The following is a 57,671-nucleotide window of genomic DNA, read 5'->3' on the forward strand; positions in this document are numbered from 1 at the left end:
CGGCATCGGCGCAGCCGCACTCTGCGGCGGCGGCGGACAAGGCGACGCACTCATCGTCCGCGTCCCCAAGGCCTGAGTGTCTAAATACACCTGAACGAGCGCTCTCGCTCTGCGACGCCCCGTGGTTTTGCTCACACAACTACGGGGCGTCGTAGTTGTTCGGGCACAATGGCCTCATGGCGAACATCTTTGACGTATCCACTCCCGCGAAACGCTTCCGTCTGGTGGCGTGGTGGGAAGCTGTGACCTGGGCGGCCTTGCTGGTTGCCATGTTCTTCAAGTGGGTCCTCGGACACGAAGAAGCGATTCGCATCCCCGGAATGGTCCACGGAACCGCCGGCTTCCTGGTGTTCATCGTTGTTGCACTCCTGACCGCGTGGTCGCTCAAGTGGGACGTCAAGACCACGATCCTTGCGCTGATCTCGAGCGTTCCGCCCTTCGGCACCGTCATCTTCGAACGCTGGGCAGTGCGAAACGGCAAGCTCGGTGAGCTGTCCACGGAGTTCGAGGCGTCCAAGGGCAACGCGGCGCTCGTCTGAGTGCTGCATCCCTCTACGTAGCTTCTCGCAACTCGTGACAAACTGGGAGCCGTGACTCGACCAGGTTCCAGGCCCCCCGCGCATTCGTCCGCAGTTGCTGCCGCCATGAGCGGCGCAGTCGACTTGTCCGCCTTCAAAGAGCGGGCCACGGCCCCACCACCGCCGCGTAACACCAGCGGCGACGGGGCCGTTTCTGCTGTCTCCGGGGCAGTGATCGAGGTGACCGAGGAGAACTTCGAAAGCGAAGTCCTGCTGAAGTCGAGCCAGGTGCCGGTGATCGTCAACATCGGTGGCCGCGCATACGAGCCCTCGGTCGTATTCACCGAAGTTCTCGAATCATTTGCAGCGCGAGCCGGCGGCAAGTGGATTCTTGCCAACGTCGACGTCGACGTGAGCCCTCGTATCGCGCAGGCATTCGGTGTCCAGTCGGTTCCGACGGTTGTTGCTGTCGCGGCTGGTCAGCCGTTGGCCGATTTTCAGGGCGCTCAGCCAGAGGCGCAGCTCAGCCAGTGGTTCGACGCAGTCCTCCAAGCTGTCGAGGGCAAGTTGAGTGGGCCGGTCTCCGACGCGGACGAACCGGTGGAGGAGGTCGAGGATCCTCGCTTCGTGGCCGCTGAAACCGCGCTGGACGAGGGCGATCTCGACGCCGCCATCGCTGCGTACCAGGAAATTCTCGACGCCGAACCCAACAATGCGGAGGCCAAGAGCGCTGTCCGCCAGGTGAAGTTCATGGCTCGGGTTCAGGGTGTCGATCCCGAGTCGATTGCGGCCGCGGATGCTGATCCGTCCGATCTCGAACTGCAGTTCGCTGCGGCCGACCTGGAAATGTTCGCCCAGCAACCCGAGGCGTCGTTCGCCCGCTTGATCTCGGTGGTCTCGCGAACTGCCGGCGACGACAAGGCTGCCGCTCGGACGCGCCTGCTCGAACTGTTCGAACTGTTCGACCCGGCAGAACCGATCGTCATCGCGGCCCGTCGTAAGTTGGCTTCCGCTCTCTACTGACGTGTGGACCGGCAGTCGCTACTCCGTGTAGCGGCTGTCGCACACTTCCCGGCCACCGAGAACGCCGGTCCGGAACGCGTCGACACGTGCGAACCCGCTCGGAACCGTCTCACCGTTGACATCACTGGCAGCCAGGCCGTCGGTCAGCAGCCCCGATACGGCTTCGTCGAGGTCGCCGGGGGAGAGTGTGACCTGTGCTCCGGACGCCGCGGCGTTGGTGGGACTGAGCGCTGCGGTGATGACGCCGGACAGGCAGGCGGCGCGCAGGGCAGTCTGCGGAGTGTCGAGCGATTGGCCGTTCTCCTTCTGCATCGCGAGGGTGTACCTCGACGCGAGCAGGACATAGGCGTTGTAGTCACCGGTGATGTTGGTCTGGATCAACTCGCGTCGCCCGACGCGACCCGGCGTGCCGCGCTCGGCAAGGTCGTCGACGCTGATTCCGATGGTGTTCGTCGACGGGCAGTACGAGACGGGTTCGGTCGCAACGGCATCGCTGCACCCGGTGTCTGCGCCGGTGAACACGACCTTCGGTGGCTGAGGTAGATCGAAGATCGCTTGGAAGGTCTTCACGAACTCGTCGAGAGTTGCCTCGGTGACGGGCAGTTCTCCGGAATCGTTGCCCTCGGCGAACTGCTGCGGGAGGTCTGCACGTCGTGACTCGATTTCGTCGGCGTCCATCTTCGCGCACGCACCGGCGCCGTCGGTGAAGCCGATCTGAGTGGCGGTGACGCGCTCGAACGCCGAACCATGGTGGCTCTCAGGATCATTAGGGTCTTCGTCGCGGATGGCGACCGCCGACGCCAACACCTTGTTGAGTCCGTCGGAGGTGTTCATCGTGAAGTGTGCGGCCTTGTCCTCGGCGACGTGCCGCAAGAAGGCGCCACCGAAACAGTCGGCTTGCTGTTCGCGCACCAGGGCTGCGTCTCGTTTACCGCCGACGATCCCGGCCTTGCGTTGAACGGCATGGCCGTACTCGTGCGCAAAGATGAACGCGACGGCCACTTCACCGAACTTCTCCCGCACCTCGGGCAGCAGCAATTCACGATCCCAACCGATGGTGTGATCGATGCTGCAGTACCCGGCGTTGATGAGTTCTTCGGTGGTCTCCTCACAGAAGTCCGGGCCGTTCGATTCGGTGGGGTCCCACGAGATCAGCTCGTCGACCGGTTCGAAGGGCTTGTCGAACAGAGCCGGGTACTCGGCGGCCCAGTAGGTTTCGATGTCTGTGATGGCGTTGGCTGCCAGCGCGTCGATGTCCCCGCCGTCGGTGCCGGTGATTGCTCGGTCGGCGTTGGGGGCTCCCGGACGCAACCCACTTGGTCCTGCCGTTGCGTCGAGTCCGGCGACGCGGAAGGGATCGTGATAAATCGAGACGGCGTGGCCACTCGTTCCCTGGGCACAACCGGCGAGCAGTGCTGCCACTGCCAACAGTGACGACGTGACAATGACTACTCGCCGGCCGACCATCAACGCTCCAGACTTATCCAAATCGCTCCAGCAGCTGGCAGCGCCACCTGTGCGGAGGCTGGCCGACCGTGCCACGAATGCGACGTTGCTGTGACCGCTCCGAGGTTCCCGACTCCGGAGCCGCCGTACACCTCGGCATCGGTGTTGAGAATTTCCACCCATCGGCCGGGCTCTGGTAGCCCGACGCGGTAGCTCGAGTGCTCACTGCCCGAGAAGTTGAACAGGCAGGCGACAATCGAACCGTCAGTACCGTAACGCAGAAAACTGAGGACGTTGTTCTCGGTGTCGTTGGCGTCGATCCAGGAGTATCCACCGGGCGAGGTGTCGAGGGTCCACATGGCCGGATGACGTCGGTACGCGGAGTTGAGATCGCCGACCAGTCGCTGGACGCCGCGATGGAGAGTGCCGGTGTACTGATCGTCGAGCTGCCACCAGTCGAGGCCGCGTTCTTCCGACCATTCCGCACTCTGACCGAATTCCTGTCCCATGAACAGCAGTTGCTTGCCTGGATGCGCCCACATGTATGCAAGCAGTGAGCGCAGGCCGGACGCCTTGGCGAAGTCGTTCCCGGGCATCCGGGTCCACAGAGTTCCTTTGCCGTGCACCACTTCGTCATGGCTGATCGGTAGCAGGTAGTTCTCACTCCACGCGTACATCAGTGAGAACGTGATCTCGTGATGGTGGTAGGTCCGGTGTACCGGGTCGTGACCGAGGAACCCGAGGGTGTCGTGCATCCACCCCATGTTCCACTTCATGTTGAATCCGAGGCCGCCGACATTGGTCGCCCGAGTGACTCCGGGCCACGCCGTCGACTCCTCGGCGACGGTGACGACTCCTCGATGGTTCTTGTGGACGGTGGCGTTCATCTCCTGCAGGAACGCAACGGCTTCGAGATTCTCGCGGCCGCCGTGAATGTTGGGAGTCCATCCACCTTCCGGGCGTGAGTAATCCAGGTACAGCATCGATGCGACGGCGTCGACGCGCAGTCCGTCGATGTGGAACTCCTCGAGCCAGAAGAGCGCGTTGGCGACGAGGAAGTTCCGCACCTCGCGGCGACCGAAGTCGAATACGTATGTGCCCCAGTCCAACTGCTCGCCGCGACGCGGATCGGCGTGCTCGTACAGGGGAGTTCCGTCGAAACGAGCCAGGGCCCACTCGTCTTTGGGGAAGTGTGCAGGCACCCAGTCGACGATGACACCTATCCCTGCGGCGTGCAGGTGGTCGACGAACCAGCGGAAGTCGTCCGGGGTGCCGAAGCGGGAGGTCGGTGCGTAGTACGAGGTGACCTGGTATCCCCACGATCCACCGAACGGATGCTCGGAGACGGGCAGCAGTTCGACGTGGGTGAATCCGGTTTCGGTGACGTAGACGGCGAGTTGCTCGGCCATCTGCCGGTAGTCGAGTCCCGGACGCCACGATCCGAGGTGCACCTCGTACACGCTCATCGGGGACTGCGAAGGATCGACACCGGCGCGGGTTTCGAGCCAGGCCGCGTCGTTCCACTCATGCGAACTGGTGGTCACTCGCGATGCAGTCGCCGGCGGGACCTCGGTACCGAATGCCATGGGATCGGCCTTGTCGCGAACGGAGCCGTCGTGGCCGTGGACCCGGAACTTGTACAGCGAACCGACTGCGATGTCGGGCAGGAAGAGTTCCCAGACCCCAGTGGATCCGAGGACTCGCATGGGGGCAAATTGCCCACTCCACCCGTCGAAGTCGCCGACGACGGTCACGCCGCGGGCGGCCGGAGCCCAGACGGCGAACGAGGTGCCGTCGACGGGTCCGTCCGGTGTCTCGTAAGAACGCGGATGTGCGCCGAGGATGTCCCACAGTCGTTCGTGCCGACCTTCGCCGAACAGGTGAAGGTCGAGTTCACCGAGAGTCGGCAGGAATCGGTAAGGGTCGGCTGCGAGAACCGTGTGTCCACCCGGGTACGTCACGGAATAGCGATAGTCGATCAGGTCGGGGTAGGGGACCAGAGCCACGAAGATTCCGTTCGAAACATGTTCGAGAGGAAAGTCTTTGCCGCCGATGACGGCGCTGACGGACTCGGCGTTGGGACGCAACGCTCGCAGAACGGTGCCGTCGGCGTGGGGATGGGCGCCGAGGACACTGTGCGGATCGTGATGTTCACCGCGCGCCAACAGCTCCAGATCGTGATTGTCCGGTGCGATACCCGAAGGGAACTTCTCGGTTGACATCACTTGCCTCCACCTGCGCGGTGCGCATTGCGTGCTTGGTAGGCCAGAGAGATCCGGGCCGGATACGGAACCGGTGGGAGCGCGAGGATGTGCGCCACCGAACGCCAGGGCTCGAGGCGGACGAAATTGGCTTGGCCCCAATTGAACTGCTCACCGGTTACCTCGTCGAGCACGGTCATGTGGTCGTGCCATTCGCGTCCGAGCGCCGGCATGTCCAACCAGACGGTGCCCTCTTCTGCAGCGAACGGGTTGAGGTTGATCACCGTCAGGACGGCGTCACCGGTCGAGGCGTCGAACTTCGAGTAGGCGATCAACGCGTCGTTGTCGATGTGGTGAAAGTGCAGGTTCCGCAACTGTTGCAGGGCCGGATGTGCACGCCGGATGCGGTTGAGCGCGGTGATCCACGGCTCGAGAGACTCGCCTCGCGCTGCTGCTTCGGCGAAACGGCGCGGCCGAAGTTGGTATTTCTCGGAGTCGAGGTATTCCTCGCTGCCGGGGCGAACGGCTTGGTGTTCGTAGAGTTCGTAACCGGAGTAGACGCCCCACGTCGGCGCCAGGGTGGCGGCGAGAGCTGCTCGCAGTGCAAACATTCCGGGCCCACCGTGCTGGAGGGACTCGTGCAGGATGTCCGGCGTGTTCACGAAGAGGTTCGGTCGGGCTTCGTCGGCTTTCGCCGCCAGCTCGTTACCGAATTCGGTGAGCTCCCACTTCGCAACTCGCCAGGTGAAGTACGTGTACGACTGCGTGAACCCGCGCCGGGCAAGGCCGTACATGCGCGCCGGACGAGTGAAAGCCTCGGCGAGGAACAAGACGTCGGGGTCGGTTTTCTTGACCTCCGAGATGAGTGTCTCCCAGAAGTTGGGCGGCTTGGTGTGCGGGTTGTCGACACGAAAGATCTTGACTCCGGCGTTGATCCAGTGGCGGACCACGCGCAGGATTTCCTTGTCCAGACCGCGAGGATCGGTGTCGAAGTTGATCGGGTAGATGTCCTGATACTTCTTGGGCGGGTTCTCGGCGTAGGCGATGGTGCCGTCGGGAAGGACGTTGAACCACTCCGGATGCTTCTTGGCCCATGGATGATCCGGGGCGCACTGCAGCGCGAGATCCAATGCCACTTCGAGATCGAGCTTGCGGGCCGCAGCGACGAAGGCCTTGAAGTCCTTGAGCGTGCCGAGTTGCGGGTGAACCGCGTCGTGCCCGCCGTCGACCGAGCCGATGGCCCACGGCGAGCCGACGTCACCGGGTTCGGGAGTGAGAGTGTTGTTGCGTCCCTTGCGGTTGATCTCGCCGATGGGATGGATCGGCGGAAGGTAGACGACGTCGAAACCCATTGCGGCGATGCGGGGTAGGTCTTCGGCCGAGGTTCGGAAAGTACCGTGTTGCGGCACCCCGTTCTCGTCCCAACCGCCCGTCGAGCGGGGGAAGAACTCGTACCACGATCCGAACAGTGCACGGTTGCGATCGACGACGACGGGGTGGGACTCGCCCTTGGTGACCAGTTCACGGAGCGGAGTGGCGCGGAGCAGTTCGGCGACGTCGGAGGCGAAGGCCGGCGCGACGCGAGCAGTCAGCGCCTGATCGCTGCGCAGCGACGCCGTGACGGCCTCGAGCCTGGACCTGTTGCCCCGCGGTACCTCGTGCGCGGCCTGTTCGAACAGGCGCGCACCGATTTCCAGGTCGTTGGCCAACTCGGCCGCCCCTTGCCCGACGGCGAGTTTCGCTTCCACGGCGTGCTTCCAGGTGGCGATGGGATCGCTCCACGCCTCGATCCGGAACGACCACATACCTTCGGCGGACGGTGTGAACACCGCGTCGACGGTGTCCGGTTCGGTGCCGGGGTCCATCGGAATGCGCAGCGGCTTGGTACCGCGCGGACCACGCACGACCAAAGTGGCGGAAATGGCGTCGTGGCCTTCTCGCCACACGGTTGCGTGCACTGGGAAGACTTCACCGACCACGGCCTTTGCCGGATAGTTACCCGAGATCTCGGGTACCACGTCGTCGATACCGAGGCGTCCTGACACGGGAAGCTCCATTTCTGGTGATGGATCGCGGTAAAACTTTCTTTCGCCGGGTTCAACCGTAGTGGGTGCGGCGCTGGAGTGCTGATAACGACGAATTCGGGTCTGTCGGTGGTCAGGTCGGCTCGGGCGTTCGGTTCCACCGGACAGAGTGCAAGGAACTCGACTAGGGTTCGCGGGGTGAAAGCCTTGCGTCGGTTCACTGTCCGAGCCCACCTTCCGGAGCGCCTCGCCGCGCTCGGCCCCCTGTCCACCAACCTTCGGTGGTCGTGGCATCCCGAGACACAGGATCTGTTCTCGCGACTCGACCCCGAACTCTGGCAAGCAGTCCAGTTCGATCCGGTCCGCATGCTCGGGGAAGTCGACCCCACCCGTCTCGACGAACTCAGCAGTGACGAGGCATTTCTCGGTGACCTCGACACTGCAGCAGCCGATCTCGATGCTTATCTGAGCACCCCGCGTTGGTATCAGTCCCAGCAGGCCAAGGGCACATCGTTAGCCGGCGGAATTGCGTACTTCTCCATGGAGTTCGGAGTCAGCGAAGTTCTGCCCAACTACTCCGGTGGATTGGGCATCCTGGCGGGCGATCACCTCAAGGCCGCGTCCGACCTCGGGCTGCCGCTCATCGGCGTCGGACTGCTCTACCGATCCGGCTACTTCCGCCAGTCGCTGACCGCCGACGGTTGGCAGGCCGAGCACTACCCGCCGCACGACCCTCAAGGGTTGCCTCTTCGTTTGCTGACGGACGCAGGCCCGGCTTCCGAAGACGGATCGCCGGTCGTCATTCACGTCGCCATGCCCGGTGGCCGGGTGCTGCGTGCGCGAGTGTGGATCGCTCAGGTCGGACGAGTGCCGTTGCTGCTGCTCGATTCCGACATCGCCGAGAACGACGCGGATCTGCGCGGCGTCACGGACCGTCTCTACGGCGGGGACCAGGATCACCGCATCAAGCAGGAGATCCTCGCGGGTATCGGCGGCGTCCGCGCGGTGCGCGCCTACACCGCGGCGTACGGATTGCCCGATCCCGAGGTGTTCCACATGAACGAGGGGCATGCCGGATTCCTCGGCATCGAACGGATTCGGGAACTTGTCACCACCAGCGGTCTGGACTTCGATTCGGCTCTGGCCGCGGTCCGTGCCGGAACGGTCTTCACGACGCACACTCCGGTTCCCGCCGGAATCGACCGCTTCCCGGCGGATCTGGTCCGTCACTACTTCGGCGGAGCGAACGGCGAGAACGAATCGAGTTTGCTTCCCGGCCTGACCGTCGACCGCATCGTCGGGATGGGGCGTGAAGCCGATCCTTCGATCTTCAACATGGCGCACATGGGTCTTCGCCTGGGCCAGCGAGCCAACGGCGTCTCGAAGTTGCACGGCATCGTCAGCCGCGACATGTTCAACGGTCTCTGGCCGGGCTTCGACGCCGACGAGGTGCCGATCGGTTCGGTCACCAACGGTGTTCACGCGCCGACGTGGGCGGCGCCGGAGTGGATGGACGTGGCCAGGCGGATCGTCGGTCAGGAGCAACTCGAAGAAGCACGCGGGTGGGAGCGCCTGCACGAGTTGTCGGCAACCGAACTGTGGGAAACACGTAATGCGTTGCGCGGCAAGTTGGTCGACGAAGTTCGTCGTCGCGTCCGAGCGTCCTGGCTCGAACGCGGCGCGACCGAGGCCGAACTCGGCTGGACCACTGGAGTATTCGATCCCAACGTCTTGACAGTCGGATTCGCCAGGCGCGTTCCGACGTACAAGCGGTTGACGCTGATGCTGCGTGATCCCGAGCGTCTGCGTGCGATGTTGCTCGACGAGAAACGTCCGGTGCAGTTGGTGGTGGCCGGCAAGTCGCACCCCGCCGACGACGGCGGTAAGGCACTCATCCAGCAGGTCGTGCGGTTCGCCGACGAAGCGGATGTGCGTCACCGCATCGTCTTCCTGCCTGATTACGACATGTCGATGGCCCGCTACTTGTACTGGGGCTGCGACGTGTGGCTCAACAACCCGCTTCGCCCCCTCGAGGCGTGCGGTACTTCCGGCATGAAATCCGCGCTCAACGGCGGCCTCAACCTCTCCATTCGCGACGGATGGTGGGACGAGATGTACGACGGCGAGAACGGGTGGGCCATTCCGACGGCCGACGGTGTTCTCGACGACGTGCGGCGTGACGATCTGGAAGCCAGCGCCCTCTACGAACTTCTCGAGCACGCGGTACTGCCGACGTTCTACGACCGTGATGCAGCCGATCTGCCGACGCGCTGGGTCGAGAGGGTTCGCCACACCCTCGAGAATCTGGGCCCGAAGGTGTTGGCATCACGCATGGTTCGTGACTACGCCGTCGACTACTACGCCCCTTCGGCGGAATCAGCTCGAGCGGTAGTGGCGGATGATTTTGCCGGCGCGCGTGAGGTGGCCGAGTTCCGTCGTCGCATCGAATCGCAGTGGCCGTCGGTCGTCGTCGAGCAGGTGGACGGTTCCGGCTTGCCGGACACCCCGGAGATCGGTGCGACCATCTCTTTGAAGGCCAAGGTCCGCCTCGGCGGCTTGTCGGTCTCGGATGTGGAGGTTCAGGCAGTCCTGGGACGCGTCAGCCCAGGCGAGGAACTCACCGACGTGGTGACGTTCCCGATGACGCACTTCGGCGCCGAGGACGGAACCGAGATCTTCGAAGCCGAGGTTGCGCTTCCGGTCTCCGGCTCCGTGGGATACACCGTGCGGGTGCTGCCGCATCACCGGTTGTTGGTCGATGCGTCCGAACTCGGGTTGGTGACCACTCCGAGCGTCTGACGTATTGCATTCTGCCCCGGTCCGTTCGGTCGGTACCGGGGCAGAATTGTGCCCGCGTGAGAACTGGGTCAGGGACGTGAGTCGCGGATGCGGGTGAGTGCCTTGCGGACGACTTCGGGGTTGGTCGTCTCCCAGAACGGAGGCAGCGATGCGCGAAGGTAACCCGCGTATCTCGCCGTGGCCAGACGCGGATCGAGCACGGCCACCACACCTTTGTCGTCGGTGCTACGAAGCAGGCGACCCACGCCCTGTGCCAGGAGCAGCGCCGCGTGATTGGCCGAGACGCTGAGAAAGCCGTTACCGCCATGGGATTCGATAGCCTGCTGGCGAGCCATCAACAGTGGGTCGTCCGGGCGCGGGAACGGAATCCGGTCCAAGATGACGAGGCTCAGTGACGGACCCGGAACATCGACGCCTTGCCACAGGGACAACGTGCCGAACAGTGACGTGGGTTCGTCCTTGGCGAAGGCCTTGACGAGGGTGCCAGTGGCGTCGTCGCCCTGGCACAGGATGGGGGTGTCGAGGCGTTCACGCATCGCCTCCGAGGCGGCTTTGGCGGCGCGCATCGAAGAGAACAGGCCGAGGGCGCGTCCGCCCGCAGCCTCGACGAGTTCGGCGATCTCGTCGAGATAGACCGGGGAGAGGCCGTCGCGGCCGGGCGTAGGGAGGTGGCGGGCAATGTAGATGATGCCGGCCTTTGCATGGTCGAAGGGCGACCCGACGTCGAGTGAGTTCCAGCGGAAAGCCGAAGCGTCAGAAGGTGCTTCGGTGCCGATGGCGGTACCCGAGTCGGGGCGCGCGGACGATTCCGCAGGAAGACCCCAGTTGACGGCGAGACCGTCGAACGATCCGCCGACGGTCAGTGTCGCGGAAGTGAGAACGACGGTGGATTCGGCGAACAGTCGCGAGCGCAGCAATCCGCCGACCGAGAGCGGAGCCATCCGGACGGAGCGCCGCACCGATCCGCGGAACTCGTCCGAGGACAGCCAGACGACGTCCTTGCGCTTGGCCGGGTCGGGTTCGTCGAAAGCGGTGAGAATACGCACTGCACTGTCGTGGACGTCGTCGACGGACGAGAGTGCGGCGTTGCGGGCCGCAGCGGCTTCGGGATCTGCAGCAGCCATACCCGGTTTGGCCGGACCGATAGCGGTGCGCAGCGACCAGGCCGCGTCGCGGATCGCAGCCAGTGCGGGTGCCGCCCCGTCCGGGAGGCCTTCCCAGCGACCTGGGCGCAATTCCTCGAGGAGTCCAGCCCACCCCTCGCCGGCAGCTTCGAGGCGATCGGCATCCTGCTCTTCGGCGATCTTGCCGCAACGCCGGGCCGCGGCACTGATCGAGGCGGCAGTGAGATCGGCCGTGGCGACGCCGGTGACGCGGTCGACCAACTCGTGGGCCTCGTCGATCACCACGACGTCGTGGTCAGGCAGGATCTGGATGCCGGTGATGGCGTCGATCGCGAGCAGTGCGTGGTTGGTGACCACTACGTCGGCCTTCGACGCCTCGACTCGGGCGCGCTCGGCGAAGCAGTCCTCACCGACCGGGCACTGGTTCTTACCGATGCATTCGCGGGAGGTGACACTGACCTGCCGCCACGCCTGATCGGATACGCCCGGCACCAATTCGTCCCGATCACCGGTTTCGGTGTCGGAGGACCATTCGGTGAGGCGGACGACCTCCCGGCCGAGACGCGAGACCGTGAACGGATCGAACAACTCGTCCTCGGGTGGCTGCTCGGACGCGCCGGTATGGATCTTGTTCATGCACAGATAGTTGTTGCGGCCCTTGAGGATTGCGAACTCTGCGCGTCGGCCGAGTGGCTTCTTCAGGGCATCGGCGAGCCGAGGCAGATCTCGGTCGACGAGCTGACGCTGCAGCGCGATGGTGGCGGTGGACACGACCACGGTGCGTCCCGATTCGACCGCGTGGCGCAGGCTCGGAACGAGGTAGGCGAGCGACTTACCGGTACCGGTGCCGGCCTGGACGGCCAGATGCTCGCCGGTGTCGATCGAGTGCGCCACGGCGGACGCCATCGTCAGCTGACTGGTTCGTTCGGCACCGCCGAGCGACCGCACCGCTGTCTGGAGCAGTTCGGGAACGTTCGGGAGTTGATCGGCCACCCACGAAGGTTAATGGATCCCTACGTCAGAAACGTCCACGGATGATTCCCGGGGTGGTTCCCCGGCATTCGAGTCTTCTTGCGACGAGGCCTCGTCTCGCCCGATCAGCTGCACTCCCGCCTCCCGCATCTGCACCAATGCCGACTCGATCGTGGCGGTCGACACACCAGCGGTGAAGGGGAGAAGGACAGTCGTGGCGAACCCCGCGCGCGCGGCATCGACGGCCGTGGCCTTGACACAGTGATCCGTGGCAATTCCGATCACGTCGACGTCGGTGATCTCGTGGGCGCGGAGCCAGTCCTCGAGCGTCGTGCCGTCCTCGGCTGCTCCTTCGAAACCGGAGTAGGCCGCGCTGTAGGCGCCCTTGGAGAAGATCGCCGACCCGGCGACGGAAGCGTCGAACGCCGGATGGAACTCGGCGCCGGCTGTCCCGACGACGCAGTGAACCGGCCAGCTGTCGATGAAGTCGGGATTCTCGGAGAAGTGCGCCCCAGGGTCGATGTGGAAATCGCGAGTCGCGACTACGGCGTCGTACTCGTGGGAGTTGACGAAATCGTTGACGGCTCCCGCAACCGCAGCACCGCCGTCGACTGCAAGAGCTCCACCTTCACAGAAATCGTTCTGAACGTCGACAATTATCAGTGCTTTTGCACTCACTGGTGCTCACCTCCGGTGAATCGAACGGGCACAGCCGAGTCTCCGCGCGAGAGCTTGAGGCCTTCCCACGGCAGGCTCACGAGCCCTGCCTTCAGAACTGCTCTGCTCTCTTCGAGCGTCGGCGCGCTGTCGACGACCTTGCCTTCGCGAACCAGCGGGATCAGCAGTTCGGTCGCGCCGTCCGCATCGGAGACAGGTGACGGTGATCCGGCGGGGTAGATGACTTCTTCGACGATCGTTCCGGTCGGACGCACTACGCGCAGTGCCTTCTTTGCGCCGCCGCGAGATGCCTTGTTGGTGCTTCTCTTCTCGACCGCGATTCCGTCGACCTCGACAAGTTTGTAGACCATGCCGGCGGTGGGGGCGCCTGATCCGGTGACCAGGGAAGTGCCGACGCCGTACGAGTCGACGGGTTCGGCGCGCAGAGCCGCGATCGCGTACTCGTCCAGGTCGCCGGAGACGACGATGCGTGTTTTGGTAGCACCGAGATCGTCGAGTTGTTGGCGTACCTGACGAGCAAGAACGCCGAGATCGCCGGAGTCGATGCGAACCCCGCCCAGCTCGGGACCGGCAACGGCGACAGCCGTTTTCACACCCTCGGTGATGTCGTAGGTATCGACGAGCAACGTGGTGGATACGCCGAGTGCCGCGACCTGACCGCGGAATGCCGCTGCCTCGTCCGGACCGTCTTCGGTGGTGTGCAGGAGAGTGAAGGCGTGCGCGCTGGTACCTGCACTGGGTACGTCGTGACGCCGCGCGGCTTCGAGGTTGGAGGTGGCGTCGAAGCCGGCGAGATACGCGGCACGTGAAGCGGCGACGGCGGCCTGTTCGTGTGTACGACGCGAGCCCATCTCGATCATCCGTCGACCGCCCGCTGCGCTCACCATGCGGGCTGCGGCCGAAGCGATCGCGCTGTCGTGGTTGAGGATCGAGAGAATCAAGGTTTCGAGGATGACGCACTCGGCGAACGTTCCGCGGACCGAGAGGATCGGTGATCCGGGGAAGTAGAAATCTCCCTCGCGGTAGCCGTCGATGTCACCGGAGAATCGATAGTTGCGCAGCCACTCGACGGTCGTGTCGTCGAGAAATTTTGCAACGATCGCCAGTTCAGGTTCACCGAACCGGAACTGCTCGAGTGCGTCGAGAAGGCGCTCGGTACCGGCGACGACGCCGTAGCGACGGCCGTCTGGCAGCCGCCGTGCAAATACCTCGAAACTGCAGTTGCGGAAGGCAGATCCGTCGGCGAGAGCCGCCGAGAGCATGGTCAGTTCGTACTGATCGGTGAGCAGTGCGGTGCTGGCACCGGCGTCGCGGATGTTGGAAATTTGCGTAGGCACGCACACAACTCTATGCGCGAGACGACGTGGGTGGGTGTTGTCGCCTCTCGTCGCGCCGTACCCTGGATACATGGTTTTCGGCGGCGCGACCGTGTCCGGCACTTACTCGGCGAACGTAACGATGAGAGGCGCTACGGCTTCCTCTCCTCAAGCCACGCCCGAGCAGTCGGAGGCTGTTTCGACCATCGAAGCCGCAGATCGGCCCTGGGTGACCATCGTCTGGGACGACCCGGTCAATCTCATGCATTACGTGACTTACGTGTTCCAGAAGTTGTTCGGCTACAGCAAAGCCAAGGCCACCGACCTGATGATGCAAGTCCATTCGGAGGGCAAGGCCGTGGTCTCGAGCGGTTCGCGCGACAAGATGGAGGCCGATGTTCGTCGCCTCCACGCTGCCGGTCTCTGGGCCACGATGCAACGCGACGACACCTGAGAAAAGCACTTTTTCGACCGATTTGTTCGCCTAACTCGTAGACGGGAGTCCGACGCGTGCGGACGTGGAGTAGGAAGAGTTCACTCGGCGGAGTGAAGTTCAAGTCCGAGATGGACGGCCACGAGGCGGCGGTTCTGCGCTCGCTCGTGGAGTCGGTGACCGGGCTTCTCGACGAGCGCGCGTCTTCGGCGCCGCAAGACGAGCTCGCCGCGCTGACGGGTCTTCGTACCGGAAATTCGGAGACGCCCGACAATCCGGTGTTGGCGCGATTGCTTCCCGACTTCCAGCGCACCGATCCGGACAAGGTCGCTCCGGACAGTGACGATCTCGACGACGCCGGCGCCAATGTCAACGGCGCGCTGCGCAGTTTGCACGAACCCGAGATCATCGACGCCAAGCGTGAGTCCGCTCGCATGTTGTTGGCTTCGCTTCCGGAGGCCGGCGGCAAGGTCGTTCTCACGCAGGAACAGGCCGACGCCTGGCTGTCCTCGCTCAACGACGTCCGTCTCGCGCTCGGAACCAATCTCGGCATCGACGCCGACACACCGGAGAGCCTCGAACCCGACGACCCGCGAGCCCCGCATCTCGACGTCTATCACTGGTTGACGTGGATGCAGGACTCCCTCGTCCAGGCGCTCATGCCATGACCACGACGCGGACCGGGCCCACTGATTCACTGACAGATGTCGCCGGCCTCGCCGTCGGTCATCACCACAATCTCGACGAGGGAGCCACTCTCGGAAGCGGCGCAGCCACCGGCTGCACGGTCGTGCTCGCGTCGGCCGGTGTGGTCGCCGGAGTCGACGTCCGGGGCGGCGGTCCGGGTACCCGCGAGACCGATCTGCTCGACCCGAGCCATTCGGTCCAGCAGGTCAATGCCGTGCTGTTGACCGGCGGTAGTGCCTACGGACTTGCCGCGGCCGACGGAGTGATGCGCTGGCTCGAGGAACACGATCACGGGATCGCGATGGGCGCTCCCGGCCAGGTGGTACCGATCGTGCCCGGCGCCGTGATCTTCGATCTGCCGGTGGGGGACTGGACCGTTCGTCCGACCGGCGATTTCGGATTCCTCGCTGCCGACACTGCTTCGCGCGAATTCGCCACGGGCACGGTCGGCGCGGGGGTAGGTGCCAGAGCCGGAGCGCTCAAGGGTGGGGTGGGAACGGCCAGCGTCGTGATCGCCGACGGCCCCGCCGAGGGGACTACGGTCTCCGCCTTGATCGTGGCGAATCCGGTGGGTTCGGTCTTCGACCCCAGAACAGGCCTGCCGTGGGGCGTCGGCTCGGACGGCGCGGAGTCGTTCGGCCTCAGGCTCCCCGACGCGTCCGAACTCGCGGCGGCCAACGCCGTTGCAGCCAAGGGAACTGTCCTCAACACCACGATCGGTGTGGTCGCCACTGACGCCGCCTTGACGAAAGCCGGGTGCCGACGCGTCGCCGTCGCAGGTCATGACGGCCTGGCCCGAGCGATTCGGCCCGCACATTCGCCGCTCGACGGCGACACGATCTTTGCGCTCGCCACCGGTGATCACACTCCGAATTCGGAGATCACGGTTCCGGACGCTTTCCCGAACGATCTGCCGATACTCGACGCGGTGTGCGCGGCTTCGGCCCAGGTGGTCGAACGTGCGATCGTCACAGCGATTCTCGACGCCACGTCGGTAGCCGGAATCCCGAGCTACCGCGAACTCTTCCCGTCCGCATTTCTCTAGGCAGCACTCCTGGAATCGGCGGTAATCTCGAATTGAGCCTGGTCGCGAGTGACCGGATCAGAAGACCGGATCGACGGTGGAGGACGCACACGATGACGATGGATTTCAACAGTCCGGACTTCGGCACCCGGACGCCGGCACCGAAATCCGGTCCGCCCTCGGTGTGGAAGCAGTCGGCCGTGTTGGTGGGCGGCTTCGCGATCCTGCTCTACGTGATCGAGATCGTGGATGTCATCTCCGGTCAGAATGTCCAGAACGCCGGCGTCACCCCGCGCACGCTCGACGGCCTGTGGGGAATCCTGTTCGCCCCGGTGCTGCACGACGACTGGGGTCATCTGATCGCCAACACCATTCCGGTGCTGATCCTCGGATACCTCGTGCTGGTGTCGGGAATTGCGCGGGGACTCGCGGCGACCGGCATCATCTGGGTGATCGGCGGCGTCGGGACCTGGTTGTTCGCCGGCTCGAACTCGAATCACGTCGGTGCGTCCGTGCTGATCTTCGGCTGGGTCACCTACCTGCTGGTGCGCGGGTTCTTCACGCGGAGCTTCACACAGATCCTGATCGGCGTTGCCGTCTTCGTCGTGTACGGCGGAGTGCTGTGGGGCGTTCTGCCGAGCGATCCACGGGTTTCCTGGCAAGGGCATCTGTTCGGAGCGATCGGCGGCGTGGTTGCTGCCTGGGCGCTGACGTCGGGGGAGAGGGCCAAGCGCGCCGGGTCGGCGCCGGCCGTTCGACCACCGAGTTTCTGAACGGACGTGGGTCACACCCTCACTGCGGTGTGACTTCGACGCGCCAAAACCACCAAGAGCTTTTTCCCAGACGGGTAGACGTGGCAGCATGACCGGTATGCGCATGACCGTCCTGGGGTGTTCCGGCAGCGTCACGGGTCCGGATTCACCGGCTTCGGGATACCTGCTCACGGCACCGGGAACTCCGCCGCTCGTGATCGACTTCGGCCCGGGAGTTCTTGGGGCGTTGCAGCGATACGCCGATCCGGGCGAGGTGACGATCCTGCTTTCGCACCTTCATGCGGACCACTGTCTCGACATGCCCGGCCTGCTCGTCTGGCGTCGCTATCACCCCAACCCGCCGGTCGGCCGGGCTCTGGTTTACGGCCCCACCGACACCGCGTGCCGCATCGGAGTGTCCTCCGCCGAGTGCGCCGGCGAGATGGACGACATCTCCGACACCATCGACGTCCGGCTCTGGGCCGAGAACGAGCCGGTGACGTTCGGTGAACTGAGCGTCGTCGCCCGCCGGATGAATCATCCACCCGAGGCTTACGGTTTCCGGATCACCGGCGCCGACGGCCGCGTCCTCGTCTATACAGGCGACACCGGTATGTGCGACAACGTCGTCGAACTCGCGCGTGGTGCAGACGTGTTGCTCTCTGAAGCGTCGTGGACCGACAGTCCGGATCGCCCCGAGGGAGTTCACCTCTCCGGTAAGGAAGCCGGCCGTGTGGCTGCCCTCGCCGGCGTCAAGGAACTTCTCCTCACGCACATCCCGCCGTGGACATCGCGTGAAGACGTGATCGCCGAAGCGAAATCCGAATTCTCCGGACCGGTCCATGCCGTCTCCGCCGGAAGTGTCTACGACATCTGATTCCCCTCACATTCGGTGCAGCGCTCACCGGGCGACCGCTAGGCTCACGAAGGTGACTACACGAGAAGACGGTAGGGCGGACGACGAGCTCCGCACGGTCAAGATCACCCGCGGGTTCACCAGTCATCCGGCCGGATCCGTTCTGGTCGAGTTCGGGAACACTCGCGTCATGTGCACCGCCAGCGTCGAAGAGGGTGTACCCCGCTGGCGCAAGGGCTCCGGCTTGGGTTGGCTGACAGCCGAATACGCGATGCTTCCCGCCGCCACGCACACGCGCAGTGGCCGCGAATCGGTCAAGGGCAAGGTCGGCGGCCGCACGCAGGAGATCAGTCGACTCATCGGCCGATCACTTCGAGCGTGCATCGATCTCGCGGCAATCGGTGAGAACACCATCGCCCTCGACTGTGATGTCCTCCAAGCCGACGGCGGCACCCGCACCGCGGCAGTGACGGGGGCATACGTGGCCCTGGTCGACGCCGTGACGTACCTGCGCGCCGCCGACCTGCTCTCCGACCCTCAGCCCATCTCGTGTGGCATAGCGGCCGTCAGCGTCGGCGTCGTGGACGGACGAGTGCGCCTCGATCTTCCGTACGAAGAGGATTCGCGTGCCGAGGTAGACATGAATGTCGTGGCCACCGATACCGGCACGCTGGTGGAAATTCAGGGAACCGGTGAGGGCGCCACCTTCCCACGCTCGACGCTGGACAAGCTGCTCGACTCCGCTCTGGCTGGTTGTGAGCAACTTTTCGAGATCCAGCGTCAGGCGTTGGCCGAGCCGTATCCCGGGGTGCTACCCGAACCGAAGAATCCGGAACCCAAGAAGAAGTTCGGTGCCTGAGCTGTGAGCGTACGAGTATTGGTTGCCAGCCGAAATGCCAAGAAACTGAAGGAACTTCACCGGGTGCTCGACGCCGCTGGAGTGAACGGAATCGAACTGGTCGGGCTCGACGAGGTCCCGCCGTTCCCCGAAGCCCCCGAGACCGGAGCGACGTTCGAGGAGAATGCGCTCGCCAAAGCGCGTGACGGAGCAGCTGCAACCGGAATGCCTTGCATCGCAGACGATTCCGGTGTCGAGATCGGCGCACTCAACGGTATGCCGGGTGTGCTGTCCGCGCGGTGGTCGGGTACTCACGGAAACGACGGCGCCAACACGGCTCTGGTCCTGGCTCAGCTGGGAGACGTGCCGGACGAGCGTCGAGGCGCGGCATTCGTCTCCGCCTGTGCACTGGTGATCCCCGGCGGCGACGAGACCGTCGTGCGCGGCGAATGGTGCGGGGTGATCGGCCGAGAACCAGCCGGCGACGGGGGCTTCGGATACGACCCCATCTTCCGTCCGGACGGCGACACCCGCTCTGCCGCAGAACTCACCCCGGCCGAGAAGGATGCGGCGTCACATCGAGGGCGCGCGCTCGTGCAGCTCGTTCCGGCTCTGGCGGCGCTGGCCGGCTGAACCGAATCCGAAAAGTAGAGCCCTGAACGCGTCTGCGTTCAGGGCTCTACTTTTCGGAACTCTCAGAGCTGATAAGCCTGCTTCACCTGGGCAGTCCGCTTGTGCTCGAACACGAACGACAGGAACGGGATCGTGCCGGCAAGCGCGGTGGCAACCGTCGTACCGGGCTTCCATCGAGCCTTGATCGCCAAGTCGATCGTGAACACGAGATAGAGCATGTAGAACAGGCCGTGGATCTGGCCGATGTAGAACAACCACGACGGCGCGTCCGCCGAATTGTCGAGAATCAGGTACTTGTAGACCATCTCACCGGTCAGGAACAGCAGCCAGAGGCCGGTGATCCAGGCGAGAACGCGGTATCGGACCAGCGCCGACGCAACCTTCTTCTGCTTTTCTGCGTTGACTGCGGGGGTAGCGATGCTCGCTTCCGAACCGGTACTCACGTCGTGCTCCTATCGGACTCGCGAGCGGCGAGCTGCGCAAGGTAGTCGTTGTATTCCAGCATTTGGCGGGCTTCAGGGTCGTCGACGTCGAGGTTCACATCGTCGAACTCGGCCCGCGGGCGTTGCGGCAAGAGGTCGGCGGGAATCTCACGCGGCTCCGCGGCGGCTTCCTCGGCTTCGGCCTCTTCGGGGTCCACGTCTTCGAGCTGAACGAACTTGCGATACGCGTACACGACAAACGCCGCGAACAGCGGCCACTGGAACGCGTACCCGAGATTCTGTCCCGAGCCTCCGACGGCTTCGAAGCGCTCCCACTGCCACCAGCCGAGCGCGAGGCAGCCGGCAGCTGACACGATGACCAGCAGAATCAGCGCAGGTCGGCGTTTAGTAGCGTTCTTGGACACACTAAGACGGTACCTGAGAGCTATAGTGCCTCGCCCTGCGATCTCCGACACGGTGTCGTAGAAGCCGTGCCACGGCGTGTCGTAGAGGCCGTGCCACGGCGTGTCGTAGAGGCCGTCCCGCAGCACCTGTGCGCTATGCCCATCCTCACCCGCAACGCCAGGGCACTGAACACATTCTCCCGGCTGTGCTGCATCGATAACCTCGGCGCGTATCCGAAAGCAGGGGAGTGTTTCATGCACATCAGAGTGATTCGCCCGGTCATCGACACCACACTGACTCCGGCGGTGACAGCCGAGGTGGAGCACTGGGCGGCGCCCGGCACGACGGTCGACGTCGTTTCGCTGCCTACCGGTACGGCGAGCATCGAGTCCGAGTACGACGAGGCACTTGCCGGCCCCGGGATAGTGCAGAGGGTCGAGGAAGCGGCTGCCGACGGCGTGGACGGTGTGTTCATCACGTGTTTCGCCGATCCCGGAGTGCATGCCGCCCGAGAGGTCATCGACGCACCGGTGGTCGGCGGCTTCGAGCCGTCATTTCTGACAGCGATGAGTCTGGGCGATCGCGTCGGTGTCGTGACTATCCTGCCGAACGTCGTGCCGATGCTGCGATCGCTCACTCGGCGGTATGGGCTCGATAGTCGGCTGGGCAGTATTCGAGTCGTGGACATGCCGGTGCTGGGCCTCACCGATCGGGAGGAACTGATCGATCGACTGGCCGCTCAGGCGTCTGTGGCAGTGGAGAACGGCGAGGCCGATTCCGTCGTTCTCGGTTGCACCGGGATGCTCGGTGTGACCAGTGCAGTCCGAGACAGGCTGCATGGCAAAGGGATTCACGTTCCGGTTGTGGATCCGACGGCGTCGGCGATCACGTGGTTGGAGAGCTCGGTCCGTTTGGGGCTGACGCCGAGCCGGACGACATACATGACCCCGCCGGTCAAGGCTCGAAAGCGCTGAGCCTGATCTAGAACCGAAAAAGCCCCGCCGGATCTGATCCGGCGGGGCTTTTCGTTGTGCGCGAGGGGGGACTTGAACCCCCACGTCCTGAGACACTGGAACCTAAATCCAGCGCGTCTGCCAATTCCGCCACTCGCGCGCGGAATTCAAAGGATACGCGAGTGGAATCGCTCGCGGGCACACCACCCTGGTCGGGATGTGCCCGGGCGCTCTCACGCCGTTGTGGCAAGTGGATCCGCTGCCGGCGGCGTAGCGGATCTCTCCGATCGGCGCGGTTGCTCAGCGGTGCGTTGATATCGCCACGCAGCGTGGGTGAGTGTTGGAACATCGACATCGAGATGTTCGGCAACCGCAACGAGCAACTCGGCTGCGTCGGTGCTCGACAACAATTTCTCGCTACTGCTTGCTTCGGTGGCGAACCGTGCAAGTAGATCTATCGAAGTTACCGTCAACCTCCCGGACAGGAACATCAGTGTCTCGAAGGTCCTGGGGCCGAGCCCCGGAACGGAGACGACTGCCGAACGGAGGCTTTCGGTGTCCTCGACGTCGGCACTGGACCGGCAACCGGATTCGACGAGCGCCTTGGCCGCACGAGCCGCACCCTCGGCCTTGGTGAAGTAGTTGCCCGGCACGCGCTGGCGATTGCCGAGAATCGTTGCGAGCTCGTCGCCACGGTCGGTGAAGGCGGCGAGAGCGGGCAAGCTGTCGAGGCGATCGTCGGCGGCTACCGAGCGGTGTGTGCGCCAACGGTCGACGACGGCGCGGACTCCGGTCTTCGGTGTTCCATAGGCGGCGCGCGACGAGAAGATCGCATCGAGAAGGGCGGCTTCGGACTCGCGCGGCCATCCCTGGTTCCAATGCGGCCACGCCTCGCACGGAAGCTCGGCGCCGATGAATTCGGCCGCTCTGACTACGTCTGTGTCTTTCATGATTTCTCCCCCCGAGAAGTTGTCCGGTGTGGACGCGCTGAACGTAGCGAGGGGGTCCGACAGATTGTGGCCCGGAACGCACGGGATCGACCGTCCGTCAAGGAGGTCACGAATTGGTAACAATAAATATGAGGGGTTCCTCAGGTTTCTGAAAATCCCGGTAACAGTCCCAGGCAGGGCGTTCGCGACCTACTCGCGAGTCACTTTCTCGAAGTCTCGTGAGGAAGATCACGGCCCCGAAAGTCCAGATTTCCAGGGTGTCGACAAACGTGAGGAAATCCTCATGATTCTGTGTAAACCTTGTCTTGCACGAACGCCCTGACTCCGTCGATTCTCTCGACGAATTCGCGAGCACTTCAGCCGGGCAGCACACCGCAAATCCCACCTCGCCGCAGAGGTGACCAGGAGAGGACGTACGCGTGACGATCGATGACACGACACCTACAGGAAACGGACGCGACTCGAAGGGTGGACGCCGTTTCGGCGTCGATGGGGGACAGTCCCGCACGACCAGCAAAGGTGCCCTCGTCGATTCGCTGAACAACGGCGTTTCCTACGCAATCGCTTTCGGTGGACAGGGCGCTCCCTGGCTCACCTCGCTCGAGGAGCTCAGCCGTGACAACGGACTGGAGCCCGTTCTGACCGATCTGGTCAATGACGCAGCAGCACGCCTCGCGCCCGTCGCGCAGGATCTCCTCGTGGTTCGCCCGGTCGGATTCGATCCGATCGCGTGGATGCTCGAAGCCGAGATCGTCGACGAAGAAGAAGGTGAGAAGTCGGCCGGGCCTTCCGCTGCCGCGCTCACCGCAGCTCCGGTGTCACTCCCCGGCGTCTTCCTCACGCAGCTTGCGGCGTTGCGTGCACTCTCCGCTCAGGGTCTGGATGTAGCCGGTAACCCGCCGGCTGCCGTCATCGGCCACTCGCAGGGCCTTCTGGCCACGGCTGCCGTAGCCGCGCAGGGCAATGACGACGGTGAACTCCTCGCCGTCGCACAGCTCGTCGGTGCTGCTGCCAGCTTGGTCGGCCGTCGCCGCGGCGTCATCGCCGGCGCCTCCGCGAAGCCGATGGTTGCGGTCTCGGGCGTCGATCCCGAGCGTCTCGCGGCCATCGTCGCCGAGCTTGCCGAGGGTGTGGCGCCTGAGCGCGCGGCTGTCCTCGCTATCCGCAACGGCCGTCGCCGCGTCGTTCTCGCCGGGCCGCCCGCTCAGCTGGCACGCGTGCAAGAGCGTTGCGAGCAGATCGAAGCCGAGGAAGCCCGCGAGCGTGAGGGTAAGAAGCGTGGCGGTTCCGTCTTCGCGCCGTCCTTCGATCCGCTCGACACCGAAATCGGCTTCCATCACCCCGCATTGACCGAGGCCGTCGAACTCGTCGGCAGCTGGGCGACCCGTTGCGGTCTCGACGCGGACCGTGCGCGCGAACTTGCGCAGGGTGTCCTCGTCGATCCGGTCGACTGGGTCGAGGCTGTCGACGGCGCAATCTCCGCCGGCGCCAAGTGGATTCTCGATCTCGGACCCAGCGATCAGCTGACCCGAATGACGTCCTCTTCGCTGCGTGGGCAGGGCATCGGCATCATCGCGGCCGCCACCCGCGGCGGACACCGCAATCTGCTCACCCCCGGTGCAGCACCTGAGGTCTCACGTTCGTGGTCCGAGTTCGCGCCGAAGCCCGTTGCGCTTCCCGGCGGCCGTATCGGCGTCGAGACCGCGTTCACGAAGCTGACCGGTCGTTCACCCATCCTGCTAGCAGGTATGACGCCGACGACGGTCGACGCCAAGATCGTTGCCGCGGCAGCCAATGCCGGTCACTGGGCCGAGCTTGCCGGTGGCGGGCAGGTCACCGAAGAAATCTTCGAAGACCGTGTCGCAGAGCTGAAGATGCTGCTCGAGCCGGGCCGCGCGGTCCAGTTCAACTCCCTGTTCCTCGACCCGTACCTGTGGAAGCTGCAACTCGGTGGCAAGCGCCTCGTGCAGCGTGCCCGTACCGCCGGTGCTCCCATCGACGGCGTCATCGTCACCGCCGGTATCCCGGAACTCGAAGAGGCTGTTGCTCTCATCGACGAGTTGTCCGAGATCGGCATCACCAACATTGCATTCAAGCCCGGCACCGTGGCGCAGATCCGCTCCGTGATCCGCATCGCCAACGAGGTTCCGAACTTCCCGGTCATCGTCCACATCGAAGGCGGCCGCGCCGGCGGACACCACTCGTGGGAAGACCTCGACGACCTGCTCCTCGACACGTACGCCGAGCTGCGTACACGCCCGAACCTGGTCATCTGCGTCGGTGGCGGCATCGGAACACCCGAGCGCGCAGCCGATTACCTGACCGGTCGCTGGTCTGCCGCAGCCGGTTTCCCGGCCATGCCCGTCGACGGCATCCTGGTCGGCACCGCAGCCATGGCGACTCTCGAGGCCACCACCTCTCCCGAGGTCAAGCAGCTCCTCGTCGACACACCCGGTACGCCGGACTGGGTCGGTGCAGGTACCGCTGAAGGCGGAATGGCCTCCGGCCGTAGCCAGCTCGGTGCCGACATCCACGAGATCGACAACGCGGCTTCGCGTACCGGGCGCCTCCTCGACGAGGTTGCCGGCGATTCCGAGGCAGTGGCCGAGCGCCGCGACGAGATCATCGCCGCCCTCGACGTCACCGCCAAGCCGTACTTCGGCGACGTCGAGACCATGACGTACGCACAGTGGCTGCGCCGCTACCTCGAGCTGACCGTCGGCATCGACGCGGCGAAGGAATTCGACTGCGGCGCCGATCTTCAGGACGCCATCGTCGAGGCGACGTCGAGCCCGTGGCTCGACATCACCTGGCGTGCTCGCTTCGGCGAGATGCTCCAGCGCACCGAGGCGCGTCTGCACCCGGTCGACCGCGGCCCGATCCCCACGCTGTTCGCTGACGCCGAGACCCTCGAGCGCCCCGAGGCTGCGATCTGCGCACTGCAGGCGTCGTACCCGGACTACTCGACCACCGTTCTGCATCCCGCAGACGTCTCGTTCTTCATCTCGTTGTGCAAGACGCCGGGCAAGCCGGTCAACTTCGTTCCCGTCGTCGACGGTGACGTGCGTCGTTGGTGGCGCAGCGACTCCCTGTGGCAGGCACACGACCCCCGCTACACCGCCGATCAGGTTTGCGTCATCCCCGGCACCGTTGCCGTCGCCGGCATCACCCGTGTCGACGAGCCGGTCGGTGACCTGCTCGATCGCTTCGAGAAGGCGACCTACGACGAATTGGTTGCTTCCGGAACCACTCCGGTGGCACTCGCGAGCCGTCGCCACCAGGATTCCGCACCCGGACTTCTCGACGCCGTTCTCTCGGCTCCTGACCTCCAGTGGGCCGGCCGCCTGACCCAGAACCCCGTCCGTCGTCTCGGCGACCTCGACGAGTGGAGTGCAGAGTCTGCCGACAAGGCAGTTCACGGCACCACCGGTTCCAGTCTGACCGTCGTCGATTCCTCGCACGTGCTGCTTTCGGTTCCGTTGGTGGCAGGCAAGTCCGTCGACATCACGATCACGATCCCCGAGTCCGTCGTCGACGGCGGCGCTCCGGTTGTCACCGAAGCCGATGCCGAAGGTGCGATGTCCGCGCTCCTGGCAGTTGCTGCCGGACAGGAACTTCCGACAGTCAAGAACGGCAAGGCTCGCCTCAACGTCGCGTGGGTTCCCGATCGCATCGCCGATCACGCCGGTGTCACCGGTTCGGGTCTGCCCACCACGCTCAGTGTCAGCGGCAAGGCTGTTCCGGACGTCGTCGTCGGAGCATGCTGGCCTGCAGTGTTCGCAGTCCTCGGCGCAGCCAAGCTCGACAGTCTTTCCGTTATCGAAGGCATGCTCGACCTGGTCCACCTCGACCACACCGTCGACTTCGTCGGTGAACTTCCCTCCGAGACAAGCATTCTCGTGGTCAATGCCGAGGTCGCCTCGGTTCTCGACACCGACCTCGGTCGTGTCGTCGAGGTCAAGGTCGAGGTCGGTGCCATGCTCGGCGAGGGCCTCGACGCCCCCGCAGTCGTCACCATGACCGAGCGTTTCGCGATCCGCGGACGCACCGGTGCAGGCGAACTCGCCGACCCGGCTCGCGCCGGTGGATCGATCAGCGATGCGGCTGTCGACACCTCGCGGCGTCGTCGCCGTGACGCGAAGATCCTCGCGCCGGTCAGCATGGGCGCGTTCGCTCAGGTTTCCGGTGACCACAACCCGATTCACACCTCCGACAACGCCGCTCTGCTGGCCGGCCTCGGAACCCCGATCGTGCACGGCATGTGGCTCTCCGCCGCAGCGCAGCAGGTAGTCACCGCAGTCGACCCGGCCGAGACCCGCGTCCCGCCGCGCCGCCTGACCGCCTGGACCGCTCGCTTCCTCGGGATGGTTCGACCCGGCGCCGAGATCGACGTCCGTGTCGATCGTGTCGGTATCGACCAGGGCGCGGAAATCGTCGAGGTCGGCTGCCGCATCGACGGTGAACTGGTCATGGTCGCCACCGGCCGCACCGCCGCGCCGAAGACCGTCTACGCCTTCCCCGGCCAGGGCATTCAGCGCCCGGGCATGGGCCTCGACGCTCGCGCACGCTCCAAGGCCGCCCGCGACGTCTGGGAGCGCGCGGACAAGCACACTCGTAAGGCACTCGGATTCTCGATTCTCGCTGTCGTGCGCGACAACCCGGTGACCGTCAAGGCCCGTGGTGTCGAGCACAGGCATCCCGACGGTGTCCTGCACCTGACTCAGTTCACCCAGGTGGCCATGGCCGTTCTCGGTGTTGCCCAGGTTGCCGAGCTGCGCGAATCCGGAACCTTCATCGAGGATTCCCTTCTGGCCGGTCACTCGGTCGGTGAGTACAACGCACTCGCTGCTGTCGCCGAGGTTTTCCCGCTCGAAGCACTTCTCGAGGTCGTCTTCCAGCGTGGCTCCGCCATGCACCAGCTCGTTCCCCGTGACGAAGCCGGACGCTCCGACTACCGCATGGCCGCTATTCGCCCGTCGCAGATCGGTGTTTCCGACGACGACGTGCAGGGCTTCGTCGCCGGTGTCGCCGAGACCTCCGGTGAGTTCCTCGAAATCGTCAACCTGAACCTGCGCGGCAGCCAGTACGCCATTGCCGGTTCGGTAGCCGGTCTCGACGCACTCGAAGTCGAAATCGATCGTCGCCGAGCAGAATTCGGTGGCAAGCGGGCATACATCCAGGTTCCCGGCATCGACGTGCCGTTCCACTCCACCGTCCTTCGCGGTGGCGTGGCGGACTTCCGCGTGTGCCTGCAGGACTTGCTCCCGCACGACATCGATCCGGACATCCTGATCGGCCGCTACATCCCGAACCTGGTTCCGAAGCCGTTCTCGCTGCGTCGTGACTTCGTTCAGGAAATCGCCGACCTGGTGCCGTCCGAGCCGCTGCAGGAAGTCCTCGCAGACTTCGACAGCTACGCAACGCGCACTCACGAGTTGTCCCGCATCATCCTGATCGAGCTGCTGGCTTGGCAGTTCGCCAGCCCGGTCCGTTGGATCGAGACGCAGGACCTGCTCTTCGGTGACGAGTCCGAAGGTGGACTCGGGGTCGAACGCTTCGTCGAGATCGGTCTCGGCGCTGCCCCGACCGTTGCAAACCTCGCGTCGCAGACCCTCAAGCTGCCGGGCCGCTTCGGCTACCCGGTCGAGGTTCTCAACGTCGAGCGCGAAGCTGCGATCGTCTACGGCACCGACGTCGACCCCGCTGTCGATGACGACGACGAGATCGAAGCGCCTGCCGCGCAGGCTGCACCGGCCGCCGCGGCTGCTGCTCCGGTTGCCGCTGCCGCGCCGGCTGCACCTTCGGGTGGACCGCGTCCGGACGACCTCACCTTCAAGGCGCCCGACGCCACGAAGGTCCTGATCAGCCTGTGGACCAAGCTCCGTCCCGATCAGGTCGGCCCCGCGGACACGATCGAGGCACTGTGCGACGGCGTTTCCTCGCGTCGCAACCAGCTTCTGGTCGACCTCGGCTCCGAGCTCTCCCTCGGTGCCATCGACGGGGCCGCAGACGCCGACATGGGCTCCCTGGGGGCAACCGTCGACAAGCTCGCCCGTACGTACAAGCCGTTCGGACCGGTGCTCTCCGATTCGATCAACGATCACCTGCGTAAGGTCTTCGGCCCCTCGGGCAAGCGTCCCGGCTACATCGCCGACCGCGTCAAGAAGGTCTGGGAACTGGGCGACGGCTGGGCACACCACGTCACCGCAGCAGTGGCTCTCGGTACCCGTGACGGCGCCAGCATCCGCGGCGGCGACCTCGGTGGCCTGAGCTCCGGCGCACTGGCCGACGCTGCAGCAGTGGACGCAGTCATCGACAGCGCAGTTGCCTCGGTCGGGTCTGCTCGCGGAGTCAGCGTCTCGTTGCCGGCTACCGGCGGCGGAAGCGGCGGAACCGTCGACGCAGCCGCTCTGGGTGAGTTCACCGAGAACATCACCGGTCGCAACGGCGTTCTGGCCTCGGCCGCACGCCTGGTACTCGAGCAGCTCGGACTGAACGAAGAAACGGCAGTCGCGACGGTCGAGGACACCGAACTGGTCGACCTGGTCTCGGCTGAACTCGGCTCCGACTGGCCGCGTCTGGTTGCTCCGGCATTCGACGCGCAGAAGGCCGTTCTGCTCGACGACCGCTGGGCAAGTGCGCGTGAGGATCTCGCTCGCATTTGGCTCGGTGACACCGCGCTGTCGGTCGAGAACTTCATCGGTGCCGGCTCCACCGTCGCCGCACAGGCGAAGTGGTGGGCCACCCGTGCAACCGACGAAGGCCGCACCGCACTCGCCGAGGTCTACACCCGCATCGCTGATGCGGCTGCTGCGGCAGAATCCGACGCACCCGAGTGGGCAGGCGAGGTCGCAGTAGTGACGGGCGCCAGCAAGGGTTCCATCGCGGCAGCGGTCACGGGCAAGCTCCTTGCCGGTGGCGCAACGGTATTCGTGACCACCTCGCGACTCGACGGTCAGCGTCTCGGCTTCTACCGCGACCTGTACCGCGAGAACGCTCGCGCCGGTGCCGCCCTCTGGGTGGTTCCCGCGAACATGGCGTCGTACACCGACGTCGACGCACTGATCGACTGGATCGGCAACGAGGCCACCGAGAACGCAGGCGGCGCCAAGAAGCTCATCAAGCCGGCTATGACGCCGACGATGCTCTTCCCGTTCGCAGCTCCGCGTGTCGGCGGCGAACTCTCCGACGCCGGCGCTCGCGCCGAAATGGAAATGCGCGTGCTGCTCTGGTCGGTGGAGCGCCTCATCGGCGGTCTGTCGAAGATCGGTTACGACAGCGATGTCGACACGCACCTGCACGTGGTGCTGCCCGGTTCGCCGAACCGCGGAACGTTCGGCGGCGACGGTGCTTACGGTGAGGCCAAGGCTTCGCTGATCGCCGTGGTCAACCGCTGGAAGGCCGAGCGCAACTGGGCCGAGCGGGTCACGTTGGCACATGCGGTCATCGGTTGGGTTCGCGGAACCGGACTCATGGGTCACAACGATCCGATCGTCGACGCAGTCGAAGCTGCGGGCGTCCGCACCTGGTCCACCCAGGAGATGGCGACCCAACTGCTGAAGACGGCAACCCGTGAGTCGCGGCGCGCTGCAGCAGAGGCCCCGCTCGAGGTCGACCTGACCGGCGGACTGTCCGAGGCCAACCTGGATCTGGGTGCTTTGGCCAAGGAAGCTGCCGAGGTTGCCGAGATCGCCGAAGCTGTCGACGAAGCAGTGGACGAGTCCAGCATCCTGGCGCTGCCCGCGCCGGCTCGCATCGACGACTCGGTCAAGGCTCCGAGCTGGCCCGAACTGGACGTCACCCCCGCGGACCTCGTGGTCATCGTGGGTGCCGGAGAGCTCGGACCCTACGGTTCCTCGCGTACCCGCTTCGAGATGGAGGTCGACGAGCAGCTCTCTGCCGCAGGCGTTCTCGAATTGGCGTGGAACACCGGACTCATCGTCTGGGAGAACGACCCCAAGCCGGGCTGGTACGACGTCGAATCCGGTGACCTGGTACCCGAGGCGGAAATCGCCGACAAGTACCACGACGCAGTCGTCGAGCGTTGCGGCATCCGTCGTTACGTCGACGAGGGCGCGATGATCGACAACACCGCTCCGCTGCTCACCTCCGTGTTCCTGGACAAGGATCTGAGCTTCGTGGTCGGCAGTGAGGCAGAGGCTCAGGCCTTCGTCGAATCCGATCCGGAGAACACGACGGCGACGGTTTCCGCCGAGTCCGGAGACTGGACGGTCACCCGCCGCGCAGGCACCGAGATCCGCGTCCCGCGCAAGATGAAGCTGACTCGTAGTGTGGGCGGTCAGATTCCGACCAACTTCGACGTCACCAAGTGGGGCATCCCCGCCGACATGGCAGATTCGGTCGACCGCGTCGGCCTCTGGAACATCGTCGCAACGGTGGACGCCTTCCTCACCGGCGGCTTCACTCCGAGCGAACTGCTCCGCTGGGTACACCCGAGCCTGGTCGCCAACACGCAGGGCACCGGCATGGGCGGCATGACCTCCATGAGGAGCCTGTACATCGACACGCTGCTCGGCGAGAACCGTCCGAACGACATCCTGCAGGAAGCGCTGCCGAACGTCATTGCAGCGCACGTCGTTCAGTCGTACGTCGGCGGTTACGGTGCGATGGTTCACCCCGTCGCCGCCTGCGCCACGGCAGCGGTATCCGTCGAAGAAGGCGTCGACAAGATCCGACTCGGCAAGGCGCAGTTGGTTGTTGCCGGCGGGTTCGACGATCTGAGCACGGAAGGCATCATCGGCTTCGGCGACATGTCGGCCACTGCCAAGACCGAGGACATGCATGCCAAGGGCATCGAGGATCGCCGCTTCTCGCGGGCCAACGATCGTCGCCGCGGCGGATTCGTCGAGTCGGCCGGTGGCGGAACGATTCTCCTCGCTCGCGGTGACCTGGCACTCGAGATGGGTCTTCCCGTCCTCGGTGTGGTCGCCTGGGCCGGATCGTTCGCCGACGGTGTCCACACCTCGATCCCGGCACCGGGACTCGGAGCACTGGGCGCCGGACGTGGGGGAGCGGATTCGCAGCTCGCACTCTCGCTCAACGCACTCGGCGTGAGCGCCGACGACATCGCCGTGATCTCCAAGCACGACACCTCCACTGCCGCCAATGATCCCAACGAGGCAGAGCTGCACGAGCGCCTCGCCGGGGCATTGGGACGCAGTGAAGGCGCGCCGATGTTCGTGGTCTCGCAGAAGAGCCTGACCGGTCACGCCAAGGGTGGTGCCGCAGCCTTCCAGCTGATCGGGCTCTGCCAGGTACTGAGCCAGGGCATCGTCCCGCCGAACCGCAGCCTCGACTGCGTCGACGACAAGATGGCCGAATTCGAGCACCTCGTGTGGGCACGTCAGCCGCTCAAGTTCGGTGAGCATCTTCCGCTGCGCGCGGGCCTGCTGACCAGCCTCGGCTTCGGTCACGTCTCCGGACTGATCGCAGTCGTGCACCCGCAGGCATTCGTCGAGTCGGTTCCGGCCGACAAGCGTGACGCCTATGTTGCTGCGGCCCAGCAGCGGACGATCGACGGTCAGCGTCGCCTCGCGAAGGCGATGTGCGGTGGCGACAGCCTCTACGAGCGCCCGGCGGATCGTCGCCTCGGTGCCGACGGAACGCCGGCCAAGGCGTCGCGTCAGCTCGAAGCGGACATGCTGCTGAGCGAGGACGCACGACTCGGCGCAGACCAGGTGTACCGCTCGAATCTGCCCGGCTGCAAGTAGTAGTCACGGTATGGGAGTTCTGGGTATCGGCTTCGACCTCGTGACGGTGTCGGAGTTCGCCGAGCAATTGAACAGGTCGGGAACGGCAATGCTCGACAACTTCACACCGGGCGAGCGTCGAGACGCCGCTACCCGGAGCTCCGAACCGGCACGACATTTCGCCGCCCGGTGGGCTGCGAAGGAAGCAGTGATCAAGGCATGGTCAACTGCTCTCTTCGCCGGCCCACCGGTGCTGGGGGAAATGATCCACAATCAGATCGAGGTCGTCTCGGACGCCTGGGGGCGCCCCGGCATCCGGCTTCGCGGTGACGTGGCCAAACACCTGACCGGAGTGAAGATTCATATCTCGCTCACCCACGACGGGGACATGGCGGGCGCTTTCGCGGTCATCGAATCCGACCCGGAGTAGCACTGCCGCACACGAAAGAGCCGGTCTCCCAAGGGGAGACCGGCTCTTTGTCGTTCGACTAGTCCTTCGTGCGGGATTCCTTCTCGGCGACGAGGAGATACGCGATCATCAACCTTTTCAGTTCGGCGACGGCGTCGGCATGCGACTGACCGTCCTGAACCGAGAAATTGAGCATCGAATACACCACGTGGACAAGAACTTCCGCCATCATCAGGCGACGATCTCGCCGCGTACGAGGCGTCAACGGGCCGAGCATTTTCGCTACGGTCTCGGCGAACTGCTTTTCGTGAATGACTCCGGTTGCCCGCGTGGACGGCGTCGACTGCATCGCCAGCCAGACCTCGCGGCGCGACGGATCAGACGTCCACAGCCCGGCCATGTGATCGACGAAACTGTTCAGGAACCGCAACCAGTCGAGCGAGGGTACTTCGCCGCCGAACTGAGCAAGCTCGTGCTGGACCCCGACGAGGTCCTGGCGGTTCAATTCGCACACGATGACGTACTTGTTCGCGAAGAACTGGTAAAGCGTCCCAATCGGGACGTCAGCACGTGCCGCGACTTCTTCACAGGTGAACGATTCGAAACCGACATCGGTGAGGAGTTCCCGTGACGCAGCCAGGAGTGCGTCGAATTTACGCTGGCTGCGCTCTTGCGTCGGACGCTTGCGCGGCAGCAGTTCCTGCGGTTCTTCGAGGCTCTGGGGATTCTCCAGTGCTGGGTCGACTCGTCGCCGCGCGCGGTGACGAGTCGTGGGCTGCACGTCTTCCAGGCTATCGGTGTTTTCTGTCGAATTTGGGACTTGTGCATTATCCGGTGTCATCGGCCACCTACTTCGGCGGTCGTGATCGGTCGAAACGCACCGCGCAGGTGCGCGCACACGAGTCCCGATGCTGTTGCCACACCTCGATACTAGGTGACCAACTGTCCAGTAGCCGAAGAGGTTGCTGCGCGGTGTGGCGCAACGGCGATCCTGGCGCCTGCCTACGTCCGATTCGGGCAGACTGAGATTCTTCGGGCACACCGAGATTCGATGCCGAGGAGAGGGAGACGATGACGGAAGAACTGCGAACCGCGGTAGGTGAACTCATGCCGCGTGCCCGTGAGGATCTGAGTGCACTTGTGGCGATGAAGTCCGTCGCCGATGCACGGCAGTACCCGCCGGAAGAATGCGCGGCCGCTGCGCATTGGGTCCTGGAGGCATTCCGGGCTCAGGGTTTCGCCGATATCGAGGCGATCGAGACCTCCGACGGTTCGGCCGCGGTTGTCGGGCGTCGACCAGGCCCGGGCGGTGCTCCGACCGTTCTGCTGTACTGCCACTACGACGTTCAGCCGCCCGGAAACGAAGAGCTCTGGGGCTCCCCGCCTTTCACGCTCACCGAGCGCGACGGACGGTGGTACGGACGGGGCGCTTCCGACTGCAAGGGCAACGTCGTCATGCATCTGACAGCTCTGCGAGCGCTCGCCGCAGCCGGTGTGGATCCGAGCGTCCACCTGACGCTCGTCGCCGAAGGATCCGAGGAGATGGGCACTGGCGGTCTCGAGGATCTGGTGCGAGAGCGGCCCGAACTTTTTGCAGCCGACATGATCCTGATCGCCGATACCGGCAACACCGAAGTCGGGGAGCCGACGATCACGACGTCATTGCGCGGGATCGCGAACGTTGTGGTCCACGTGTCGACGCTCGAGGGTGAGATTCACTCCGGTGTCTTCGGTGGACCGGCGCCCGATGCGATCACCGCGCTGGTGCACATACTCTCGACGCTGCACGACAGCGCCGGAAACACCACTGTCGAAGGCTTGACGAACGACCAGGAATGGGCGGGTGTCAGTTATGACGGCGATCAGTTCCGCTCCGACGCCGGGGTGCTCGAAGGGGTGCAGCTGACTGGTTCCGGTTCGGTCGCGGAGCAGGTGTGGGCTCGTCCGGCGCTGACCATCCTGGGTATCGACTGCCCGCCGGTCGTGGGTTCGGCGGCGGCGATCACGCCCCGCGCGTCGGCACGCCTGAATCTTCGTGTCCCGCCTGGCACGGATCCGGCGCAGGCACAGAAGTTGTTGACGGACCACCTCCGCGCGGCGGCGCCGTGGGGCGTCCACATCGAGGTCGTTCCGGAATCGACGGGATCGCCGTTCTCGTCCTCGACGGAGGGTGCAGGTTTCGCGCAGCTGAAGTCCGCGCTCACCGATGCCTACGGCCGCGAAGTCGGATTTGCCGGCCAAGGGGGATCGATACCGCTGTGCAGTGCACTGGCCGAGCAGTTCCCCGACGCGGAGATCGCGTTGATCGGCGTCGAGGAACCGCAATGCCGCATTCATGCGCCCGACGAAAGCGTCGACCCGTCGGAGATCGAGAATCTTGCTTTCGCGGAGGCTCTGTTCTTGAGCCGGTACGGGAGTTAGACCGACAGATCGCGTCGTAGCTTGGCGACGTGGCCGGTGGCCCGGACGTTGTACTGGGCCACCTCGATCTTGCCTTCCTCGTCGACGAGGAACGTCGAGCGGATGACGCCCTGGACGGTCTTGCCGTACATCTTCTTCTCACCGAACGCGCCCCAGGCTTCGAGCGTCGCCTTCTCGGGATCGGAGAGCAGCGGGAAGGTCAACTCTTCGGTATCGCGGAACTTCGCGAGTTTTGCGGGCTTGTCCGGCGAGATTCCGATGACTTCGAGGCCGGCGCCGTTCAGCTCGGCGAGGCTGTCACGGAAGTCGCAGGCCTGCTTAGTGCACCCCGGGGTGCTGGCCGCCGGGTAGAAGTACACGATGACCTTGCGGCCGCGGTAATCGTGAAGGGAAACCTCGTTGCCATCGGCGTCTGGGAGCGTGAAATCCGGCGCGACGTCGCCGGCGGACAATCTACTGTTCTCGGTCACGGGAATCGAGGTTAGTCGAGAAATTGCGCGGCAGGTGGGCGCGAGGGCATTCTGCTCCTCTACGGTAGAGCGAAGTGTCGGCGCGCTGCGTCCGCACAGCAGACCCGCACACAGAGCAGCAGAACACAGACAAGTTGGAGGACACGTGCCCAGGGACACCGAGAGCATCGAACGCGAGATCGAGAAGGCGCGTAACCAGCTCGCGAGCACACTCGACGAACTGACGGTCCGCACCAACCCGAAGCGGCTGGTCGAGAACACCAAGAAGACGGTGTTCGCCAAGCTCAACGAGCCGGCAGTGAAGTACGCGCTGATCGCAGTCGGTTCAGTGGTGGGAATACTCGTGGTCCGGAAGATCATTCGCTGACCCGAGTTGTCGAAGACAGAACATGAAGAAGGCCCCCACCTGGTGAGGTGGGGGCCTTCTTGCAAGTGCGCCCACAGGGACTCGAACCCCGGACCCAGTGATTAAGAGTCACTTGCTCTACCAACTGAGCTATAGGCGCTCGCTCTTGCGAGACAGAACATTAGCCGACAGGCTCAGGAGTTTGCAAAACGCGTGTTCATCGTGGTGACGATGGTTACATCGCTTCCGGAAGTCACGAGTGTGGAGGGTGCGAATCCGGCCAGCGGACGGTGCTTTCCAACTGCTGTGCGACGGCGAGAATCGTCGGTTCACCACCGCTGCGCCCGACCAGTTGGACGCTCAGGGGGAGTCCGCGTTCGGAGAACCCGGCGGGCACAGCGGCCGCCGGGTTGCCGCAGACATTCCAGATCGAACAGTAGGCGGCGATCGGCAACGCCTTGCGGACTGCTGACAGAAGGCCGGTTCCTTCGAGTTGTCCGATCGGGCGTGGCAGCGCGGGCGTGGTCGGCATCAGGACCAGGTCGAAGGTGTCGAAGACCTGGTTGACCGTCGCTGCGATTCGCTCACCTTTGCGGTAAGCGAATTTCCCGACGCGCGCGGGAGCGGCTATCCGGCCGATGGACGCGAGTGCGCGCGTGCGCTTTTCGAGGAGCGCCGGATGATCGACGCGCAGTGCTTCGTCGCGGACGCCGCCGAGTACCTGCGGGAGAAATGCTGCAGTTGCGTCCGGGTACTCGGGGTCGTGTTCTTCGACGTGATGTCCCAACGCGCTCAACATCTCTGCGATCGAATGCACCGCGGCAACGACCTCCGGGGACGGGCGGACGCCCCGGACCGGACTCCGGGTGGACACTGCAATGCGAAGCGGCCCGGGCGCCGACGCGGCTGACTCGGCAAAGCTGGTGCGGAGCGTTTCGGCTGTGTAGTCGTCGGTCCCGGTGGTACCGGTGATCGCGTCGTACACGAGCGCGCTGTCCTCGACGGAACGAGTGAGAGGGCCTAGCGTGCCGAGTCCGCGCCAGAGGTTGCGGTTCGGCGCGGTGCTCACCCGACCGCGCTGCGGTTTGAGTCCGAACAACCCGCAGAACGCCGAAGGCAGTCGGATGGAACCGCCGCCGTCGCCGCCGATTGCCGCTGCGACCATGCCCGACGCGACGGCCGACGCAGATCCTCCGCTCGATCCGCCCGTGGATACGCCGGTGTCCCAAGGGTTTCTGGTGTAGCCGTTTGCAGCAGTCTCCGTGAAGGGCCAGATGCCGAACTCGGGCATCGTCGTCTTGCCGACGATCACCGCGCCGGCCTCGCGCAACCGCCGGACGACCTCTGAATCGGCCGATGCGATGCGAGTTGCTGCCGCACCGCCGTACGTCGTCGGCGTTCCGGCGACGTCGTTCTCGTCTTTGATCGCGATCGGGACTCCGTGCAGTGGGCCCAGGCTGTGGCCGTCGGCCTGGCGCTGATCGAGACGTGTCGCTTCGTCGAGCGCTTCGTCTGCGAGAACCCGCACAAAAGCATTGAGCGTCGAATCGAGGCGTTCGATACGGCGAAGTGTGTTCTCGGTGAGCTCGCGGGCCGATAATTCTCCGGACCGGATCAGAGCGGCCTGACCCGCAACCCCGGCAAATGCCAGCTCGCTGCCCGGTGTGGTTTCGCGCTCGGTCATCAATCCTCCAGGCCGTGGTTCCGATAACTGTGAAGTCTATTCACCACAACCTGTCCACCACGACACAAAGAAAAATCCCCACCTTCCGAAGAAGGTGGGGACCTTTGCAAGTGCGCCCACAGGGACTCGAACCCCGGACCCAGTGATTAAGAGTCACTTGCTCTACCAACTGAGCTATAGGCGCTCGCTCTTGCGAGACAGAACATTAGCCGAATCGCCGGTTCGGGAGCAAATCGCCAGGTGGAGGCGTCACCGCTGTAGTCCGATCGGAGGAAATCCGCTGAAAGCGGTAACAAAACGGACGGTTCGGAGCGATTGATACTTGAACGTTACTGACGGCGTGGCCTTTCATGACCGTTGGTAACGAGCGCGCCTGGCATCATTGGTGCAGCGCAGTCATACCGCAAGTCCCACTTGCCTTCCGGTAAGTGGGATTCGCATGTGACGCGGAAGTTAGTCGGAGAAATTGTGAAGCGGAGTCGAACGATGAGTCGTCAAAGGTGGGGTCTGTCCGTGCGCGGGGGGAACGGTCGAGCGTCGAAGGGCGCGGCGATGATCGCGGCGTCTCTCGGTGCTCTCGTTCTGATGACCGCGTGCACGTCGGGCGGCAAGGACGTCAGTACCGAAGGGTCGGCGCCGATCGATTCCAATCCGCTCACCGAACTCATCAAGCCGAAGCTCACCTCGACCGCTGCCGACGGCGCTGTCGGCTTCTCGCCGGGCGACCCGGTCAAGATCAACGTCGCTGACGGCGCTTTGTCCGACGTGACGATGGTCAATCAGGACGGCAAGGCAGTTGCCGGCGCGATTGCTGCCGACGGTGCGTCGTGGACCACCACCGAGCCACTCGGCTACAACCGCAAGTACAAAATCGAGGCCCGCGCATTCGGATTGGGTGGCGCCAGTACGACGGTCACGTCCTTCACCACCAGCGCGCCCGGCAACGTCACCAAGCCGTACGTCTTGCCCAACGAGGGTGACGTGGTCGGCATCGGTCAGCCCATCGCGGTGCAGTTCGACGAGAACATCCCCGATCGCAAGGCTGCCGAAGCCGCGATCACCGTCACCACGACTCCGGCCGTCGAAGGTGCGTTCTACTGGGTCAACAATCGTGAGGTCCGTTGGCGTCCGGAGAACTACTGGGCACCGGGCACCAAGGTCGACGTGAGCGTCAACGTGTACGGGCGCAATCTCGGCAAGGGAGTCTTCGGGCAGGAAGACGCGAAGAGTTCCTTCACCATCGGTGATGCCGTCATCGCCACGGCGGACGACAACACCAAGCAGGTCACTTTCCAGGTCAACGGTGAGACTGTCATGACCATGCCCACCTCCATGGGCAAGGACAGCACTCCTACCGACAACGGCGTCTACATCATCGGTGACCGCTTCGCGAACATGATCATGGACTCGTCCACGTACGGCGTCCCGGTCACCTCGGCGCAGGGTTACAAGACCCCCGTCGACTGGGCGACCCGAATGTCCTACAGCGGCATCTTCTTCCACTCGGCGCCGTGGTCGGTCGGGCAGCAGGGCTACTCCAACACCAGTCACGGCTGCCTCAACCTGAGCCCGTCCAACGCCAAGTGGGTCTACGACAACACCAAGCGTGGGGACATCGTCGTCGTCAAGAACACCGTCGGCGGCACTCTCTCCGGCACCGACGGCCTCGGTGACTGGAACATTCCCTGGAGCGTCTGGAAGACCGGCAACGCGGACGTCTGAGTGCGTCCCTGAAGCCTTGAACGGCAGAATGCCCCCGACCGTCCGGTTGGGGGCATTCTGCATCTGTACACCTTTTGTGAGCGAAAGTGCCTCTCGGTCTATCTGAGGCGACGGGAGGTACGTTCGCTCGGTGTCAGCGTCGACCGAACGCGTCCACTCCGGTCATCTCAGCGGACAGTGTCCACAATCTGCGTGCGTCGGCGGGATCGGTAGCCCAAGGTTTCACTCCGCCGACGCTCATGTCATCAGTCTGCGCGACGTCCGCGATGTTGCAGTCCTGGAGGTACGCGCCGGAGTGATCGGCGAGTATCGGTGCCGTCGCTGCCCACACCGTTGTAGCGGCGCCCTGGGAGGGAGTCTTGAACCCCGGCACGGCGTCGCCATTCGACGTCGTCCATCCGAGATCGTGTTTCTCCGATGCAGAGAAGTGACGTTGAAGGGGAGTGAGGATGCTCCCGGGATGGACGGAGAACGCACTGATACCGCGTGAAGCACCGGAGCTCGCCAGCTGTACAGCGAATAGAGCATTTGCAGTCTTGGCTTGACCGTACGCAAGCCAGCGGTCGTAACCGTTGCGGAAATGTATGTCATCCCAACGCACTCCCGACAGAAAATGTCCCGCCGACGAGACCGCTACTACGCGAGAGCCGTTTGCGGGCATGGCTGGCACAAGCAGGTTCACCAGTACAAAGTGCCCGAGGTGATTGATCGCGAATTGTGATTCCCAGCCGGAGCCGACACGGAGTTCCGGGCAGGCCATGACCCCCGCATTGCAGATGATGATGTCCGGAGTGATCCGGGATTCGAGAATTTCTCGCGCACACGATCTGACACTGCTCGGGTCCGACAGGTCGCACGCTCGCACTTCGATACCCGGAATGTCGGCCACCGCGCTCCGTGCCTGTTCTGGTCGGCGGGCAAGAACTACAACTCGCGCGCCGACCGAAGAAAGTGACTGCGAAACCTCATATCCGAGTCCGGAGTACCCGCCGGTGACCAAAACCGTAGTGCCTGTTAAACCTTGTCCGGCAAGTACGTCGTCGGCAGTGGAGACTCGGGAGTATCCGGTGTTGATTTTGCGCTGGATGGAATTCATGGCTGCGACCGTAAAATCTGGAGTGCACTCCAGGTCAAGGAAAGGTCGCCAGGCAATGCGCGAACTGTCAATCGGTGACGTCGCTGTCCAGACCGGAATCAGTATCGATTCCCTTCGATACTTCGAACGTGAGGAATTGCTCGTTCACGAGGTGGCGCGCTCGGCAGGTGGGCGTCGGGTCTACTCCGAAAGCGATGTCTCTTGGTTGAAGCTGTGCAATCGCTTCCGAGACTCGGGTATGCCGATCGCCACGATCCGCGAATTCGCCGCTCTGGTCAGGTCAGGGCCGGGAAACGAGAAGGAGCGGCTTTCACTTTTACAGTCGCATGAGGAGTTGATTCGATCCAGGATCGCTGCGATGCAGGAAAACCTGAACGTCATCCACGACAAGGTTTCGGCGTACGAGCGACATGTTCGCGAGGGGACCGTCGTAGGTGTCTGGGAGCCGGAACCGTCGCCCGAGTGATCGTCGGGTGGGTGATTTGCGGCCATTCCGGCCGCCCCGATGTGAGCGAAAGTGGCTTTCGGTCTATCTGAAGCGACCAGAGGTACGTTCGCTCAGCTCGGGCACGGGTTGCTCGGGAGCGCGCGATTTGTCGCGGTCGCCACCCCACCCACTTCGGGTGAACGTATCGCTGCCCCCGTCAGAGAAGGGGAGCGATACGTTCACCCGGCTGTGGAAGGGGAGATTGGGGCTGGCGCACAAACCAAAAGAACCCCCGAAAATGTCTTTCGACATCTTCGGGGGTTCCGCTTGGGTGAGCGACGGGACTCGAACCCGCGACAGCCAGGATCACAACCTGGTGCTCTACCAACTGAACTACGCCCACCATTGCCTCGGCCACCGGTTTGACCCGGCTGCTTTGACGAAAGAGATACTAGCGCGAAAGTCGGTCAGGAAGCCAATCGGCAGGTCAGGCGGGACCCAAGCCCTCTACGACGGCTGCAATCTCCGCGCTCGACGGTCCGGGCGCCGCGACGAATGCAGTGCCGCGGTAGTACTTGAGTTCGCGGATGGATTCCTTGATGTCGGCGAGTGCCCGGTGGGCGAGACCTTTTTCGGGCTGGCCGAAGTAGATTCGCGGGTACCAGCGGCGGGAGAGTTCTTTGATGGAGCTGACGTCGATCATCCGGTAGTGCAGGTATGTGTCCAGTGCCGTCATGTCCCGTGAGATGAATCCGCGGTCGGTGGCGATTGAATTGCCTGCCAAGGGAGCCGTACCGGCGACGGGAACATGCTTGCGGATGTACGCGAGCACCTCTTTCTCCGCCTCGGCGAGGGTGACCGTCGACTTACGAACCTCTTCGGTCAGTCCCGACTTCGCGTGCATCTTCTTCACGACGTCGGGCATTGCAGCCAACGCGTCGTCGTCGGCGTGGATGACGATGTCCACACCTTCGCCCAAGATGTTCAAGTCGCTGTCGGTCACCAGAGCCGCAATCTCGATGAGTTTGTCCGACTCGAGTCGCAGCCCGGTCATTTCGCAATCGATCCATACCAATTTGTCCTGCACCAGGAACACAGTAGTGCGCGCGGGAGCGGGATAAGGTCTGCGGTGGAAACTCGACGTGTGTGAGACGGCGTTCGGGTGATGACAAGAACTTCGCCGCATTGCAACGAGGAGGGCTTTTCGATGACCGTGGATCCGAAGGACGGAGCCGCGCCGCTGACGCCGGCGGAGAAGGCGAAAGCTGCCAAGGCTGCCGCTGCCGAAGCCGCTCGGATTGCAGCTGAAGCCGCTGCAGCAGCTGAGGAAGCCGAGAAGGAAGCGGCTGCCGCCGAGGCCGAAGCATCGGCCGGAGCCACCCCCGCTGCTCAAGTGCCCTCGGGTGCTGCCGCTGAAATCGCGGCGGGCTATTCATCCGAGGGGCGGGCACTCGAGCTCGGCTCGGTGGTGATCGACGGGGTGGCAGATCCCACCGCACGGGTGCGGATTCCGTTGGCGACGATCAACCGTCACGGTCTGATCGCCGGTGCGACGGGTACCGGCAAGACCAAGACGTTGCAGGGGATCGCCGAGCAGCTGTCCGCCGCGGGTGTGCCGGTTGTGATGGCCGACGTCAAGGGCGATCTCTCGGGTCTGTCGAAGGCGGGGGATCCGAGCGAGAAGATGAAGTCTCGCGCAGTCGAGACGGGCGACGATTCGTGGACTCCCGCTGGGATGCCAGTCGAGTTCTTGTCGTTGGGTACCGACGGAATCGGTACCCCGGTGCGCGCGACCATCACCAGTTTCGGGCCGATCCTGCTCAGTAAAGTGTTGGGCCTCAACGAGACCCAGGAGTCGACACTCGGGCTGATCTTCCACTGGGCCGACACTCAGGGCCTGGCCCTGCTGGACCTCAAGGATCTGCGTTCGGTCATCGCCCACCTGACGAGCGCTGAGGGCAAAGCGGATCTGAAGGGTATCGGCGGAGTTTCCTCCGCGACGGCGGGAGTGATTCTGCGCGCGTTGGTCAACCTCGAAGCCGACGGCGGTGACACCTTCTTCGGCGAACCGGAACTCGAAACCGAGGATCTGCTGCGTGTCGTCGGCGGTGCCGGTGTGATCACGCTGTTCGAACTCGGTGCCCAGGCGGCGCGCCCGGCAATGTTCTCCACCTTCCTGATGTGGGTGCTCGCGGACCTGTTCCAGACGCTGCCCGAAGAGGGAGATCTGGACAAGCCGAAGCTCGTGTTCATCTTCGACGAGGCGCACCTTCTGTTCGCGGACGCGTCGAAGGCCTTCCTTCAGCAGGTGGAACAGACGGTCAAGCTCATTCGTTCCAAGGGCGTCGGCGTGTTCTTCTGCACACAACTTCCGACCGACATTCCGAATTCGGTGCTGTCACAGTTGGGTGCGCGGGTTCAGCACGCCCTGCGTGCCTTCACGCCCGACGATCAGAAAGCCCTCAACAAGACCGTCCGCACGTATCCGAAAACCGAGCACTACGACCTGGAAAAGGCACTGACTTCACTCGGCATCGGTGAAGCCATCGTGACCGTACTCTCGGAAAAGGGTGCGCCGACGCCGGTGGCCTGGACCAAGATTCGTCCGCCGAGGTCGCTGATGGACACCATCGGCAACGACGCGATCAAGGCGGCCGCGTCGTCGAGTCCGCTGAATCAGAAGTACGGCCAGACCATCGACCGCGAGTCGGCGTACGAGAAGCTGACGGCCAAGGTGGCCGGTGCTCCGACAGCGGATCAGTCCCTGGATCTTCCGTCGCTGCCCGATCTGCCGCCACCGCCGCCGGCCGAGCCGGAGGGCCCCAACATCGCCGAGCAGATCTTGGGCAACTCGGCTGTCAAGAGTTTCCTGCGCTCGGCGGCTTCGGCTGCGGGACGCGAGATTTCGCGAAACATCTTCGGCACCGGTAGTCGCCGCAGGCGCTGAGGCTCAGGCGCCCGCGAGGTCAGATGCCGACCTCGCGGGCCAGCAGGTCGTTGATCGATTCGCGCCTGATCAACGGCCGCGCAATCCCGCCCAGCACGGCGACGACCGGCGGCCGGCCGACGCTGTTGTAGGTGGAGGCCATGCTGTGGTGGTATGCGCCCGTACACGGCACTGCCAACAGGTCACCTTCATGTAGGTCGGCGGGAAGCCTTGCTCCGACGGCAATTTCGTCGCCCGATTCGCAGTGGCGCCCGGCGACGGTTACTTCCTGGAGCGGTGCGCGCGAATGTCGGTTCACCAGTTCGACGTCGTAGTGGCTGTCGTACAACGACACCCGAGGGTTGTCGCTCATCCCGCCGTCGACGGAGACGAAGGTTCGTCCCCCGCTGATCGACTTGATGTTCTGTACGCGATAGAGCGTGACTCCGGCCCGCGCAGCGATCGCTCGGCCAGGCTCGAGCACGATTTCGGGGCGAGGGAAGCGGTTTCGGGTGCACGCGTCGTCGAGAGTTTCGTCGATGACGTGAGCGAGGCGGGTCAGATCCAATTGGGCATCTCCCGGCACGTAGGCGATCCCATGGCCACCGCCGAGATCGAGTTCGGTGAGGATGATTCGATGCGTGCGTCGTATGTCGTCCATCTGTGCGATCATCGTCTCGATCGCGGGGCGGAAGAGTTCGGGATCGGTGATCTGGGAGCCGAGATGGCAATGCAGGCCGATGAGCTGCAGGTGCGTCGCGTTGGCGACGACGGATACCGTATGTTCCAGTTCTTCGGAAAACGCTGGTAGGCCGAACTTTTGGTCCACGATGCCCGTGGACACTGCCTTGTGTCCGTGTATGTCGATACCGGGTGTGACTCTGACCAACACCTTCTGTCGGTGGGTGCACACCGACGCGAGCCGTACCGCTTCGCTGGGGGAGTCGAGGACGATCCGGCCGACACCCGCGTTGACCGCCGCCCTCAGTTCGGAAACCGATTTGGCATTGCCGTGCAGGATGATTCGGTGGGGGTCCACGCCCGCGGCAAGCGCGACGGCGAGTTCACCGGCGGAACAGACATCCACCCCGAGTCCCTCGTCGGAGACCCAGGTAGCCATCGCTCGAATCATCAGTGCCTTGCCGGCGTACACGATCTCCGAGTCAGGGAAAATCTCTCGATACGTGCGGCAGCGGTGCCGCACGTCCGCCTCGTCGACGACGTACGTCGGTGTGCCGTACTGGTCCGCGATCTCTTCGAGGGAGACGTCGCCGATGCAGACACGCCCGCTGTGGTCGTGGCGAGTACTGATGGGCCACAACGCAGGATCCATACGCGGTGTCATTGCGCCGCGTAGGGAGGGGAAGATTTCGAGTAGCGTCACGTCGATCTCCTGAAGGTGACCCGCCGTGTTGCGGGCTACTTTCAGATCTACTCCCGAAGATCACCGGTGGGGCGGATCTTGACGCTTACTTGACGCGCCGCCGAACGAGGTTGGCGCGGCTCTGACGGCCTCGGCACTGTGCCCGTGGACTCACTGTGCCCGTCGCCGCCTCCATCCGAACCAACCGAGCACCGCGAGCAATGCCACCGCGGCGCCTCCGCCGATGATCGTCGATCGGTCGGCGGACACACCAACGGACGGAGTTCCGCCGGCACTCGGGGCGTAACCGGCGCCGTACACGGACTCGACCGCCGCTTGGATGTCGAACCCGGTTTCGGTAGCCGGCCCGCAGCTGTGCCCCTCGTGCTCGGCGTCGACGTCGTACGGCGCAGAAACGAACATCAGCTGCTCGGTGCCGAGCACGTAGCTTGTGCCACAACCGTTCCCGTTCGCGAGTGTCCCCACCGACGTCACCGATGCCAGATCGCCTTTGTAGACCCGGCTGACGTCGAACAGGTAGGTGTCCTCGAATCCGTCCGAAGTTTTCTCCGTCGGAGTCCCGAGGAAAACGGTGCTGGAGACGCTCACGGCTTCTTCCGGGGTAGCCGATGATGCGCACGAACATGCATTCGCTGCCGTGGGCAGCAGTAAGGGCAACCCTCCGGTCAAAAGAAGGATTGCCCCGACTGCCAGTGTTCTTCGCATCGCCATTAACCGACTATATGGTCTGCTATGGCCTGCTCTGAGAAGTTTGAGTGAATCAGCCGCCGAGCTTCTTGTAGAACGTGCCCACGATGGGCGCAACGACGGCACGCGGGCTGTAACCGCCCGCGACGGACATCGCCTTGCTCAAGATGCCCGGTACGACGCGCATCTTGTTCTCGGCCAGGCCGTCGAGCGAGACCTTGGCGGTGTACTCGCTCGAGATCCAGAAGAAGTCCGGGACGAGCTTGTCGACGATCGACGCTTCGGCCGGGTCCGGGGTTTCGGTGCGTACGGGGCCTGGGGCGAGCAGGGTGACGTTCACTCCGGTGCCCTTGAGTTCACCTCGCAACGATTCCGCGAAGGTGTTCACGAACGCCTTGGTGGCGGCGTACGTCGCGTTGTTGGGGATCGGCATGTTTCCGGCCGCGGACCCGACCATCAGGATGGCTCCGGACTTGCGCGCGAGCATGCCCGGCAGCACGGCCAGCGTGAGATCGTGCACTGCAACGGCGTTGAGCTCGACCTGGTCGCGCTCGTAGGCCGGGTCCAGCTCGGCGATCGGCCCGAAGGTGGCGATACCGGCGTTGTTGCACAGGATGCTGATGTCGCGGCCACCGAGTTCCTCGACCAGAACGGCACGCGCCGCGCTGTCGGAGAGGTCCGATGCACGGACCTCCACCTCGACGCCGTGCGCGGCGCGAAGCTTCTCGGCGAGGGCCTCCATGACCTCGCCGCGACGGGCAACGAGGATCAGGGAGTGTCCGCGTGATGCCAGATCAGCGGCCAGTGCCTCTCCGATGCCGGAGGAGGCGCCGGTCACGACGGCGCGGGCTGTGGTTGTGGGTGTCGGCAGGCTCACGATCAGTCAGCGTAGCCGGTCAGATCTTCGCGGCCAGTCGTGTGCCCTGTTCGATGGCACGCTTGGCGTCGAGTTCTCCAGCGACATCCGCGCCGCCGATGATGTGGGTCACCACGCCCGCGACGGTCAGTTCGTCCACCAGATCGCGAACCGACTCCTGCCCGGCGCAGATGACGATGGTGTCGACCTCGAGAAGTCGGGGCTTCTCGTGCTTCTCACCGAAGGTGATGTGCAGGCCGGCGTCGTCGATGCGCTCGTAGTTGACGCCCGAGAGCTCGTGGACGCCCTTGTTCTTGAGGGCCGCCCGATGGACCCAGCCGGTGGTCTTCGCGAGGCCGGCGCCGATGCGTCCTGGCTTGCGTTGGAGGAGGTAGACCTCCCGCTCGGAGGGCTCCGGTACCGGAGTGGTGAGAGCGCCCGGGGCCATTTCGGGTTCGGTGACGCCCCATTCCTGCTTCCACTCCTTGAGATGAAGAGTGGGGGAAGTGGGGTGCGTGAGGAATTCGCTCACGTCGACGCCGATGCCGCCGGCACCGATGACGGCGACGGACTTGCCGACGGGCTTGCCCTCTCGGACGACCTCGGCGTAGGTCAGCACCTTCGAGTTCTCGATGCCGGGGATCTTGGGAACGCGCGGCGTCACGCCGGTGGCAACCACCACTTCGTCGAAGGATCCGATGAGATCTGCTGGTGCGACGCGGGTTTCGAGCTTGACTGTCACTCCGGCCACGTCCAGCATGCGGGTGTAGTAGCGAATGGTTTCGGCGAACTCTTCCTTACCCGGAATGAGCTGTGCGATCCCGAACTGTCCGCCGATCTTGTCCGAGGCCTCGAACAACGTGACCGAATGACCACGCTGAGCAAGATTGAGTGCTGCGGAAAGTCCGGCAGGACCGGCGCCGACGACGGCGAGATTCTTGGTCCGCCGAGTGGGGGAGAGGATCAGCGTGGTCTCACGGCCCGCGCGCGGATTGAGCAGGCAGGAGACCTGCTTGTGAACGAAGGCGTGGTCGAGGCAGGCTTGGTTGCAGGCAATGCACGTGTTGATCTCGTCGGACGCTCCGCGTTCTGCCTTGTTCACCCAGTCGGGATCGGCGAGCATCGGCCTGGCCATCGAAATCAACTGCGCGTCACCGCGGTTGAGGATCTCTTCGGCAGTCTCGGGCATGTTGATCCGATTCGAGGCGGCTACCGGAATGTCGACGTGCTTCTCGAGCTTGCTCGTGATGTCCACGAAGGCTGCTCGGGGAACCGAGGTGACGATGGTGGGCACCCGTGACTCGTGCCATCCGATGTCGGTGTTGATGATCGTGGCGCCGGCAGCTTCGACTTCCTTTGCCAATGAGACGATTTCATCCCAGGTCTGACCGCCCTCGACCAGGTCTGCCATCGACAACCGGAACACGATGATGAAGTTCGGGCCGACAGCCTTGCGTGTGCGTCGCACGATTTCGACTGCCATGCGTCGACGGTTCTCGGAACTGCCGCCCCACTGGTCGGTGCGCTTGTTCGTGCGCTCGCAGAGGAACTGGTTGATGAAGTAGCCCTCACCGCCCATGATTTCGACGCCGTCGTAACCCGCGGACTTGGCCAGGCGCGCGCAGCGAACGTAGTTGCGGATCTGCCAACGCACCCCACGGCCGGTCAGCTTGCGCGGACGGAACGGGTTGATGGGCGCCTTGATCGACGACGCGGAGACACTGAAAGGCTGGTAGCTGTAGCGGCCGGCGTGCAGGATCTGCATGGCGATCTTTCCACCCGCGTCGTGAACCGCCTTGGTGATCCGGCGGTGACGGCGCGCTTCGATGCGGTTGGTCAGCTTGGCACCGAAGGGCAAGAGCCAACCGGTGCGGTTGGGCGCGTAGCCGCCGGTGATGATCAAGCCGACTCCGCCACGGGCACGTTCGGCGAAGTACTCGGCCAAGCGGTCGGTGTCCTTCGCGCGATCTTCGAGGCCGGTGTGGATCGATCCCATGACGACGCGGTTCTTCAGCGTCGTGAATCCGAGGTCGAGCGGTTCGAGCAGGCGGGGGAACTGTGTATCCGTCATGACTGAAGATGTCCTTCCGTGGCGTACTCGCCAGTGTCTTCGGTGGCGGGCTCGCCAGTGTCTTCGGTGGCGTACTCGCCGGTGTCTTCGATGGCGTACTCGCCAGTGGGCAATGCGTCCAGAACTTCCTGGCACCAGTCGGTGAATCCTTCTTCGACGCGGATGCCGCCGCGAAGTACGAGGTACTGGTGCAGTGAAGAGCCGGAAAGCGCTGCTGGATTGGGGAAGTCACGCTTTTCGATGAGTCGGTAGACGTCGAGGCGGGCGGCGTGGCCGTCGCGGTGGCGAGCGACTTCGCGTCGTAGAGCGGGGAGATCGGCGTGCGCAGCGGCCCTGATCTTGATGGCCAACTCGTTGCGCAGGTGGTTCGGTTCGGACGGCTCTGCGATCCATCGGGTCAGTTCGGCGCGGCCGGCATCGCTGACGCGGTACATCTTCTTGTCCGGTCGGCCGTCCTGCGCGATGGCTTCCACCTCCACCCAGCCTGCCTCGTCCATTCGCTTGAGGACTCGGTAGATCTGCTGGTGCGTCGCGCTGTGGAAGAAGCCGATCGACTTGTCGAACCGGCGTGTGAGGTCGTATCCCGACGCATCCTGTTCGGACAGGGAGACGAGCAACGCATGTTCGAGTGCCATGGAAAAAGTATCTATGCACTCAGGTGCGTATGCAACTAAGTGCGTACTAACTCGGGTGCATAGAACGTCTTGTATGTCGACTTCGGAGAGAGGCGCCGAGTCGCCCGCGCGCAGTTAGGCTTCGCCGTATGAGCGCCGAGTCCACGAGCACGCAGGCCGAGCCACCCGCAGGCATCGGCGGTGCGGCCACGAAGAGTCAAGTGTTCGCATGGGGGCTGTGGGATTGGGGATCGGCCGCATTCAACGCAGTGATCCTCACGTTCGTCTTCTCGGTCTATCTCACCGACGCGGTCGGTGACGACCTTCCCGGCACGATTTCGGCAACTACGTGGCTCAGCTGGGCACTCGGAATCGCCGGCTTCTTCATCGCGATTCTCGCTCCGATCACCGGACAACGTTTCGATGCGTCGGGTAAACGTAAACTCTCGCTCGCGATACTGACCGGCATCACCGTGCTCTCGATGGCGGGCCTCTACTTCGTCGAAGACAACTACCGCTATCTGTGGCTCGGATTGGTTCTGCTCGCAATCGGTTCGGTGATCTTCGAGCTTGCCGGCGTTCCCTACAACGCCATGATGCGGCAGGTGTCGACACCGGAGAATCTGGGTAGAGTCTCCGGCTTCGGCTGGGCCATGGGATATTTCGGCGGAATCGTGCTGCTGTTGCTGTGCTACTTCGGGTTCATCGTCGGCGACGGCGACACTCGGGGATTCCTCGGATTGACCACCGACGGCGGCATGAACATCCGGATGGTGGCACTGCTGGCTGCAGTGTGGTTCGCGGTCTTCGCGATTCCGGTGTTCTTCAAGGTTCCCGAGTTGCCCAGCCCCGCGGTCGATCCGGGAGCGTCCAAGGCCGGGTTCCTCGACTCCTATCGGGTGTTGTGGCGCGATCTGCGCGAACTCTGGAACGTCGACAGGCGCACGATCTGGTACCTGATCGCGAGCGCACTCTTTCGTGACGGTCTCGCGGGCGTGTTCACCTTCGGAGCCGTGCTGGCTGTCAACGTCTACGGAATCAGTGCGGCCGACGTGCTGTTGTTCGGTGTTGCGGCCAACGTGATTTCCGCAATCGGTGCATTGGTGGCCGGACGTTTCGACGATCGGATCGGACCCAAACAGGTCATCACCGTCTCGCTGGCGTCGATGATCGTGGTCGGCGCGATATTGATCGCGGTGTCGGGGCCGGTGATGTTCTGGATCTTCGGTCTCGCGCTCTGCCTCTTCGTCGGGCCCGCTCAGTCTTCGGCACGAACCTTCTTGGCACGCATCACCCCGCCTGGGCGTGAAGGTCAGATGTTCGGCCTGTATGCGACCACAGGCCGAGCAGTGTCGTTTTTGGCACCGACACTGTTCGGCCTGTTCGCTTGGCTCTTCGGTGCAGACCGTGCCGGCATCATCGGACTGCTGGTGGTTCTCGGCGTCGGTCTTGCCGCATTGTCGATGGTGAAGGCGCCGGAAGGGGACAGTGCGCTTCCCGTCAATCCTTGAAGTAGACCAACTGGTGTGTCGTAGCGAGCAATGCGCCGTCACTGCCCCAAATTTCGGCCGACTGATCGAAGTATCCGTTTCCGAACCGTTGGGTCCGCGCCGTTCCCAGGACGGAATTGTCTGCCTGTTCGGTCAGCGTCTGAGCGTCGGCGTGGAAGTAGATGGTCATCGAGACCGTTCCAGCCGGAGCCATCTTGCCTCGGCGCAAGAAGACTCGTGGGAAGAAGACATCGCACAGTGCGGTCAGCGACGTGAAGTCGAGAGCGCGTGCCGGTTGATCGCGCACCCAGAGTGTCGTGGTCGAGTCGGGATGCTCGCCCGACTCCAGGTCGGGGATCGCGCCTTCGACAAAGCGCATCTCGTAGTTCTGTGCCCAGGCGATGAACTCGGGGAACGGCAGCAGCGTAACGTCTTCGGTCGACGGAACTTCCGGCATCGTGATCTCGGTAGACGACCAGGTTTCACGCCTGGTACCGAACACTGCCGTCGCGGTAGTGGCGACGGTTCCGTCCTGAGACAGTTCGATGGACCAGTGCTGCGTCGAGCGGTTGGTGCGCACCGGCCGGGCGGAGATCTCGAAGGCGCCCTCGGTGATCGGACCGGCAAAGTTGACGGTCAACGACAGCGGATCGCCGAGGCGTTCGGGGTGCTTCAGTACGGATTCGAGCAACGTGGCAGCGGTGACGCCGCCGAACGGCCCGACCATGTTGTTGTACGCCGGATTGGTCTCGCCGGTCGACAAGCCGGCGGTGAGTGGCGTCAATCCGACAGCAGCGTCGAAAGGATGGGGTGGTGCAACGGTCTCGGTCATCGCAGAACTCCTGGTGATGGAATCAATTCGGCTCTATGTATGACAACATACATAGAGCCGAATTCGTCGCGGCGATCAGGATCCTGCACGTGCGAGGATCGCCTCGGCCAACTCTTCGGCTCGCTCTTCCGGAATCCAGTGACTTCCGCCGTCGAGCACGACGAACTCGTAGGGGGCGTCCACGAATTCACCACAGCGTTCTGCGCCTGCGCGGCCGAGCGCTGTGTCGCCGGTGCTCCAGACATACGTGGTCGGCACGGTGGTGCGATCGATGTCGCCGAAGTCGCGGGTCATCGCGCGGTACCAGTTCAAGGCGCCGGTCAGCGCGCCCTCCCCGCTCAGGACACGAATGTGCTCGTCGGCGAATTCAGGATCGATCTGGCCGTCGAACATGGCGCGCAGCCGGCGAAAGTTTTCCTCCGACAACACTTCCTCGGCTTTGCCCTCCTGTCGGAGAAGTCCGATGTACGACGAGCGTTGTTTTTGGTCCTCGTCCTCGCGGAGTGCCCAACCGAAGGCGGTGGGGTGGGGGACCGAGATCGCCGTCAGGCTGCGGATCCGGTTCGGATGGCGACCGGCGACCTGCCAGGCGACCGCCGAACCCCAGTCGTGACCGACAAGATGCGCGTCGGACAGGCCGAGCGCGTCGAGCAATCCGACGACGTCGGCTACCAGGTGCTCGATCTTGTAGGCATCCACCCCTTCGGGGCGTGCGCCGGCGGAGTAACCGCGCTGATTCGGTGCGATTACGCGGTAGCCCGCTGCGGTGAGCAGTGGTGTGACCTTGCCCCAGGATGCGGCGCTCTCCGGGAAGCCATGCAGCGCTACCAGCGGAATGCCGTCGTCCGGGCCCGAGATCAGTACGTCGAAGGTGAGGTCGCCAACGGGGATTTCGTATGTACTCGTGGAAGACATGACTCTCACCGTACGTCGAAAAGGTGAACCCGAGGTCAGTTTCGAGGTGGATTCCAGGTGGCCATTCCGAGCATGATGACTCGCAGTTGCTTCTCGGCTCGTGTGATGACGGCGGCTTCGTCGCGATACCCGGCGGTCCCGGCGTCCAGCAGTTCGACGACAGCACTGAACATCGTCGAGACGATCAGGTCGGCAGCCATTTCCAGATCGTCCGACGACCAGCTTTCCAGTCCGGCAATTCTGGAGAGGTCGATGGTCAGTTCGCTGACGAACAACCGCATTTCAGTGGCTATCGCACGTCGTACCTCACTGACGCCGCTGTAGCGTTCGCGGCAGAGGAACCGAAACTGTCGCTCGTGTGTATGCACTTGTCGCACAAGGATGCCCAGGGACGTAGCGGCGTCCTTGGTGCTGGGATTGCGCCTTGCGTCGCGCAGCATCTGGCGCAACATACGCATGCTCTCTTCGACGAGGACGACACCGACGTCCTCCAGTGAAGCGAAGTGGCGGTAGAACGCCGTCGGAACGATCCCGGCTTCCCTGGCTACCTCTCGCAGGCTGATTCCGGCGAAGCCGCGATCGGCCGAGAGGTCCATGGCAGTGTCCAGGAGCGCTTGGCGTGTGCGTTCCTTCTTGGCGGCACGACTTTCCGGTTCCCTGTTGTCGGGTTCCCTGCGCTCGGGGTTCACCGGTCCGGCCTTCGTCACGACGTCGAGTGTAGGTACAGGCATTCCGGCTCCTTTCGGCAACTCGTGTAACTCGGATCACATTCTTGTTGACATGTACTTGTGTGCACCTGTCACACTATCTTCGGTGAACATTTGTACACTGAATTCACGCAGTCGGGGGAAGCTAGCCCAGCAATCGAGATACCCGGCAATCGAAGTACGAGGAGGGTCATGACAATCGCATCTGCTCCTGAGAACACGACACCGAAGTCCACACCTCGGCGCGGCCTGTCCTTGGTGGGACTGATCGAAGCCATGGCTGCTCCACATCAGATCGACCGATACCTCGAGTTGGTCAACCCGATGGCGACCGTTCGTGACATTCGCGCGCAGGTTGTCGCTGTCGACCATCCGACGGCTGACTCCGTCACTCTCACGCTGCGCCCGACGCGCCAGTGGCGCGGTTTTCAGGCGGGCCAGTTCGTGCAGTTGGGCGTGGTGATCGACGGTGTTCGTCACACTCGCTGCTACTCGCCGGCCGGGGGCGCGTCTACGCGCAGTGGGCTGATCGAGCTCACCGTGAAAGCGCATCCGGGTGGCCTGGTGTCGCAGTATCTGTACGCCAACGCGGCACCCGGACTCGTTGTCAGCCTCTCGCAGGCAGACGGGGTGTTCTCCCTTCCCGTCGACCGCCCGCGTCGGGTGTTGTTGATCAGTGGCGGCAGTGGAATCACCCCGGTCATGTCGATGCTTCGGACGCTGGTGGAGGAGGATCACTCGGGCGAGATCGTGTTCGTGCATTACGCGAACACCGATTCCGACGTGGCATACACGCGCGCGCTGAAGACCATCGCCGAGCAGAACCCGAACGTGAAACTGGTACTCGTGTACACCGAAAGCGGTGGAGGTGACCTCGAAGGTTTCTTCGATCGCGGGCACCTCGACGCCGTGGCTCCGTGGATCGCCGATCCGGACACGATCGACGCCCAGGCTTATCTTTGCGGACCTCCCGGTCTGATGCGGGGAGTGCGTGAGGTGTTCCGTGAGGTCGACGTCGAGCACTTGCTCAACACCGAGGAGTTCGCGCCGGCGGTGGCCGAGCCGGGGGAGGCCGGCGGCGAGGTGTCGTTCACCAAAAGTGGGGTGGCGGCCGAGAACTCCGGCGAAACACTTCTCGAACAAGCAGAAGCTGCGGGCCTCAAACCCGAGTACGGATGCCGGATGGGAATCTGCTTCTCCTGCACCTCCGTCAAGAAGGCGGGCCGTACCCGAAACGTGCGCACCGGTGAGACAGACGACGAGCCGGACAAGAAGATCCAGCTGTGCGTCAGTGCTCCCGTCGGCGACGTCACCGTCGACATCTGAAGTCCCATTTTCCACACGACTGTCTGGAGACCGACATGTTTGGACTTTCACTTCCCACCCTCCCGTTCCTCGGCAACGGTTCCGATGCGAAGGACGACGCTCCCGTCGTCCTGACGTACGAGCAGGTCGAGGAGATCGGCCGCGAGTTGGACGCATTGCGCGATCGCACCGTCGCCTCGCTCGGGGCGGAGGATCGGGAGTACATCTACAAGATCATCAAGGCTCAGCGCGGGTTCGAGGTCGCAGGTCGCGGCTTGATGTATCTCGGCTTCCTGCCTCCGGTGTGGCTCGCGGCAGTCGGTGCATTGAGCGTGTCCAAGATCCTCGACAACATGGAGATCGGCCACAACGTCATGCACGGTCAGTACGACTGGATGCGTGAACCAGGGCTCAATTCCGAAGTCTTCGAATGGGATACGGTGTGCCCGGCCGACCAGTGGCGTCACTCGCACAACTACATGCATCACACGTACACCAATATTCTCGGCAAAGACCGCGACATCGGATACGGCATCCTGCGTATCGACGACGCGCAGAAGTGGAACCCCTATTACCTCGGTAATCCGGTCTGGGCCTTTGCCTTGATGATGCTCTTCGAGTGGGGCGTGATGATGCACGACCTCGAGATCGAGAACGTCATCCAGGGCAAACGCAAGTGGCACGACGTCAAGCCGCTTCTGAAGGGCTGGTGGAACAAGGCGGGCAAGCAGGTCCTCAAGGACTACGTCATCTTCCCGGTTCTCACGGGGCCGCTGTTCGTGACCACTCTCGCGGGGAATGTCACCGCCAACCTGGTCCGGAACGTGTGGACTTACTCGATCATCTTCTGTGGCCATTTCCCCACCGGTGTCCAGAGCTTCACCGAGGACGAGACGGCCGACGAGACTCGCGGGCAGTGGTACGTGCGTCAGATGCTCGGCAGCGCCAACATCGAGGGAAGCCCGCTCTTCCACGTCATGTCCGGCAACCTCTCGCACCAGATCGAGCACCACCTGTTCCCGGACCTGCCTGCGCATCGTTATCCGGAACTCGCTCCCCAGGTGAAAGAATTGTGTGGGAAGTACGGTTTGCCGTACAACACCGGTGGGTTCTTCAAGCAGATCGGTTCGGTATGGGGCAAGATCTTCAAGCTCGCTCTTCCGCCCGGTTTGGTCAAGTCGACGACCCCTCCCGGTGTTATCGTCGAGCGCCAGCGAACTGCAGCCTGAGAGGCACACACTGATGGTCGGGAAATTCGAACGCCGCAAGGACACGGTCCAGGAACTGACCGAAAGTGCAGCCAACCACGTGGGCTCGATCGCGATGATCATCGCCGGGGCCGTTCGAGACGTGACGCGCGAGATCGGCGACTGGGTGTCCGACGGAATCGAGATGCGTGAAGCAGCGAAAAAGGCTGCAGCTGACGATCGTTCGGAGTCCGTGACCATCGAGCACGACGACAGCGATCCACCTGAAGACTGGCGTTGATTCACCGCGGCGGACGGCCTGATCGCGCAACCGCGAGCCCGTCTCGCCAGAACGGCCACGTTGCCCTCCGTCACAGATGACGGAGGGCAACGTGGGTTTCGTGGGCTGCCTCGGCGGCCGAAGACGCGGATCGAACGCCGATCACAAGTGAGGTCCTAAGCAGCGCTTCCGAGGCTCGCCGAGTCGAAGCTGCCGAGCCCGGTGCTACCGAGACCGCTGCTACCGACTCCGCCCAGTGCGAGTGCATTGCTGCTGCCCGCGCTCAGTAGCTGGACGATGATGTTGATGACGATGGGGTCGCCGGTGAGCGGAATTGTAGGCACAGGGGGACCTGCTTTCTGTTTCGAGATGTGGTGAGAAGGTGAGCGGCGACGGGATCGTCGACGTGGTCAGGCGGGCTGTTTCAGCCACTTCCGGTGCTGCCGAGCGACACGATGGAGCCGTTGCCGAACCCGAGTGCTCGGGAGAGTGAGCCGAAGTCGATGACCAGGCTGCCCAGGGTGTGCTGGTTTATCACGGTGGTTCCTGTCTGTGCCGCGACTGTGTGATGCGAGCGGGTAAGTCGATCAGGGAGCAGGCGTCGTGGGAGTTTCGCCGCCGCCGCCAATCGGAGAGTTGTCGGTGTAGAGGAAACTGCTGCCGGCGTTGAACATCTGTAGGACGGTGTTCAAAACGACGGCCAAAGCGCCTGTGGTTGGTGCGGCGATCATGTGCTTGCTCCTGGTTTCAGCGGTGGCGACGTGGTGGTCACCGTGGTCACCGCCATCACAGTGTCAGGCGGCTTGGAGCGGGCCCTGTGCGAGAGATTCTCTCGCACAGGGCCCGAGATTCGTCCTAGGAGACGCCGCCGCCATCCGTCGAGCCCGTGCCGGTGCTGCCCGCGTTGAAGAGCTGCAGGATGGTGTCGAAGAAGGCACCGAGGAGAGCGTTATCCTGGCCGTTGATCATGTGTTTCCCCTTAATTGTTACTGGTTTGCGCGGTGATTCGCACCACACTTTTATAGCCCGGTTCGGAGCGGAAAAGTGGGGTCCAGGCGCCACACGTGGACAGCTAATAGCGAGGATGTGAGTGTTCACATTTTCGCTGGACGATTGTCCACATCAGTGCTTGCGAAGGTCAGCGAGATCATGGCAGCGCGCAGTTTGAGCAGTTCAGAGGGCAGGGCCGGATCCAATCCGGTCAGGGTTGCGATGCGCTTGATTCGATTGTCGACGGTGTTGGTGTGCAGGCCGAGCGCCGACGCGGTGCGCTGACGATGCTGGCCGTTGGCGAGATGTATGGACAATGTCTGCAGCAGTTCCGGATTGCCGTCGAGTGGCTTGAGAAGATTGATCAAGCTGTCGCGGCCTGCGCCACCCCGAGTGAGTTGATACTCGAGCGCGAGGTCTTCCATTCGGTAGGACCGCGCCGGCAGTCTCAGGCGCCGCACGAGTTGCGCCAATTCGTGAGTGGTTGCTTGGGCGGCGGCGATATCTCGTACGGCGGCGTTCTCGGCGATTGCTGTGATCTCCACCCCGACCGTTGCGCGTGCACGTTGGATGACCTCGCACACTGTTCCCCAGTCGGGTGTGCCCTCGATCAGGACCAGACCACGTTGCGGTGCAGGAGCCTCGAGCAGCGCCGACCCGAAGTGGGCCGCGATTTTCGATTGAGCGACGGAGAGGTCACGGTAGGCCTGTATGCGCTGGTGGTTGCCGTTGCGTGCTCCCGGGCGGATGGGCGGCAGGTTCACCAGGAGCCGCAGGACGAGATAGCGGGGTGCGAGTTCGACGCCCATCTGCAACGCAAGCTGGGTGGGATCGTCGCCGTCCAGCATGGCCTTCACGAGGGCGCCGGCGGAGTATTCCCCGAGTTGGGAACCGGCTGGAAGAGCCGAGAGATAGCTGATCGAGATGAACGAGTGAAGCCGCTGCGCGAGTGCGAACAAGAACTCGTTGAGATCCCCGAGATTGGCGGAGTCCTCGGCGTCGGCCCGGCTGAGGATGAGGGTGCGAAAAGTGCTGATGCCCTCGTTGGTCAAGTTGAGGATCGCGCTGAGTGGCACGCCTTTCAATGC

General features: G+C 63.9%; 46 protein-coding genes, 4 tRNA genes and 1 pseudogene (1 of these 51 running past the window's edge). 22 read left to right on the forward strand and 29 right to left on the reverse strand.

Annotated features, from left to right (window positions below):
• Nucleotides 1-176: 176 nt before the first annotated feature.
• Together M1L53_RS22435 and M1L53_RS22440 are read left to right on the forward strand one after the other, a co-directional pair.
• Entirely contained in the window at nucleotides 177-539 is a 363-nt protein-coding gene (locus M1L53_RS22435; protein ID WP_003945330.1) for a DUF3817 domain-containing protein, read from the forward strand.
• Nucleotides 540-644: 105 nt separating this feature from the next.
• A complete protein-coding gene (locus M1L53_RS22440) occupies nucleotides 645-1,541 on the forward strand; it encodes a tetratricopeptide repeat protein (protein ID WP_030537899.1) in 897 nt (298 codons plus the stop codon).
• Nucleotides 1,542-1,559: 18 nt separating this feature from the next.
• On the opposite strand, the gene M1L53_RS22445 is transcribed toward M1L53_RS22440, so the two are convergent.
• Genes M1L53_RS22445 through M1L53_RS22455 form a run of 3 tightly spaced genes read right to left on the reverse strand, consistent with a single transcriptional unit; the run spans nucleotide 1,560 to nucleotide 7,233 of the window.
• Complete coding sequence (locus tag M1L53_RS22445; protein ID WP_003945377.1) at nucleotides 1,560-3,008, reverse strand: neutral zinc metallopeptidase; 1,449 nt, start codon at nucleotides 3,006-3,008, stop codon at nucleotides 1,560-1,562.
• Nucleotides 3,008-5,209 carry a 1,4-alpha-glucan branching protein GlgB gene (glgB, locus tag M1L53_RS22450; RefSeq protein WP_054187175.1) on the reverse strand — a complete coding sequence of 734 codons (2,202 nt, stop codon included), beginning with the start codon at nucleotides 5,207-5,209 and terminating at the stop codon, nucleotides 3,008-3,010. The genes M1L53_RS22445 and glgB overlap by 1 nt, the downstream gene beginning before the upstream one ends.
• Entirely contained in the window at nucleotides 5,209-7,233 is a 2,025-nt protein-coding gene (locus M1L53_RS22455) for an alpha-1,4-glucan--maltose-1-phosphate maltosyltransferase (RefSeq protein WP_050656814.1), read from the reverse strand. Before M1L53_RS22455 ends, glgB begins: the two co-directional genes overlap by 1 nt.
• A gap of 177 nt (nucleotides 7,234-7,410) precedes the next feature.
• Here M1L53_RS22455 and glgP point away from each other — a divergent pair, with 177 nt between their 5' ends.
• Nucleotides 7,411-10,011 (forward strand): alpha-glucan family phosphorylase, encoded by a 2,601-nt coding sequence (gene glgP, locus M1L53_RS22460; RefSeq protein WP_007733263.1) that lies wholly within the window; start codon nucleotides 7,411-7,413, stop codon nucleotides 10,009-10,011.
• Nucleotides 10,012-10,079: 68 nt separating this feature from the next.
• Here the strand turns inward: glgP and M1L53_RS22465 are convergent, their stop codons facing one another.
• From M1L53_RS22465 to M1L53_RS22475, 3 genes are read right to left on the reverse strand one after another with little or no spacing between them, the layout of a single operon-like run.
• A complete protein-coding gene (locus M1L53_RS22465; protein ID WP_050656794.1) occupies nucleotides 10,080-12,128 on the reverse strand; it encodes an ATP-dependent DNA helicase in 2,049 nt (682 codons plus the stop codon).
• Nucleotides 12,129-12,137: 9 nt separating this feature from the next.
• On the reverse strand, nucleotides 12,138-12,785 hold the full coding sequence (locus M1L53_RS22470) for a nicotinamidase (RefSeq protein ID WP_042446164.1): 648 nt from the start codon (nucleotides 12,783-12,785) through the stop codon (nucleotides 12,138-12,140).
• The gene (locus tag M1L53_RS22475) at nucleotides 12,782-14,122 is read right to left on the reverse strand and encodes a nicotinate phosphoribosyltransferase (protein ID WP_054187174.1); all 1,341 of its coding nucleotides are present in this window, start codon (nucleotides 14,120-14,122) and stop codon (nucleotides 12,782-12,784) included. Before M1L53_RS22475 ends, M1L53_RS22470 begins: the two co-directional genes overlap by 4 nt.
• 121 nt (nucleotides 14,123-14,243) lie before the next feature.
• Here M1L53_RS22475 and clpS point away from each other — a divergent pair, with 121 nt between their 5' ends.
• The 7 genes from clpS to rdgB all read left to right on the forward strand — a co-directional run bounded on the left by clpS (nucleotide 14,244) and on the right by rdgB (nucleotide 19,324).
• Nucleotides 14,244-14,555 carry an ATP-dependent Clp protease adapter ClpS gene (clpS, locus tag M1L53_RS22480; protein ID WP_037132099.1) on the forward strand — a complete coding sequence of 104 codons (312 nt, stop codon included), beginning with the start codon at nucleotides 14,244-14,246 and terminating at the stop codon, nucleotides 14,553-14,555.
• A gap of 56 nt (nucleotides 14,556-14,611) precedes the next feature.
• Nucleotides 14,612-15,202: a DUF2017 domain-containing protein gene (locus M1L53_RS22485; RefSeq protein WP_003945318.1), complete on the forward strand. Its 591-nt coding sequence runs from the start codon at nucleotides 14,612-14,614 to the stop codon at nucleotides 15,200-15,202.
• The gene (locus tag M1L53_RS22490) at nucleotides 15,199-16,266 is read left to right on the forward strand and encodes a P1 family peptidase (protein ID WP_054187173.1); all 1,068 of its coding nucleotides are present in this window, start codon (nucleotides 15,199-15,201) and stop codon (nucleotides 16,264-16,266) included. The genes M1L53_RS22485 and M1L53_RS22490 overlap by 4 nt, the downstream gene beginning before the upstream one ends.
• Nucleotides 16,267-16,358: 92 nt before the next feature.
• Nucleotides 16,359-17,018: a rhomboid family intramembrane serine protease gene (locus M1L53_RS22495; RefSeq protein WP_007733273.1), complete on the forward strand. Its 660-nt coding sequence runs from the start codon at nucleotides 16,359-16,361 to the stop codon at nucleotides 17,016-17,018.
• Nucleotides 17,019-17,115: 97 nt separating this feature from the next.
• Complete coding sequence (locus M1L53_RS22500) at nucleotides 17,116-17,874, forward strand: cyclic nucleotide-degrading phosphodiesterase (protein WP_007733274.1); 759 nt, start codon at nucleotides 17,116-17,118, stop codon at nucleotides 17,872-17,874.
• Between the two features lie 52 nt (nucleotides 17,875-17,926).
• Entirely contained in the window at nucleotides 17,927-18,712 is a 786-nt protein-coding gene (gene rph / locus M1L53_RS22505; protein WP_003945332.1) for a ribonuclease PH, read from the forward strand.
• 3 nt (nucleotides 18,713-18,715) lie between these two features.
• Entirely contained in the window at nucleotides 18,716-19,324 is a 609-nt protein-coding gene (gene rdgB, locus M1L53_RS22510; protein WP_054187172.1) for an RdgB/HAM1 family non-canonical purine NTP pyrophosphatase, read from the forward strand.
• A 62-nt stretch (nucleotides 19,325-19,386) separates the two neighbouring features.
• Here the strand turns inward: rdgB and M1L53_RS22515 are convergent, their stop codons facing one another.
• A complete protein-coding gene (locus M1L53_RS22515) occupies nucleotides 19,387-19,767 on the reverse strand; it encodes a DUF3817 domain-containing protein (RefSeq protein ID WP_003945334.1) in 381 nt (126 codons plus the stop codon).
• Entirely contained in the window at nucleotides 19,764-20,171 is a 408-nt protein-coding gene (locus M1L53_RS22520; RefSeq protein ID WP_020970031.1) for a hypothetical protein, read from the reverse strand. The genes M1L53_RS22515 and M1L53_RS22520 overlap by 4 nt, the downstream gene beginning before the upstream one ends.
• 234 nt (nucleotides 20,172-20,405) lie before the next feature.
• Between M1L53_RS22520 and M1L53_RS22525 the strand changes: the two genes are divergently transcribed.
• A complete protein-coding gene (locus M1L53_RS22525; protein ID WP_054187171.1) occupies nucleotides 20,406-21,125 on the forward strand; it encodes an aspartate/glutamate racemase family protein in 720 nt (239 codons plus the stop codon).
• A 57-nt stretch (nucleotides 21,126-21,182) separates the two neighbouring features.
• Here the strand turns inward: M1L53_RS22525 and M1L53_RS22530 are convergent.
• Nucleotides 21,183-21,264: transfer RNA gene (locus M1L53_RS22530), tRNA-Leu, on the reverse strand.
• A gap of 73 nt (nucleotides 21,265-21,337) precedes the next feature.
• Entirely contained in the window at nucleotides 21,338-22,054 is a 717-nt protein-coding gene (locus M1L53_RS22535; protein ID WP_054187170.1) for a hypothetical protein, read from the reverse strand.
• A gap of 419 nt (nucleotides 22,055-22,473) precedes the next feature.
• On the opposite strand from M1L53_RS22535, the gene M1L53_RS22540 reads away from it, so the two are divergent.
• Nucleotides 22,474-31,785, forward strand: coding sequence for a type I polyketide synthase (locus tag M1L53_RS22540; protein ID WP_054187169.1), 9,312 nt, complete (start codon nucleotides 22,474-22,476; stop codon nucleotides 31,783-31,785).
• Between the two features lie 10 nt (nucleotides 31,786-31,795).
• Nucleotides 31,796-32,194, forward strand: a complete 399-nt coding sequence (locus M1L53_RS22545) for a holo-ACP synthase (protein WP_054187168.1) — start codon at nucleotides 31,796-31,798, stop codon at nucleotides 32,192-32,194.
• Between the two features lie 58 nt (nucleotides 32,195-32,252).
• Here M1L53_RS22545 and M1L53_RS22550 read toward each other — a convergent pair whose 3' ends face one another.
• Nucleotides 32,253-32,954 carry a TetR family transcriptional regulator gene (locus tag M1L53_RS22550; protein WP_003945379.1) on the reverse strand — a complete coding sequence of 234 codons (702 nt, stop codon included), beginning with the start codon at nucleotides 32,952-32,954 and terminating at the stop codon, nucleotides 32,253-32,255.
• A gap of 290 nt (nucleotides 32,955-33,244) precedes the next feature.
• Between M1L53_RS22550 and M1L53_RS22555 the strand changes: the two genes are divergently transcribed.
• Nucleotides 33,245-34,594 (forward strand): dipeptidase, encoded by a 1,350-nt coding sequence (locus tag M1L53_RS22555; protein WP_007733289.1) that lies wholly within the window; start codon nucleotides 33,245-33,247, stop codon nucleotides 34,592-34,594.
• Here the strand turns inward: M1L53_RS22555 and bcp are convergent.
• Nucleotides 34,591-35,064: a thioredoxin-dependent thiol peroxidase gene (gene bcp / locus M1L53_RS22560; RefSeq protein WP_007733290.1), complete on the reverse strand. Its 474-nt coding sequence runs from the start codon at nucleotides 35,062-35,064 to the stop codon at nucleotides 34,591-34,593. The genes M1L53_RS22555 and bcp overlap by 4 nt on opposite strands.
• A 145-nt stretch (nucleotides 35,065-35,209) precedes the next feature.
• On the opposite strand from bcp, the gene M1L53_RS22565 reads away from it, so the two are divergent.
• Entirely contained in the window at nucleotides 35,210-35,431 is a 222-nt protein-coding gene (locus tag M1L53_RS22565; protein ID WP_054187167.1) for a DUF3618 domain-containing protein, read from the forward strand.
• 66 nt (nucleotides 35,432-35,497) lie between these two features.
• On the opposite strand, the gene M1L53_RS22570 is transcribed toward M1L53_RS22565, so the two are convergent.
• From M1L53_RS22570 to M1L53_RS22580, 3 genes are all read right to left on the reverse strand, one after another.
• Nucleotides 35,498-35,570 (reverse strand) — tRNA-Lys (locus M1L53_RS22570).
• A gap of 93 nt (nucleotides 35,571-35,663) precedes the next feature.
• Complete coding sequence (locus M1L53_RS22575; RefSeq protein WP_042925780.1) at nucleotides 35,664-37,094, reverse strand: amidase; 1,431 nt, start codon at nucleotides 37,092-37,094, stop codon at nucleotides 35,664-35,666.
• Between the two features lie 111 nt (nucleotides 37,095-37,205).
• Nucleotides 37,206-37,278 (reverse strand) — tRNA-Lys (locus tag M1L53_RS22580).
• Nucleotides 37,279-37,646: 368 nt separating this feature from the next.
• Here M1L53_RS22580 and M1L53_RS22585 point away from each other — a divergent pair.
• Nucleotides 37,647-38,816, forward strand: a complete 1,170-nt coding sequence (locus M1L53_RS22585; protein WP_125052658.1) for an Ig-like domain-containing protein — start codon at nucleotides 37,647-37,649, stop codon at nucleotides 38,814-38,816.
• A 133-nt stretch (nucleotides 38,817-38,949) separates the two neighbouring features.
• On the opposite strand, the gene M1L53_RS22590 is transcribed toward M1L53_RS22585, so the two are convergent.
• A complete protein-coding gene (locus M1L53_RS22590) occupies nucleotides 38,950-39,912 on the reverse strand; it encodes an oxidoreductase (protein ID WP_054187166.1) in 963 nt (320 codons plus the stop codon).
• Between the two features lie 55 nt (nucleotides 39,913-39,967).
• Between M1L53_RS22590 and M1L53_RS22595 the strand changes: the two genes are divergently transcribed.
• Nucleotides 39,968-40,378: a MerR family transcriptional regulator gene (locus M1L53_RS22595; RefSeq protein WP_042923889.1), complete on the forward strand. Its 411-nt coding sequence runs from the start codon at nucleotides 39,968-39,970 to the stop codon at nucleotides 40,376-40,378.
• Nucleotides 40,379-40,669: 291 nt separating this feature from the next.
• Here M1L53_RS22595 and M1L53_RS22600 read toward each other — a convergent pair.
• Together M1L53_RS22600 and orn are read right to left on the reverse strand one after the other, a co-directional pair.
• Nucleotides 40,670-40,742 (reverse strand) — tRNA-His (locus tag M1L53_RS22600).
• A gap of 84 nt (nucleotides 40,743-40,826) precedes the next feature.
• The gene (gene orn, locus M1L53_RS22605) at nucleotides 40,827-41,426 is read right to left on the reverse strand and encodes an oligoribonuclease (RefSeq protein WP_024487359.1); all 600 of its coding nucleotides are present in this window, start codon (nucleotides 41,424-41,426) and stop codon (nucleotides 40,827-40,829) included.
• Between the two features lie 120 nt (nucleotides 41,427-41,546).
• Between orn and M1L53_RS22610 the strand changes: the two genes are divergently transcribed.
• Entirely contained in the window at nucleotides 41,547-43,286 is a 1,740-nt protein-coding gene (locus M1L53_RS22610) for a helicase HerA-like domain-containing protein (protein WP_054187165.1), read from the forward strand.
• A 19-nt stretch (nucleotides 43,287-43,305) separates the two neighbouring features.
• On the opposite strand, the gene lysA is transcribed toward M1L53_RS22610, so the two are convergent.
• The 5 genes and pseudogenes from lysA to M1L53_RS22635 all read right to left on the reverse strand — a co-directional run.
• Nucleotides 43,306-44,649, reverse strand: coding sequence for a diaminopimelate decarboxylase (gene lysA / locus M1L53_RS22615; RefSeq protein ID WP_054187164.1), 1,344 nt, complete (start codon nucleotides 44,647-44,649; stop codon nucleotides 43,306-43,308).
• Nucleotides 44,650-44,799: 150 nt separating this feature from the next.
• Nucleotides 44,800-45,237 carry a hypothetical protein gene (locus M1L53_RS22620; protein ID WP_054187163.1) on the reverse strand — a complete coding sequence of 146 codons (438 nt, stop codon included), beginning with the start codon at nucleotides 45,235-45,237 and terminating at the stop codon, nucleotides 44,800-44,802.
• Nucleotides 45,238-45,409: 172 nt separating this feature from the next.
• Entirely contained in the window at nucleotides 45,410-46,213 is an 804-nt protein-coding gene (cmrA, locus tag M1L53_RS22625) for a mycolate reductase (protein ID WP_007733327.1), read from the reverse strand.
• A gap of 19 nt (nucleotides 46,214-46,232) precedes the next feature.
• Nucleotides 46,233-48,263 (reverse strand): NADPH-dependent 2,4-dienoyl-CoA reductase, encoded by a 2,031-nt coding sequence (locus M1L53_RS22630; protein WP_047270265.1) that lies wholly within the window; start codon nucleotides 48,261-48,263, stop codon nucleotides 46,233-46,235.
• A 110-nt stretch (nucleotides 48,264-48,373) separates the two neighbouring features.
• A pseudogene (locus M1L53_RS22635) lies at nucleotides 48,374-48,898 on the reverse strand (PadR family transcriptional regulator); the annotation flags it as partial.
• A gap of 128 nt (nucleotides 48,899-49,026) precedes the next feature.
• On the opposite strand from M1L53_RS22635, the gene M1L53_RS22640 reads away from it, so the two are divergent.
• A complete protein-coding gene (locus tag M1L53_RS22640; RefSeq protein WP_007733331.1) occupies nucleotides 49,027-50,388 on the forward strand; it encodes an MFS transporter in 1,362 nt (453 codons plus the stop codon).
• On the opposite strand, the gene M1L53_RS22645 is transcribed toward M1L53_RS22640, so the two are convergent.
• The 3 genes from M1L53_RS22645 to M1L53_RS22655 form a co-directional block, all read right to left on the reverse strand.
• On the reverse strand, nucleotides 50,378-51,199 hold the full coding sequence (locus M1L53_RS22645) for an acyl-CoA thioesterase II (RefSeq protein ID WP_054187161.1): 822 nt from the start codon (nucleotides 51,197-51,199) through the stop codon (nucleotides 50,378-50,380). The two genes, M1L53_RS22640 and M1L53_RS22645, sit on opposite strands and share 11 nt — an antisense overlap.
• Before the next feature lie 75 nt (nucleotides 51,200-51,274).
• Complete coding sequence (locus M1L53_RS22650) at nucleotides 51,275-52,114, reverse strand: alpha/beta fold hydrolase (protein WP_054187160.1); 840 nt, start codon at nucleotides 52,112-52,114, stop codon at nucleotides 51,275-51,277.
• 35 nt (nucleotides 52,115-52,149) lie between these two features.
• On the reverse strand, nucleotides 52,150-52,845 hold the full coding sequence (locus tag M1L53_RS22655) for a TetR family transcriptional regulator (protein WP_003945327.1): 696 nt from the start codon (nucleotides 52,843-52,845) through the stop codon (nucleotides 52,150-52,152).
• Between the two features lie 168 nt (nucleotides 52,846-53,013).
• On the opposite strand from M1L53_RS22655, the gene M1L53_RS22660 reads away from it, so the two are divergent.
• From M1L53_RS22660 to M1L53_RS22670, 3 genes are read left to right on the forward strand one after another with little or no spacing between them, the layout of a single operon-like run.
• Nucleotides 53,014-54,147 (forward strand): ferredoxin reductase, encoded by a 1,134-nt coding sequence (locus tag M1L53_RS22660; protein WP_054187159.1) that lies wholly within the window; start codon nucleotides 53,014-53,016, stop codon nucleotides 54,145-54,147.
• A gap of 35 nt (nucleotides 54,148-54,182) precedes the next feature.
• Entirely contained in the window at nucleotides 54,183-55,355 is a 1,173-nt protein-coding gene (locus tag M1L53_RS22665) for an acyl-CoA desaturase (protein ID WP_054187158.1), read from the forward strand.
• A gap of 13 nt (nucleotides 55,356-55,368) precedes the next feature.
• Nucleotides 55,369-55,614 carry a hypothetical protein gene (locus M1L53_RS22670; protein WP_003945295.1) on the forward strand — a complete coding sequence of 82 codons (246 nt, stop codon included), beginning with the start codon at nucleotides 55,369-55,371 and terminating at the stop codon, nucleotides 55,612-55,614.
• Between the two features lie 155 nt (nucleotides 55,615-55,769).
• On the opposite strand, the gene M1L53_RS22675 is transcribed toward M1L53_RS22670, so the two are convergent.
• From M1L53_RS22675 to M1L53_RS22685, 3 genes are all read right to left on the reverse strand, one after another.
• Complete coding sequence (locus tag M1L53_RS22675; RefSeq protein ID WP_003945367.1) at nucleotides 55,770-55,937, reverse strand: hypothetical protein; 168 nt, start codon at nucleotides 55,935-55,937, stop codon at nucleotides 55,770-55,772.
• A gap of 243 nt (nucleotides 55,938-56,180) precedes the next feature.
• The gene (locus M1L53_RS22680) at nucleotides 56,181-56,324 is read right to left on the reverse strand and encodes a hypothetical protein (protein WP_003945326.1); all 144 of its coding nucleotides are present in this window, start codon (nucleotides 56,322-56,324) and stop codon (nucleotides 56,181-56,183) included.
• Nucleotides 56,325-56,687: 363 nt separating this feature from the next.
• Nucleotides 56,688-57,671, reverse strand: the 3' portion of a protein-coding gene (locus tag M1L53_RS22685) for a CdaR family transcriptional regulator (RefSeq protein ID WP_003945374.1). 276 nt of this gene lie beyond the right edge of the window; the window shows 984 of its 1,260 coding nt (coding positions 277-1,260); its start codon lies off the right edge, out of view; its stop codon occupies nucleotides 56,688-56,690.

Origin of the sequence: Rhodococcus sp. T9N (assembly GCF_024436645.1) — a bacterium.
GTDB classification, from domain to species: domain Bacteria; phylum Actinomycetota; class Actinomycetes; order Mycobacteriales; family Mycobacteriaceae; genus Rhodococcus_F; species Rhodococcus_F qingshengii.

Excerpts from the sequence above, each read along its gene's own strand:
- M1L53_RS22435 (WP_003945330.1), top strand. The coding sequence starts at position 177 with ATGGCGAACATCTTTGACGTATCCACTCCCGCGAAACGCTTCCGTCTG.
- M1L53_RS22440 (WP_030537899.1), top strand. The coding sequence starts at position 645 with ATGAGCGGCGCAGTCGACTTGTCCGCCTTCAAAGAGCGGGCCACGGCC.
- M1L53_RS22445 (WP_003945377.1), bottom strand. The coding sequence starts at position 3,008 with ATGGTCGGCCGGCGAGTAGTCATTGTCACGTCGTCACTGTTGGCAGTG.
- glgB (WP_054187175.1), bottom strand. The coding sequence starts at position 5,209 with ATGTCAACCGAGAAGTTCCCTTCGGGTATCGCACCGGACAATCACGAT.
- clpS (WP_037132099.1), top strand. The coding sequence starts at position 14,244 with ATGAGAGGCGCTACGGCTTCCTCTCCTCAAGCCACGCCCGAGCAGTCG.
- M1L53_RS22490 (WP_054187173.1), top strand. The coding sequence starts at position 15,199 with ATGACCACGACGCGGACCGGGCCCACTGATTCACTGACAGATGTCGCC.
- M1L53_RS22495 (WP_007733273.1), top strand. The coding sequence starts at position 16,359 with ATGACGATGGATTTCAACAGTCCGGACTTCGGCACCCGGACGCCGGCA.
- M1L53_RS22500 (WP_007733274.1), top strand. The coding sequence starts at position 17,116 with ATGCGCATGACCGTCCTGGGGTGTTCCGGCAGCGTCACGGGTCCGGAT.
- M1L53_RS22525 (WP_054187171.1), top strand. The coding sequence starts at position 20,406 with ATGCACATCAGAGTGATTCGCCCGGTCATCGACACCACACTGACTCCG.
- M1L53_RS22535 (WP_054187170.1), bottom strand. The coding sequence starts at position 22,054 with ATGAAAGACACAGACGTAGTCAGAGCGGCCGAATTCATCGGCGCCGAG.
- M1L53_RS22545 (WP_054187168.1), top strand. The coding sequence starts at position 31,796 with ATGGGAGTTCTGGGTATCGGCTTCGACCTCGTGACGGTGTCGGAGTTC.
- M1L53_RS22555 (WP_007733289.1), top strand. The coding sequence starts at position 33,245 with ATGACGGAAGAACTGCGAACCGCGGTAGGTGAACTCATGCCGCGTGCC.
- M1L53_RS22575 (WP_042925780.1), bottom strand. The coding sequence starts at position 37,094 with ATGACCGAGCGCGAAACCACACCGGGCAGCGAGCTGGCATTTGCCGGG.
- M1L53_RS22585 (WP_125052658.1), top strand. The coding sequence starts at position 37,647 with ATGATCGCGGCGTCTCTCGGTGCTCTCGTTCTGATGACCGCGTGCACG.
- M1L53_RS22590 (WP_054187166.1), bottom strand. The coding sequence starts at position 39,912 with ATGAATTCCATCCAGCGCAAAATCAACACCGGATACTCCCGAGTCTCC.
- M1L53_RS22595 (WP_042923889.1), top strand. The coding sequence starts at position 39,968 with ATGCGCGAACTGTCAATCGGTGACGTCGCTGTCCAGACCGGAATCAGT.
- M1L53_RS22610 (WP_054187165.1), top strand. The coding sequence starts at position 41,547 with ATGACCGTGGATCCGAAGGACGGAGCCGCGCCGCTGACGCCGGCGGAG.
- M1L53_RS22630 (WP_047270265.1), bottom strand. The coding sequence starts at position 48,263 with ATGACGGATACACAGTTCCCCCGCCTGCTCGAACCGCTCGACCTCGGA.
- M1L53_RS22640 (WP_007733331.1), top strand. The coding sequence starts at position 49,027 with ATGAGCGCCGAGTCCACGAGCACGCAGGCCGAGCCACCCGCAGGCATC.
- M1L53_RS22645 (WP_054187161.1), bottom strand. The coding sequence starts at position 51,199 with ATGACCGAGACCGTTGCACCACCCCATCCTTTCGACGCTGCTGTCGGA.
- M1L53_RS22650 (WP_054187160.1), bottom strand. The coding sequence starts at position 52,114 with ATGTCTTCCACGAGTACATACGAAATCCCCGTTGGCGACCTCACCTTC.
- M1L53_RS22655 (WP_003945327.1), bottom strand. The coding sequence starts at position 52,845 with ATGCCTGTACCTACACTCGACGTCGTGACGAAGGCCGGACCGGTGAAC.
- M1L53_RS22660 (WP_054187159.1), top strand. The coding sequence starts at position 53,014 with ATGACAATCGCATCTGCTCCTGAGAACACGACACCGAAGTCCACACCT.
- M1L53_RS22665 (WP_054187158.1), top strand. The coding sequence starts at position 54,183 with ATGTTTGGACTTTCACTTCCCACCCTCCCGTTCCTCGGCAACGGTTCC.
- M1L53_RS22670 (WP_003945295.1), top strand. The coding sequence starts at position 55,369 with ATGGTCGGGAAATTCGAACGCCGCAAGGACACGGTCCAGGAACTGACC.
- M1L53_RS22680 (WP_003945326.1), bottom strand. The coding sequence starts at position 56,324 with ATGATCGCCGCACCAACCACAGGCGCTTTGGCCGTCGTTTTGAACACC.